General features: G+C 61.0%; 48 protein-coding genes and 5 pseudogenes (2 of these 53 cut by a window edge). 40 read left to right on the top strand and 13 right to left on the bottom strand.

Annotated elements, in window-relative coordinates:
- On the top strand, window positions 1-577 hold the 3' end of the coding sequence (locus ACTDI4_RS22970) for a UvrD-helicase domain-containing protein (protein WP_442843508.1). It extends 2,714 nt beyond the left edge of the window; only the last 577 of its 3,291 coding nucleotides appear in the window; its start codon lies beyond the left edge, outside the window; it ends in the stop codon at window positions 575-577.
- A 123-nt stretch (window positions 578-700) separates the two neighbouring features.
- On the opposite strand, the gene ACTDI4_RS22965 is transcribed toward ACTDI4_RS22970, so the two are convergent.
- The gene (locus ACTDI4_RS22965) at window positions 701-2,617 is read right to left on the bottom strand and encodes an ATP-dependent helicase (RefSeq protein ID WP_442843507.1); all 1,917 of its coding nucleotides are present in this window, start codon (window positions 2,615-2,617) and stop codon (window positions 701-703) included.
- A complete protein-coding gene (locus ACTDI4_RS22960) occupies window positions 2,614-4,581 on the bottom strand; it encodes an ATP-dependent nuclease (RefSeq protein ID WP_442843506.1) in 1,968 nt (655 codons plus the stop codon). The genes ACTDI4_RS22965 and ACTDI4_RS22960 overlap by 4 nt, the downstream gene beginning before the upstream one ends.
- A gap of 136 nt (window positions 4,582-4,717) precedes the next feature.
- On the opposite strand from ACTDI4_RS22960, the gene ACTDI4_RS22955 reads away from it, so the two are divergent.
- Window positions 4,718-5,347: a DUF6088 family protein gene (locus ACTDI4_RS22955; RefSeq protein WP_442843505.1), complete on the top strand. Its 630-nt coding sequence runs from the start codon at window positions 4,718-4,720 to the stop codon at window positions 5,345-5,347.
- Window positions 5,340-6,377, top strand: coding sequence for a nucleotidyl transferase AbiEii/AbiGii toxin family protein (locus ACTDI4_RS22950; protein WP_442843504.1), 1,038 nt, complete (start codon window positions 5,340-5,342; stop codon window positions 6,375-6,377). Before ACTDI4_RS22955 ends, ACTDI4_RS22950 begins: the two co-directional genes overlap by 8 nt.
- A 119-nt stretch (window positions 6,378-6,496) precedes the next feature.
- On the opposite strand, the gene ACTDI4_RS22945 is transcribed toward ACTDI4_RS22950, so the two are convergent.
- Window positions 6,497-6,910 (bottom strand): hypothetical protein, encoded by a 414-nt coding sequence (locus tag ACTDI4_RS22945; protein ID WP_442843503.1) that lies wholly within the window; start codon window positions 6,908-6,910, stop codon window positions 6,497-6,499.
- A 474-nt stretch (window positions 6,911-7,384) separates the two neighbouring features.
- Between ACTDI4_RS22945 and ACTDI4_RS22940 the strand changes: the two genes are divergently transcribed.
- From ACTDI4_RS22940 to ACTDI4_RS22915, 6 genes are all read left to right on the top strand, one after another.
- On the top strand, window positions 7,385-8,758 hold the full coding sequence (locus ACTDI4_RS22940; RefSeq protein ID WP_442843502.1) for an aminotransferase: 1,374 nt from the start codon (window positions 7,385-7,387) through the stop codon (window positions 8,756-8,758).
- Between the two features lie 54 nt (window positions 8,759-8,812).
- A complete protein-coding gene (locus tag ACTDI4_RS22935; protein WP_442843501.1) occupies window positions 8,813-10,297 on the top strand; it encodes an aldehyde dehydrogenase in 1,485 nt (494 codons plus the stop codon).
- A 173-nt stretch (window positions 10,298-10,470) separates the two neighbouring features.
- A complete protein-coding gene (locus tag ACTDI4_RS22930; protein ID WP_442843500.1) occupies window positions 10,471-12,138 on the top strand; it encodes a class I adenylate-forming enzyme family protein in 1,668 nt (555 codons plus the stop codon).
- A complete protein-coding gene (locus ACTDI4_RS22925) occupies window positions 12,122-13,717 on the top strand; it encodes a phytoene desaturase family protein (protein WP_442843499.1) in 1,596 nt (531 codons plus the stop codon). Before ACTDI4_RS22930 ends, ACTDI4_RS22925 begins: the two co-directional genes overlap by 17 nt.
- A gap of 4 nt (window positions 13,718-13,721) precedes the next feature.
- Window positions 13,722-14,594 carry an amidohydrolase family protein gene (locus tag ACTDI4_RS22920; RefSeq protein WP_442843498.1) on the top strand — a complete coding sequence of 291 codons (873 nt, stop codon included), beginning with the start codon at window positions 13,722-13,724 and terminating at the stop codon, window positions 14,592-14,594.
- A 130-nt stretch (window positions 14,595-14,724) separates the two neighbouring features.
- Window positions 14,725-15,333 carry a TetR family transcriptional regulator C-terminal domain-containing protein gene (locus tag ACTDI4_RS22915; RefSeq protein ID WP_442843497.1) on the top strand — a complete coding sequence of 203 codons (609 nt, stop codon included), beginning with the start codon at window positions 14,725-14,727 and terminating at the stop codon, window positions 15,331-15,333.
- Between the two features lie 241 nt (window positions 15,334-15,574).
- Here the strand turns inward: ACTDI4_RS22915 and ACTDI4_RS22910 are convergent, their stop codons facing one another.
- Complete coding sequence (locus tag ACTDI4_RS22910) at window positions 15,575-15,913, bottom strand: hypothetical protein (RefSeq protein WP_442843496.1); 339 nt, start codon at window positions 15,911-15,913, stop codon at window positions 15,575-15,577.
- A gap of 780 nt (window positions 15,914-16,693) precedes the next feature.
- Here ACTDI4_RS22910 and ACTDI4_RS22905 point away from each other — a divergent pair.
- From ACTDI4_RS22905 to ACTDI4_RS22875, 7 genes and pseudogenes are all read left to right on the top strand, one after another.
- Entirely contained in the window at window positions 16,694-18,295 is a 1,602-nt protein-coding gene (locus ACTDI4_RS22905) for an ABC transporter substrate-binding protein (protein ID WP_442843495.1), read from the top strand.
- Window positions 18,296-18,351: 56 nt separating this feature from the next.
- Window positions 18,352-19,317, top strand: coding sequence for an ABC transporter permease (locus ACTDI4_RS22900; protein WP_442843494.1), 966 nt, complete (start codon window positions 18,352-18,354; stop codon window positions 19,315-19,317).
- Window positions 19,318-19,328: 11 nt separating this feature from the next.
- Window positions 19,329-20,207, top strand: coding sequence for an ABC transporter permease (locus ACTDI4_RS22895; protein ID WP_442843493.1), 879 nt, complete (start codon window positions 19,329-19,331; stop codon window positions 20,205-20,207).
- Window positions 20,208-20,225: 18 nt separating this feature from the next.
- Window positions 20,226-21,848, top strand: a complete 1,623-nt coding sequence (locus ACTDI4_RS22890; protein WP_442843492.1) for an ABC transporter ATP-binding protein — start codon at window positions 20,226-20,228, stop codon at window positions 21,846-21,848.
- Window positions 21,849-22,022: 174 nt separating this feature from the next.
- A pseudogene (locus tag ACTDI4_RS22885) lies at window positions 22,023-22,133 on the top strand (NAD(P)-binding protein); the annotation flags it as partial.
- 56 nt (window positions 22,134-22,189) lie between these two features.
- Entirely contained in the window at window positions 22,190-24,202 is a 2,013-nt protein-coding gene (locus ACTDI4_RS22880) for an oxidoreductase (protein ID WP_442843491.1), read from the top strand.
- Between the two features lie 33 nt (window positions 24,203-24,235).
- Entirely contained in the window at window positions 24,236-24,796 is a 561-nt protein-coding gene (locus tag ACTDI4_RS22875; RefSeq protein ID WP_442843516.1) for a CoA-binding protein, read from the top strand.
- 388 nt (window positions 24,797-25,184) lie between these two features.
- Here ACTDI4_RS22875 and ACTDI4_RS22870 read toward each other — a convergent pair whose 3' ends face one another.
- Window positions 25,185-26,222, bottom strand: a complete 1,038-nt coding sequence (locus tag ACTDI4_RS22870) for a GlxA family transcriptional regulator (RefSeq protein ID WP_442843515.1) — start codon at window positions 26,220-26,222, stop codon at window positions 25,185-25,187.
- Between the two features lie 124 nt (window positions 26,223-26,346).
- Here ACTDI4_RS22870 and ACTDI4_RS22865 point away from each other — a divergent pair, with 124 nt between their 5' ends.
- The 8 genes from ACTDI4_RS22865 (at window position 26,347) to ACTDI4_RS22830 (ending at window position 35,803) form a co-directional block, all read left to right on the top strand.
- Complete coding sequence (locus tag ACTDI4_RS22865; protein ID WP_442843490.1) at window positions 26,347-27,381, top strand: GlxA family transcriptional regulator; 1,035 nt, start codon at window positions 26,347-26,349, stop codon at window positions 27,379-27,381.
- A 433-nt stretch (window positions 27,382-27,814) separates the two neighbouring features.
- Window positions 27,815-29,959 (top strand): acetate--CoA ligase family protein, encoded by a 2,145-nt coding sequence (locus tag ACTDI4_RS22860; protein ID WP_442843489.1) that lies wholly within the window; start codon window positions 27,815-27,817, stop codon window positions 29,957-29,959.
- The gene (locus ACTDI4_RS22855; RefSeq protein ID WP_442843488.1) at window positions 29,959-31,125 is read left to right on the top strand and encodes an acyl-CoA dehydrogenase family protein; all 1,167 of its coding nucleotides are present in this window, start codon (window positions 29,959-29,961) and stop codon (window positions 31,123-31,125) included. Before ACTDI4_RS22860 ends, ACTDI4_RS22855 begins: the two co-directional genes overlap by 1 nt.
- Entirely contained in the window at window positions 31,106-32,020 is a 915-nt protein-coding gene (locus ACTDI4_RS22850; protein ID WP_442843487.1) for an ABC transporter permease, read from the top strand. The genes ACTDI4_RS22855 and ACTDI4_RS22850 overlap by 20 nt, the downstream gene beginning before the upstream one ends.
- Window positions 32,017-32,805 (top strand): ABC transporter permease, encoded by a 789-nt coding sequence (locus tag ACTDI4_RS22845; protein WP_442843486.1) that lies wholly within the window; start codon window positions 32,017-32,019, stop codon window positions 32,803-32,805. Before ACTDI4_RS22850 ends, ACTDI4_RS22845 begins: the two co-directional genes overlap by 4 nt.
- Entirely contained in the window at window positions 32,806-33,879 is a 1,074-nt protein-coding gene (locus ACTDI4_RS22840; protein ID WP_442843485.1) for an ABC transporter ATP-binding protein, read from the top strand. It abuts the gene before it with no gap.
- 25 nt (window positions 33,880-33,904) lie between these two features.
- A complete protein-coding gene (locus ACTDI4_RS22835; protein WP_442843484.1) occupies window positions 33,905-34,969 on the top strand; it encodes an ABC transporter substrate-binding protein in 1,065 nt (354 codons plus the stop codon).
- Between the two features lie 60 nt (window positions 34,970-35,029).
- Window positions 35,030-35,803, top strand: a complete 774-nt coding sequence (locus tag ACTDI4_RS22830; RefSeq protein WP_442843483.1) for an SDR family oxidoreductase — start codon at window positions 35,030-35,032, stop codon at window positions 35,801-35,803.
- A gap of 232 nt (window positions 35,804-36,035) precedes the next feature.
- Here ACTDI4_RS22830 and ACTDI4_RS22825 read toward each other — a convergent pair whose 3' ends face one another.
- On the bottom strand, window positions 36,036-36,143 hold the full coding sequence (locus tag ACTDI4_RS22825) for an NAD(P)-binding protein (protein WP_442843514.1): 108 nt from the start codon (window positions 36,141-36,143) through the stop codon (window positions 36,036-36,038).
- A gap of 89 nt (window positions 36,144-36,232) precedes the next feature.
- On the opposite strand from ACTDI4_RS22825, the gene ACTDI4_RS22820 reads away from it, so the two are divergent.
- On the top strand, window positions 36,233-36,955 hold the full coding sequence (locus ACTDI4_RS22820) for a GlxA family transcriptional regulator (protein WP_442843482.1): 723 nt from the start codon (window positions 36,233-36,235) through the stop codon (window positions 36,953-36,955).
- A gap of 3 nt (window positions 36,956-36,958) precedes the next feature.
- Entirely contained in the window at window positions 36,959-37,258 is a 300-nt protein-coding gene (locus ACTDI4_RS22815; protein WP_442843481.1) for a helix-turn-helix domain-containing protein, read from the top strand.
- A 70-nt stretch (window positions 37,259-37,328) separates the two neighbouring features.
- Here ACTDI4_RS22815 and ACTDI4_RS22810 read toward each other — a convergent pair.
- A pseudogene (locus tag ACTDI4_RS22810) lies at window positions 37,329-38,138 on the bottom strand (IS3 family transposase); the annotation flags it as partial.
- Window positions 38,126-38,476, bottom strand: a complete 351-nt coding sequence (locus ACTDI4_RS22805) for a transposase (protein ID WP_442843480.1) — start codon at window positions 38,474-38,476, stop codon at window positions 38,126-38,128. The gene ACTDI4_RS22805 and the pseudogene ACTDI4_RS22810, both read right to left, overlap by 13 nt.
- A gap of 154 nt (window positions 38,477-38,630) precedes the next feature.
- Here ACTDI4_RS22805 and ACTDI4_RS22800 point away from each other — a divergent pair.
- Window positions 38,631-40,080: pseudogene (locus ACTDI4_RS22800) on the top strand (NAD-dependent succinate-semialdehyde dehydrogenase).
- Window positions 40,081-40,104: 24 nt separating this feature from the next.
- Here the strand turns inward: ACTDI4_RS22800 and ACTDI4_RS22795 are convergent.
- On the bottom strand, window positions 40,105-40,329 hold the full coding sequence (locus ACTDI4_RS22795; RefSeq protein WP_442843479.1) for a hypothetical protein: 225 nt from the start codon (window positions 40,327-40,329) through the stop codon (window positions 40,105-40,107).
- A 273-nt stretch (window positions 40,330-40,602) separates the two neighbouring features.
- Here ACTDI4_RS22795 and ACTDI4_RS22790 point away from each other — a divergent pair, with 273 nt between their 5' ends.
- Both ACTDI4_RS22790 and ACTDI4_RS22785 read left to right on the top strand, forming a co-directional pair.
- On the top strand, window positions 40,603-40,902 hold the full coding sequence (locus ACTDI4_RS22790; RefSeq protein ID WP_442843478.1) for a hypothetical protein: 300 nt from the start codon (window positions 40,603-40,605) through the stop codon (window positions 40,900-40,902).
- A gap of 159 nt (window positions 40,903-41,061) precedes the next feature.
- Window positions 41,062-41,262: a hypothetical protein gene (locus ACTDI4_RS22785; protein ID WP_442843477.1), complete on the top strand. Its 201-nt coding sequence runs from the start codon at window positions 41,062-41,064 to the stop codon at window positions 41,260-41,262.
- Between the two features lie 56 nt (window positions 41,263-41,318).
- Here the strand turns inward: ACTDI4_RS22785 and istB (ACTDI4_RS22780) are convergent, their stop codons facing one another.
- Window positions 41,319-42,113 (bottom strand): IS21-like element helper ATPase IstB, encoded by a 795-nt coding sequence (gene istB, locus ACTDI4_RS22780; protein ID WP_442843476.1) that lies wholly within the window; start codon window positions 42,111-42,113, stop codon window positions 41,319-41,321.
- Window positions 42,103-42,462, bottom strand: a pseudogene (locus ACTDI4_RS22775) (IS21 family transposase); the annotation flags it as partial. The gene istB (ACTDI4_RS22780) and the pseudogene ACTDI4_RS22775, both read right to left, overlap by 11 nt.
- 164 nt (window positions 42,463-42,626) lie before the next feature.
- On the opposite strand from ACTDI4_RS22775, the gene istA (ACTDI4_RS22770) reads away from it, so the two are divergent.
- Both istA (ACTDI4_RS22770) and istB (ACTDI4_RS22765) read left to right on the top strand, forming a co-directional pair.
- Window positions 42,627-44,177 (top strand): IS21 family transposase, encoded by a 1,551-nt coding sequence (istA, locus tag ACTDI4_RS22770; protein WP_442843475.1) that lies wholly within the window; start codon window positions 42,627-42,629, stop codon window positions 44,175-44,177.
- Window positions 44,178-44,194: 17 nt separating this feature from the next.
- Complete coding sequence (gene istB, locus ACTDI4_RS22765) at window positions 44,195-44,971, top strand: IS21-like element helper ATPase IstB (RefSeq protein ID WP_442843474.1); 777 nt, start codon at window positions 44,195-44,197, stop codon at window positions 44,969-44,971.
- Between the two features lie 105 nt (window positions 44,972-45,076).
- Here the strand turns inward: istB (ACTDI4_RS22765) and istA (ACTDI4_RS22760) are convergent.
- Window positions 45,077-46,267 (bottom strand): annotated as a pseudogene (gene istA / locus ACTDI4_RS22760) (IS21 family transposase); the annotation flags it as partial.
- 220 nt (window positions 46,268-46,487) lie between these two features.
- On the opposite strand from istA (ACTDI4_RS22760), the gene ACTDI4_RS22755 reads away from it, so the two are divergent.
- The 6 genes from ACTDI4_RS22755 to ACTDI4_RS22730 all read left to right on the top strand — a co-directional run bounded on the left by ACTDI4_RS22755 (window position 46,488) and on the right by ACTDI4_RS22730 (window position 53,655).
- Complete coding sequence (locus ACTDI4_RS22755; protein ID WP_429096714.1) at window positions 46,488-47,249, top strand: ImuA family protein; 762 nt, start codon at window positions 46,488-46,490, stop codon at window positions 47,247-47,249.
- Window positions 47,164-48,687 (top strand): Y-family DNA polymerase, encoded by a 1,524-nt coding sequence (locus ACTDI4_RS22750; protein ID WP_442843473.1) that lies wholly within the window; start codon window positions 47,164-47,166, stop codon window positions 48,685-48,687. Before ACTDI4_RS22755 ends, ACTDI4_RS22750 begins: the two co-directional genes overlap by 86 nt.
- Window positions 48,684-51,944 (top strand): error-prone DNA polymerase, encoded by a 3,261-nt coding sequence (locus ACTDI4_RS22745; protein ID WP_442843472.1) that lies wholly within the window; start codon window positions 48,684-48,686, stop codon window positions 51,942-51,944. The genes ACTDI4_RS22750 and ACTDI4_RS22745 overlap by 4 nt, the downstream gene beginning before the upstream one ends.
- Before the next feature lie 177 nt (window positions 51,945-52,121).
- Complete coding sequence (locus tag ACTDI4_RS22740; RefSeq protein ID WP_245262449.1) at window positions 52,122-52,568, top strand: ArsR/SmtB family transcription factor; 447 nt, start codon at window positions 52,122-52,124, stop codon at window positions 52,566-52,568.
- Window positions 52,568-53,083: an SRPBCC family protein gene (locus tag ACTDI4_RS22735; RefSeq protein WP_018431442.1), complete on the top strand. Its 516-nt coding sequence runs from the start codon at window positions 52,568-52,570 to the stop codon at window positions 53,081-53,083. The genes ACTDI4_RS22740 and ACTDI4_RS22735 overlap by 1 nt, the downstream gene beginning before the upstream one ends.
- Window positions 53,083-53,655 (top strand): dihydrofolate reductase family protein, encoded by a 573-nt coding sequence (locus tag ACTDI4_RS22730; RefSeq protein WP_018431443.1) that lies wholly within the window; start codon window positions 53,083-53,085, stop codon window positions 53,653-53,655. The genes ACTDI4_RS22735 and ACTDI4_RS22730 overlap by 1 nt, the downstream gene beginning before the upstream one ends.
- A 218-nt stretch (window positions 53,656-53,873) precedes the next feature.
- Here ACTDI4_RS22730 and ACTDI4_RS22725 read toward each other — a convergent pair whose 3' ends face one another.
- The gene (locus ACTDI4_RS22725) at window positions 53,874-54,716 is read right to left on the bottom strand and encodes a hypothetical protein (protein WP_246259486.1); all 843 of its coding nucleotides are present in this window, start codon (window positions 54,714-54,716) and stop codon (window positions 53,874-53,876) included.
- Between the two features lie 420 nt (window positions 54,717-55,136).
- On the opposite strand from ACTDI4_RS22725, the gene ACTDI4_RS22720 reads away from it, so the two are divergent.
- The 3 genes from ACTDI4_RS22720 to ACTDI4_RS22710 all read left to right on the top strand — a co-directional run.
- On the top strand, window positions 55,137-55,325 hold the full coding sequence (locus ACTDI4_RS22720) for a hypothetical protein (RefSeq protein ID WP_011578758.1): 189 nt from the start codon (window positions 55,137-55,139) through the stop codon (window positions 55,323-55,325).
- Window positions 55,326-55,503: 178 nt separating this feature from the next.
- Window positions 55,504-56,403, top strand: a complete 900-nt coding sequence (locus tag ACTDI4_RS22715; RefSeq protein WP_026227912.1) for a DUF3991 and toprim domain-containing protein — start codon at window positions 55,504-55,506, stop codon at window positions 56,401-56,403.
- Between the two features lie 462 nt (window positions 56,404-56,865).
- Window positions 56,866-57,431, top strand: partial view of a DUF1419 domain-containing protein gene (locus ACTDI4_RS22710; RefSeq protein WP_026227913.1) — the 5' portion only. It continues 40 nt past the right edge of the window; only the first 566 of its 606 coding nucleotides appear in the window; the start codon lies at window positions 56,866-56,868; its stop codon lies off the right edge, out of view.

The following is a 57,431-nucleotide window of genomic DNA, read 5'->3' as shown; positions in this document are numbered from 1 at the left end:
GGACCGTCCAAGCCAACGCGATCCAGATCGCAGCGCCGACATCACGGACGGCTTCGTCGTCGACATGACGTCGGATGGGCAGCGCATCGTCGGAGCGGGCGCCCTGCGCGGAAACGTCCTGCACAAGCTCATGGAGGAGCTTCTCAACGGCGAGCTGCCGTCCATCCGAGAGCAGGCAATCCGGCGTGCGGCTGAACTGCTCGACCAGCTGCAGCCCAAAGTGGATGACCAGGACGAATCCAGTGGACCAGACCCAGTCGAAATGGCGACCACGGCAATCCGCACGCTCGGTCTGCCTGAGCTAACGCCATTTATCCCCTGGCTGGTTCCGGAGATTCCGCTGTGGGCTGCGCGCCCGCCACGCTTCCTTGCTGGCCGAGCTGACGCGGTCATGATGGAGGGGGACCGGATCGCCCTCGTCGTCGACTGGAAATCCGATGCAAATCCGGACGCCGCTGCGCAAGGCGCCCACGCGGCGCAGTTGCGCGACTACCTCGTGGCGACCGGCGCCGAGCGTGGCGCTGTCGTCTACATGTCGTCGGGGCACGTCTCGTGGATCGAGCCCCGATCGACCTGATTACCAGGCAGGTTGAGGATAGGAAGGCGCGCGGGAAAAGGGAAGCTCATGCCACGGAGAGGGCGCTGGCGTGATGCCTGAACGTGAGCTAGCTGTGGAGTCTCAACAGGGTTCAGCAGCGAGTCATTTTGCCGCGTGATCAGGCAGTATCAATCCCATTTCGTTCAAAAACCTGGAAGGTCGTTTGCTCCAGCCTCTATATGAACCAGCGTAGGAGAGACAAAGCCATTCGCGGGCGCGCGTGATGGCCACGAAGCAGTTCCGCCGCTCTTCCTCCATCTCCGGGCTGTTCTCACCTGCCTTCAAACTTTGGAAACTGGGAAGAATGTCCTCTGCGAGCCCAACAACATAAACGTGATCGAATTCTTTGCCCTTAGCCCCATGAATGGTCATGAGGGTGACGGTATTGCGGCCAACCGGCGCTTCCTTAGAGCGAATAGCCAGCTCCTGTAGGAACTGCTCTAGAGGGGCATCGCGACCGATTGTCTTTCCGATGTTTCGGGTCAGATCGGCCCAAGCGGCGCGATCTTCGGCGATGTCGCTCGATGTGTCGTCGTGAGCCGGCATTTTTGCGAGTACAGTTTCGATGAAAGGCCGGAAGCGCATGGGTTCCTTGCCAAACTTCGAGGCAAGGTCTGCGAGTTCGGTAGCATCCAAGCTATCCGGCAGAGCCGCCTTCACCGCTATGGCCCATTCATCAAGAAAGGAGCGCTCGGTTAGCTCGGAGGCGGTGATGATTAGATCAACCCGCGTGTCGGTACTAAACCAGCGATTGAAGGAGCCTGTGAGGATTTCCAGCGCTCGCCGATCGAGAGGCCGAAGGGCTTGTCGCAATACTGCGGAAAGCCACAAGAATTGTGGTGATCTGAAATCGTCGCGGCGTTGGAAAATGACTGCAGTCACCTGTTTTTGAGTCAACGCGGCTTGCAGGTTTTCGAGCAGGGAGCGCGTTCTTGCCAAAACCGCTACGTCGCCCCAGCGGCCTCTATCGATTTTCGAAATGCCGTCTGCGATCGACGCGGCCTCACCCTCGTCGGTGGAATAGCGCAGGACTCTGATGTGCTGCTCGTTAGGATAGCGAAGAATCATTTTGCCTGCCTCAAGCGGCCGTTTAGCGGCGGTTCGCTGGCGGTTGTGAACGACGAGGCGGTTGGCTGCCGCAACGATTGCTGGGGGGCACCTATAGTTGGTGGGAAGCTGAAGCTCCTGCGGAGAAAAATCGGCTCTGAACCGCTGTATCTGCTGGTAGCTCGCACCGTTCCATTGGTAGATGATCTGGTCGTCGTCGGCGACGGCAAAGACATTCCTAAAATCATTGCCAGCAAGCGCACGGATCAGGCGGTATTGTCCGTCGGTCGTGTCCTGGAACTCATCGAACATCCAGTAAGCGTACGTTTTCCGGTAACGCGCCGCGATACCAGGAAAGCTGGTAACGAGACGATGGGCCTGAGCGATAAGAGAGCCGAAATCCAGAGCGTTGGCCTTAGTCAATGCCGCCTCATAAGCCCCATAAAGCCGTTCTACGCGCGCGCCGTCTGAAGCGTCGCGAAAATATTGCGCAGAGCCTTCGGGCTGTACGAGCTGGGACTTGAGTTTGTCGATCGTCGAAAGAAGCCGGATGTCGTCAGCGCTCAACCCTACCTCCTTGATCGCGTCCCGCAGGATTTCCTGACGGTCGACGTCGAGGGAGTAGATCGCGAAATCCGGGCTTATTCCGATGTGAGAGCCATGCTGCTGCAGCATCTGCATGCAGAAGGAATGAAAGGTTCCGATTAGCGCGCGACGTTCCTGTTCGGGCGCTAGGGCTGTGACCCGGCCCGACATTTCGTCGGCCGCCTTGTTGGTGAACGTCAAAGCAAGCACCCGGAACGAACGGTCGGGTGTGTCGGCAAGCAATTTGGCGACGCGGGTCGTCAATACCCGCGTTTTGCCCGAGCCTGGACCGGCCAAAACAAACATTGGTCCGTCGCGCCAGTCGACTGCGATGGCCTGTGCTTCGGTCAGTTCGGACAGCGCGACGCTGAGGGCGGATTCGGTCATGTCAGGCCTCTCAGTGACAGGATTGCGTTCCGGAACGGGGCCGGCATGCGCTGCGCCAATGCAGGGCTCTCGGCGCACTGTTTTGCAAGGACAGCAGCATAGCCGCTCTTGTCTCTCGTCAGCGTCGTAATTAATGCGGCGTCATCAAGATTTGCCGCCGCAGCATTGCCGAGCGAAACGAGAATCGCCTTCAGCTCTGCCTGCAGTCCGTCTGCGACGAGCTGCTGCTCAAGATAGCCTACCGGGAGGGAGAACGAGCGCCTCGCCATTTCCTGCGGAGAGAAGCTTCGACCGGCGATCTTTGCAAGGTAGCCCTGACCAGCGGCATCTCCATCCACCACGATCAGCCACGGATAATGCAGGGCGCGGGCAAGAACTGCGAAGATTTCTGGGTTGCCGCAATTCTGGAAATCGATGACGGCGACGCCATTTTCGTCGAGGTCGTAGTCCAAGCCTTTGGCTATGCCATGTACCAGATGGTAGTCTGACTGCCCCTCGACCAACAGCCAACGGCGGGCGAAGAAGATTTCCCCGCGAATGCGCCGAGCGAAGGTCTCAAGCTGATTGAGTTCCGCGTCGGAAACGAATTCCTTGGAGGCATCGAAAACTTGGCGCAGGGCAGCGTGAAGGGCTTGCGTATCAGGCCGGCCGCCATAAGCGACGATGAGCTGTTGATACTGGTTTTGCGGCAAGGTGCCGGAAAGCACTAGTTCGTTGAGGCCGCGATCATACGTAACGAGGCCGCCCGATGCGGCGATGATCGGATCGAGCGCCGGAATATGCGGAACTGCAGCCCGAAACTGGCGGGGCAGCGAGCTTATCGTTGTGCCGTTTGACCCGACTCGGACCACCCGAATGTCACGAAAAGGAACGTGCTGTAGAAAATACGGCGAATGGGTGGTGACGATCTTTTGGCCGGGAAGCTCATTGATGTAGCGCCATAGGCTGCGGGCGGCCTGAGGATGAAGATGCGTTTCTGGCTCTTCGAGCGCTAGCACGGCAGAGCTTTCCGGGCGATACAGATCACCGAGTATGAGTTCGACGAATGCCTTGAACAAGAACATGACGGAGAGGCTCTGAACCCCTTGTCCGTGTCGTGCCAAGGGCAGCCAAGGCTTGCCCCCCTCGGTTTGGTAGATGACCTCGGCGCTCGACAGGATATCCCATGTATTCAGAGGCAGGAGTCGCAGGTCGGCCTGCCCTGGCACGTCAGCCGCTGCTACATGACTGATATGCGACAAGCCAGTCGCGAGATTTACGAGGAGTGGGTCGGCGTCGAGAAGGCGCCTATTTAGCAAATCGAAAATGCGCTTCGATTTTTGCTCCAGATTTTCGGGGATCTGCACAGTCCTGAGAAGTTTGCCCCAGAATTGGCTTCGCGACGAAAATTCGTCTGCGACGTCGCGAAGGGCTTCGAGATAGAAGACCGGAAGGAACTGAAAGAATTCCTGTAGGTTGACCGCCCGGGCACCGCGGCCTGAGAGCGGATTTCTATCGACGTTCAGAAACTCCCATCGCGGAACAAAACTCTCCTCGGCTGCGTCCCAAGAGCAGCTGACCCGCATGATGATGGAGGCCCGGCCTGAGATGGGATCAAGCTGGATGATGTCTTCCAGCTCACCATGAAGAGCTTCCGGCCAGTCATTGGGGACCTCTTCCTGAAGCTCTACCTCAATGATTACGGGATCGCCTACCTTGGGATCAGGCCTGCCGTCGCTTAAGTGGACGTCATACTCAGTAAATCCGGTGCCCTTCTGGCCCCATCGTCGAGTCAGCGCAATTCGAACGGCCTCCAGTATTGCTGATTTGCCGGCATTGTTAGGTCCGATAAGCACATTGACCGGTCCAAGTTCAATATCGGCTTGCCGAATGGAACGGAAGTTAGAGATGCGTATCCGCTTGATTAACACGTTCGGCGGCCCCCCGCGGTTTGGTTCATAGTAGCGGAGAAGAGGGTGGTTCAACAGGGCATCGGTCTAGGCGGCATGAGGTAGAATGCCGACGGTGCTCGATCTCAAGTTTCCAAGAATCACAGACGCCCTTTGACCACTATCCCCATACAGCTTGAATGTCAGAAAAAAGGAGCCTATTTTCTGACACATGAAAGCGACCACGATGTCAGTTCCCCATCGGATCATGCGACGTGCCCGCGGTGGCGGGCGTGGTGGTGTCTTCACGCCCAGCGACTTCCTCGACATAGCGGGCCGCGCTGCGGTCGATCAGGCTCTCTCTCGTCTGGTCAAGGCCGGGAAGCTGCGCCGCTTGGCGCGCGGTCTCTACGACTACCCCAAAGTTCACCCGAAGCTGGGCGCGCTGTCACCCGCTCCAGACGATGTTGCCCGTGCGCTAGCGCGTGAGACCGGTTCGCAAGCGCAGATCGCGGGCGCACACGCTGCCAATGCACTCGGCCTCTCGACACAGGTTCCGGCAAAGAGCCTCTATTTGACCGACGGGCCTTCACGCCGGATCGTGGTGGGTAAGCGCGTGGTCGATCTGCGTCACGCATCGCCCAAGCACCTGATCGCGCCAGGCAGTCCTGCTGGGACGGTTGTGCAAGCCCTTCGCCATGTGGGGCCAGTGCGGGCCGCCGATGTGGCCCAGGTTGCCGCGCGTCGGCTGTCGGCCAACGACAAGAGATTACTTGTGTCAAACGCGGTCCAGGCGCCGGCATGGATGCGACCCACGCTGATCTCCATCGGCACCCCAGCGTCGGACGCAGCGAATGGATAAAGTAGCCCTTCTGCCGCCGAATGACCGGGCAGCACTCTTCGGCGAAACTGGTGCCGGCCGCGGCGTCGCAAACACGATCATCGAGAAGGACTTCTGGGTCTGCTGGACCTTGAAGCGCCTCTTCGGTCTTCCGGACAACGCCGCGGCGAGCTTGGTCTTCAAGGGGGGAACGTCTCTCTCCAAGGCGTTTGGCATCATCCGTCGCTTCTCCGAGGACATCGACCTGTCGTTCGACAGGGTCGACCTCGGTTACACAGGCGATCGCGATCCTGAAAAGGAAGGCATCAGCCGGAAAAAGTCGGGTCAGCTCATCGACGATCTGGTGCGGGACGTCGAAAAGCATATCGCCGACAAGCTCCTTCCCGTCCTTCGTGCTGCAATCGTCGCGGAGCTCGGCGAACCGCAAAGCGATGAGTGGTCACTCGCGATCGATGAAGCCGACGCGCAGACGTTGAACTTTCACTATCCGGTCGCGCTTCCGCCGGCTGAATATCGAGGCATGGCCTACATCACGCCGCGCGTTAAGCTGGAGTTCGGTGCGCGCGGCGACCCTTGGCCCGCCGAGAAGAAGGTTATTCGCCCCTACACGGCCGACGATTTCCCGAATTTCTTCGAGGATCCGGACACGACAGTCACAGTCCTATCAGCACGGCGCACCTTCTGGGAAAAGGCTACCGCCTTGCACGCCGAGGCAAATCGTCCGGCTGAATCGGCGACCCCCCAATATTTCTCGCGTCACTACTATGATCTCGCCATGCTGCTCGATTCCGACGAGGGCAAGGCCGCAGCCGCGGATCTCGAGCTTTTAGGAACGGTGGCAAAGCACAAGACCACCTTCTTTCGCTCGGGTTGGGCCAACTACGATGCGGCGCGCCCCGGTAGCTTGCGGCTGATGCCAAACGAGGCGCGGATCAAGGATCTCAGAGCCGATTATCGCGCGATGGCGCCGATGATGTTCGACGACAGCCCGCCGTCATTCGACGACATTCTTTCCACGATTGGGAAATTTCAGGAAACCATTAATACCTAGGCACACGACTTGCCGAGGGCTTGGAACTGACGATGCGCGAGAAACCTTTCACCCGCCCCACGAGCATCGCCGCCAACGAGTTTGTAGCGGCGGCAGTGCGCACGCACAGCCAAATCAGCTTACGATAAGAGCTCATAGGTCAGTTCGGAGATTCGCGCACCTGCATCCGACTCCTCGACTATGTGACGGATATGGCGACGTAGCGCTGGAAAGTGCAGGCCCGTATCGATCGACGTCGAATGCACCAGGTCTGCCACCTCGCGGCCGAGCAGTGCGATCTCCCGATGTGTTGCGTCCGCTGCGTCATAGCTCGGGATCGGCAGCTGCCAGATGTGCTTGTCGATATGCCGCTCGTCCTTCCCATACGACATAAAGGGACGAACCATTTCGATGGTCGTGGCGCTGTTGAGGATTGCGCAAAGGAAATCGGCGTCTTCCTCTTCGTGGAACGCGGCCCAGTAGAGGCTTTTGGAGCCATTTGACGTTTGGGCCAGGTGTAGATGCCGGCCAAACGCTCCGGCGTACGGGACCATTGCCGGCCTTCACATCGACCTGCACGCCTGCTACCCGATCGAAGAGTCGCGCTGCTACGTCTCTTTGTCGGCGCTTTATGCCGACGGCCTGCGTCTGCGAGGATTTTGCGAAGAGCTGGCGAATTCTAGTCGGAGTCCTTGGTGGTCCAACTCGGGCGGCCATGATGCATATTGGCTCGGTCGGTCCCTGCCAATACTTCCTGGAGGGCGCCATGAGCACGCTATCCCAAGGCCTGACGACGCATCAACGTCGTATGCTCCTTCATACCCGCCTCTCGGCGACCCGAATATTGCCATGCACGGTTAGCGGGGGACCGGCGCCTTCCGCTGAGGTTTTACAATAATTCTGATTGATCGAGCAATCAGATTTATTGACATTCGGCTCAGATTGCCTCACAACTCAGAAGTATGCGTATGGTGGCCGAGCGACAACGGTCATGCGCGCGGATTGTTGAATTTCATGGGAGATCGCGTATGGCGGACGTTCTCGAGGACGGCCTCAAAAACGCAATGCGTGAGCACGTTTTCGCGCCTGCGCAGGAAATGGCGAAACTTGGAAAGTCCTCCCAGCCGGTTCTGACGCATGCCGAAGGAATCTACGTCTATGCCGAGGACGGAAGCAGGCTGATAGACGGTCCGGCGGGCATGTGGTGCGCACAGGTCGGATACGGGCGCAAGGAGATTGTGGATGCAATAGCGCATCAGGCAATGACACTGCCCTATGCTTCTCCCTGGTATATGGCCACCAGCCCTGCGGTGCGGCTGGCCGAAAAGATCGCGACGTTGACGCCGGGCGACCTCAATCGGATATTCTTCACCACTGGGGGCTCGACGGCCGTCGACAGTGCGCTGCGGTTCTCGGAATTTTACAACAACGTGCTGGGACGACCCTACAAGAAGCGTATTATCGTGCGCTACGATGGCTATCACGGTTCGACCGCGCTGGCCGCGGCCTGCACGGGCCGCACGGGTAACTGGCCGAACTTCGACATCCGGCAGGACCGCATCTCATTCCTGTCTAGCCCCAATCCGAGGCACGCCGGGAATCGGACTCAAGAGGAATTCTTGGATGATCTGGTGACGGAGTTTGAGGACCGGATCGAGGAGCTCGGCGCCGACACGATCGCTGCCTTTCTGGCGGAGCCTATTCTGGCTTCCGGCGGCGTCATCATTCCGCCGAAAGGTTATCACGCCCGCTTCAAGGCGATCTGCGAGAAGCACGATATACTCTATATCTCCGACGAGGTGGTCACCGGTTTCGGTCGCTGCGGCGAGTGGTTTGCATCCGAGAAGGTGTTTGGTGTCGTCCCCGACATCATCACGTTCGCCAAGGGGGTTACGTCGGGTTACGTGCCGCTAGGAGGATTTGCGATTTCCGACAAGGTGTTGGCTCGGGTTTCCGGCGACAACGCCAGGGAGAGCTGGTTCAACAACGGCTACACCTACACCAACCAGCCGGTGGCCTGTGCAGCGGCGCTGGCCAACATTACCTTGATGGAGCGTGACGGCGTGGTCGAGCATGCCCGTGCCCAGGCGGATTATTTCGCCGAACGGTTGCAGTCCCTGTCCGACCTGCCGGGGGTGGCCGATATCCGATCCGTGGGGCTGGTTGGATGCGTCCAATGCCTGCTGGACACAAGCCGGATCGATCCGCTGGACGAGGACAAAGCTTTTGCCCGCGAGATCGACCAGCGTTGTTTCGACCTGGGGCTGATCGTTCGGCCGCTTGGGGACCTGTGTGTGATCTCGCCGCCGCTCGTCATCAGCGCAGAACAGATCGACGACATCATCGCCATCATGCGGCAGGCGATTTCCGAGGTCGGTGCCGCGCACGGTCTTAGCCGCTAGGAGGCCGCCCGGAACCGGCCAGGCAAAAAATCTCAATAACGGAATGGGACTGACATGCTGCAAACAATCAACTGGCAGGCACGCGCAAAATCGGTTCTGATGCCGAACCGCCCCTTTATCGATGGCCGATACGTCGACAGCGTTTCGAACGAGACCTTTCCGTGTGTCTATCCCGGCGACGGGCGACTACTGACGCAGGTGACCTCGTGCAACGAGGCCGATGTCGACAAGGCGGTCCGCTCGGCGCGGAAAGCCTTCGACGCCGGAGTCTGGTCGCGTATGGCGCCAACTGACCGGCGCAGAATACTGCTGCGCTTTTCCGAACTGATCCTGGCCAATCGCGAGGAATTGGCGCTCCTAGAGACGCTTAACGTCGGCAAGCCGATCGCCAATGCGTTAAATGGCGATGTGGTCAGCGCCGCCAGTTGCATCGCCTGGTATGCTGAGGCGATCGACAAGGTCTATGGCGAGGTGGCGGAGGCTCATGAGATAACGACGCTGGTCGTGCGCGAACCCCTAGGCGTCGTCGCAGCCGTGGTGCCGTGGAACTACCCCATGTCGATGGCCGCCTGGAAACTCGGACCGGCCCTGGCAACTGGCAATTCGGTGGTCCTGAAGCCGGCTGAGCAGTCTCCATTCACGGCGTTGAAATTCGGCGAACTGGCCATCGAGGCCGGGCTTCCGCCCGGTGTGTTGAACGTCGTACCCGGCCTCGGTCACATCGCCGGCAAGGCGCTCGGCCTGCACATGGATGTCGATTGCGTCGGCTTCACCGGCTCAACCGAGGTTGGCAAATATTTCATGCAGTATTCGGGCCAGTCCAACATCAAGCGCATCGGCCTGGAATTGGGAGGCAAGTCGCCTCAGGTGGTGCTTGCCGATTGCGACGATCTGGATGCGGCTGCGGCGGGCGTCGCTGCCGGTATTTTCGCCAATGCCGGACAAGTCTGCAATGCCGGCAGCCGTCTGATCGTCGACGAGACGGTTCGCGATGCGCTGTTCGAAAAGATCGCGGCGCATGCGAAGTCCTTCACGCCGGGCGACCCGCTTGAGGCGGCCACTCGAATGGGCTCGCTGGTCACCCAGGAACAGATGGAGCGCGTGCTGGGCTATATCGATGCGGGTCGTGCGGAAGGCGCGACCACGCTGGTCGGCGGCAGCCGCGTTCGGCTCGAAACCGGCGGCTTCTACGTCGAGCCGACCATATTCGATGGCGTCAGGAACGACATGAAGATCGCGAGGGAGGAGATTTTTGGTCCGGTGCTCTCGGCCATCACCGTCAAGGGTTTCGACGAGGCGATGGAAGTGGCGAACGACACGATCTATGGCCTTGCCGGTGCGGTCTGGACCGGTTCGATCAAGAACGCGCACCGGGCGGCCAAGGCGATCAAGGCCGGCGTGGTATGGGTCAACTGTTTTGACCGCGGATCGATGGCTGTTCCTTTCGGAGGCTTCAAGCAGTCCGGCTTCGGCCGCGACAAGTCCCTGCATGCAATGGACAAGTACACCGACCTCAAGGCAATGTGGTTCGCCCACTGACCTGAGTGTCTTGCCTATAGGTGGAACGTCCGGCGTCGCGCAAATGCGGCTCGATCAAACAGATGGAGCGGGTGTCCGATCACGTCCAACGCATCCCGCTCCATCGCCGCCGCGCCCCCTAACGTCGGCGCGGCCCCGAGGACCCAGCGCTGCGTGGCATTTGGAGACTGAAGATGTGGAAGGACGAGGTTCTGGCGCAACCCGTCATCGGCTACGACGAGCGCCGTCGCCGCATCGAGGCCGAGCCGCTGCCGGACAATATAGGCGTGCTGATCGATGCCGCCGCCGACGAGGCCGGAGACAGGCTGTTGTGGAATTTCTTCGACAGCGGTGAGACCATCACCTATGCCGACATGCGGCGTACCGTGAACGGACTGGCGGCCGGTCTTGTGGCCCTTGGCATCCGCAAAGGCACGCATGTAGGCGTCATGCTGCCCAATATCGCCGCCTTTCCGCTGACCTGGCTGGCGCTTGGCAGGATCGGGGCGGTGATGCTGCCCATCAATCCCGGCTACACGCCGCGCGAAATCGCGCATGTGATGACGGTGGCCGAAGCCGAATGGGTCGTCACTCATGCTTCCACGCGCGCCACGCTCGACCTCGCCGATGCCGAGGGCCTTGTGTCGGTGCCGCCGGAGCGCATGATCGTCGTCGGTGGCGACATGCCGGACGGCGCGCGCGACTGGCAGGAACTCCTCAAGCCGGCCGAGAGCTTCGCAGCGCCTGAACCCGTCGGCCATGACGATCTGTTGAACATCCAGTTCACCTCGGGCACGAGCGGCTTTCCCAAGGGCTGCATGCTAAGCCAGCGCTACTGGATTTCGGCCGGCAAGGTGAACGCGTTTCGTGACGGCAGTATCTATCGCCGCATTCTGGCCTCGACGCCTTTCTTCTACATGGATCCGCAGTGGCTGCTGCTAATGACCATGTATCAGCGGGGCACGCTTTTTGTCGCCGCATGGCAATCGACCAGCCGTTTCTCCTTCTGGCTGAAGCAGTTCGATATCGAGTTCTGCCTGCTGCCATGGGTGCTGCATGGTATCGCCGCGCAGCCGCACGACGCCGATAACAAAGTGGTGCGCGCCAATATCTACGGGTGCCCGCGCGATCTCCATCAGGCGTTAGAGGCGCGGTTCGACTTGAACGCGCGCGAAGCATTCGGCATGACCGAGATCGGCCCGGCGATGTTCGCCCCCATCGAGCGTTCCGACAAGGTCGGATCGGGGTCGTGCGGGGTTCCCTGTCCGTTTCGGCAATGCCGTATCGTCGACGAAGCCGGCAATCCTGTGCAGGAGGGCGCAATTGGCGAACTGCAGATCAGTGGTCCCGGCATCATGCTGGGCTATTACAACAATCCGGAAGCGACCGCGGAGGTGCTGCGCGACGGATGGTTTTCCACTGGCGATCTGTTCCGTCAGGACGAGGACGGTTTCTTCTACATCGTCGGCCGCAAGAAGGACATGATCCGACGCTCGGCCGAAAACATTGCCGCACGCGAAGTCGAGACGGTTCTTGCCGCGGCTCCGGGCGTGGCCGAAGTGGCGGTGGTCGGCGTGCCGGACGCCTTCAGGGGCGAGGAAGTAAAGGCCTATCTGAAACTCAAAGAGGGGAGGGCCGCCGATCAGGCTCTCCTGGATAGCGTCATCGCCACGGCTCAGGCCGGTCTCGCCGCCTTCAAGGTCCCCCGCTTCTATGCCTTCGTCGAGGATTTTCCGCGCACCGCCTCGCTGAAGATATCCAAGCCTCAACTCAAGGCACGGAATGCGGACCCACGGGCGGGCTCATACGATCGCACGTTTGGTGCCTGGATCGAGGGGGCCAAGCATGAAACCGCATTATGACGCCGTCATCGTCGGCGGCGGCCACAACGGGCTGACCTGCGGCGCCTATCTTTCGCGCGCCGGGGTCAAGGTTCTTGTGGCCGAACGGCGCGAGGTCGTCGGCGGAGCCGCCGTAACGGAGGAAATCGCGCCCGGCTACCGCTCGTCGATGGCGTCCTACTACCAAGGCCTCTTGCAGCCCAAGGTCATCCTCGATCTTGAGTTGCAGAAATACGGCTTCGAAGTGTTGCCCGCGCATCCTACCGTGTTTGCGCTCGAAGGCGGCAGGACTTTCACGATGTGGGACGATCCCGAGAAATTCGCAGCCGAGATCTGCAAGCTGTCGAACTCGGATGGTCAGGCCTATGCACGCTATCGCGCGCATATGCAGAAAATCGCGCCTTTCATGAAACAGCTTCTGTGGGAAGTTCCCGTCAATCCCGGCAGTGGCAAGATCGGCGACCTGAAGCGTCTGGCCGGTTTCGTCTGGCGCTTCCGCAAGATCGGCCCGCAATTTTTCGACATCTACAAGCTGCTGACCATGAGCGCTTACGACTACCTGTCGCGCTGGTTCGAGTCGGAAGATGCCAAGCTCGTCCTCGGCTTCTTTGCCGGCGGCGGTGGAGCCAACTCGAGCCTGAAAACGCCGGGTTCGGCTTACATGTTGGCGCGCGGCATCGTGCGCGACGGAAACACGCCGGCGGGGCCAGCAGGATTCATGAAGGGCGGGATGAGCACGATTTCCGAGGCCATTCGCCGTTCCGGCGAGGCATATGGAATGGAGGTTCACACCGGCGTTCCGGTCGAAAGGATCCTGGTCGACGACGGACGCGCCGTGGGCATCAGACTTGCGGGCGGAGAAGAGATCTGCTCCAAGATCGTGGTCGCCAATGCAACGGCGCGAACGGTCTTTACCAAGCTCATCGAGCCCAGCCTGTTGCCTGAGGATTTCAATCGCGACATCCGCAACATCCGCTGCGAAAGCACCGTGTTTCGCGTCAATCTGGTTCTGAAATCCTTGCCGGATGCACCTGTCTTTGCCCAGGCCGCGCGCGAAGACGGTGTTCTGTCGCAAATGACGATCGCCCCCAGCGTGGCCTATATGGAACGCGCGCATCGTATCGCCCAGGAAGGCGAGATTGCCGATGAGCCGTTCCTGATCGTGAAGGTGCCGTCGATGGTGGACCCGACGCTTGCGCCTCCCGGACAGCACATCATAAACATCTTCGGCGGCCATGCTCCCTACACGCTCGCCAGGGGCACCTGGGACGAGCGGCGCGAGGAGCTGTGGGCAAATGTTCTGAAAGTCCTGAAGACCCAGTTTCCAGATATCGAGGGTCATATCCTGCATAGACAGGTGATGACGCCGCTAGACCTGGAACGGATTTTCGACCTGCCGAACGGTCATGTGCATCACGGCGAAATCAGCGCCGATCAGATGTTCTTCTGCCGGTTCTCGCCGAACTATGCCGACTATCGGAGTCCGATCGAACGGCTCTACCAAGCCAGCGCGTCGGTTCATCCGGGTGGCGGCGTTACCGGCGTTCCAGGGCACAACGCCGCCAAGGTCATCCTGGAAGACCGAGCGAAATGGAGCTGAGTCCATGCTGATCGATTTTTCCAGCCGCCCGCCGCTGCCTGAATTTTCCCCCGCCGCACTGCATCTGCAGAATTATCGACGGGTCTATCGGGCGAGCGAGACGCTCTCGGCGGGTTCGAAGGCTGCCCAGGGCCTGGACGGGTATCTGGAGACCTATGAAAGACTCGGGACACGCCATGTCGTGCTGAAGGCGCGGGATGTCAGCACGACGTTCGGTTTCAAGATCGCCAACGAGCTGGTGTCCGATTTCGTCAAGACGCACGGCCCGCGCTTCGTCGGCTTCGCGGGTGTCGATCCCTATCGGGCGGACGCGGTGGAGGCGTTCGATCATGCGGTGAACCACCTCGGGCTGCGTGGCCTCAATCTTCAGTGCTTCGAGCTGAAGATGACGCCCGACGATGCGCGACTGTTTCCGCTTTATGAAAAAGCGATCGAGCTCGATGTTCCGGTCAACATCCACTGCGGCATCAACTTTTCCACGCATACGCCGATGTCCGTGGGCAAGCCGGAATATCTGGACAATCTCATGGTCCGCTATCCCGAACTGCGGGCCATAGCCTCGCCGCCGGGATGGCCCTGGGTACAGGAACTGATCGGCGTGGCATGGCGCCATCCTAACCTTTACATCGGCCTTCTTGCCGTCCGCCCCAAGCTGCTTGCAAAGGCGCATTCGGGATACGAGCCGCTGCTCCAGTACGGTCGTACGATCTTGAAGCACAAGATGATCTTCGGGTCGGCTTTCCCGATGATGCCGGTCGATACCGCGGTCGCGGACGTCGACAGCCTTGACTTGAGTTGCGAGGTACGCAACCTGTGGCTGTATGATAACGCGGCGCGTTTTCTCGGACTTGACCCACGTGGTGAAACAGTGCGTTAGACGTCTTCGAAACGATGACGCGTGCTTTTCGGTCTGCTTGCGAGACGGGATTCCAATCTATTCTTGAGTTAAGAGCTGAATTTGCATGTCTGATTTGAAAGCTAGGTCGCGGGGGGCTGCCGGGAAAACGATGTCGGCCAGCCGTGACGACCAGGTGGTCGACCGCCGTCGCAGCCTCATCGAGGCAGCGGTCAAGGTTATTTCCAAGCGGGGCCTTACAGGCGTCACGATCAGTTCGATCGCCGCCGAGGCGAAATGTTCCTACGGCGTCGTCTCCTTTCATTTCCAGTCGAAGGAGGGCATCATCTTCGCGGCGCTGGACCATACGGCTGCGGAGTACGAGGCCAATCTCACCCGGCTCGACGCTTCGGCGCTCGGCCCGGCGGACCGCATCCGCCGCATGATCGATACCGATTTCAGCCGCAATGCGGCCGGCCGTCATACGATTGCCTTGTGGTTGGCTTTCTGGGCCGAAGCGATCCGGGTTCCCGCCTACCACAAAAGATGCGCAGATCTGCGCCAACACTATAACCGGGCCGTCTGCGCCGACATGACCGAGCTTGCGCAGTTGCGTGGCGTATCGATCGATGCCGCGCAGTTGGCGATGTCGCTAAATGCCCTAATCTCGGGACTCTGGGTCGAGAATCTGGTGTCGATGATGCCTATGGCCGAAGGCCAGAAGATTGCTCGCGAGGCTTGCCTAGCCTTCATGCGCTGGCACTTCCCCGAAGACTTCTGAAGGGCCATGCCATGGCCCAGCAGAGATAGGGGTCGATCGGCGTGTCGTCGATCAGCAGCGGCTCGTGCAGCTCGAAATCGGCCTCGACCGCCGGCACGGCTCAGGGTCGGGCAACGGAAGAGATCGCGCTCTTCCATCAGCGTGCCGAAATGCGCATAGATCCACCCCTCTACGTCGAGGCTAGAAAGATAGTCGCGCGTCGTCATCGCAAGTGACTTACGGGCGAAATCGGTGGCGGAGGTCAACAGGCTCGGCTGGCGCTCGTCCAGGTATTCCGCGAACCAGGCGCCGAATAGTGTCGTGCAATGGATTGCGGCCGCGCTGTAGACTCTCCACGGCCACGGCAGGTTGACTTCGACCACCTCGGCTCCCAGCGAGCGGAAGATGTTGACCGCTCGCAGGATGTTGGCGCGGACGTCGCGGTCGATCTCGATGAAACCGAAGTCGAGCGAATAGGCGATCCTCCAGCCCCGGTGTCGCCGGTACCGCCCGCAAGGCGGCTTGAAGCCGACAACGCTGCAGGCCGAAGCGGAATGCGAATGGAGCCGCCGATGTCGGAGCCCGTCGCCAGAGTGGTCAACCCGGCTACTAGGGCCGCTCCCGAGCCGCCCGACGAACCGCTGGGGGGTGAAATCGGCGTAGAGAACCGATCCGTAGATCGTAATCTTGCCGGCCATCATGTTTTCGTCCTTGAGGGCGGTCACAATGCCTTCCAGGGGGCGTAGGTCCGGCGCGCGCGGCATTGCGGGATTCCGCGCACCGCGCCTGCTCCATGGCTTCGTCGGCATAGGTGAAGCAGACGGCATTGAGGCTCGATGCACTTGCGGCTATGCCGCGTCGGTTGTGCCTCGAGCAGTTCCACGGGAGACAATCGACCCGGCCGGAACATGCGCAGCGCTTCCGACGCGCCGATATAGGCAAGGTCGCGGTCCGGCATGGCCTCCACTGCTCCCCGGTGGTGCAATGACGCGTTTTTTTGACCATTGTGTGATTGATCGGTCAATCAGTTTGTTGACAGATTTGCGTTTCCAACTACTGTAAAATCGCGAAGGCCCCGGCACGAAGCGACCAAACTATCGACCTACAATCCAAGAGGGTGAAACATGAATGAATCGGGCTACGACAAGGTAGGCGGCCTGATGCCGCTCGACAATTTGCGCATGGGCGAGCGTTGGTGGCTCAGAGCCTGGGGCTGCTCGGCGCTACCTGGGCGGGGCGCATTGGCCCGCTATTCTTAATGACTGACCAGGAGCGGACTTTGCTTGTCGTGGCCACCGCGCCCTTATGCGCATGGATGGCCGGGCGACCGGCCGGATGTCCGCGTGAAGAGTGTTGCCGTATCGGCAAGTTGGAGGAACTTATGGAGCGACAGAATATCGAAAACTGCGAGAATTCCATAGAGTCCGTGGGCATTGCGCCAACGCGGCGGCGCTTTCTAGTAGGGGCAGGCGCGGCTGTCGGCATGGTTGCTCTGCCCGGTCTGCCTTGGGCTCAGAACAACCCCAAGCAAGGGGGGAAGCTGCGTTACGGCATGAACGACGGTTCGCAGCAGGAGACGCTCGACCCGGCAAGCTGGGCATCGGTGATGACGGGTTTTGCCTTCAATGGGTCGCTTTGCAATAACCTCGTGGAATTGCTCCCGGACGGCTCACTCGCGGGCGACCTTGCAGACAGCTGGACGAGCGAGGGGGGGGCAACACGCTGGACATTCATTCTGCGCAAGGGGGTGAAATTCCATGACGGTCGCCCGTTAACGCCAGAGGATGTGCGTCAATCATTTCTGCATCATATGGGTGAGGGAAGCACGTCCGGTGCCCTAGCTATCGTGAAGCAGATTAAGCAGATCGATATCGACGGCGACGACAAGGTCGTATTCACTCTTGTCGATGGCAACGCCGATCTTCCGTACCTTATGTCGGACTTTCACCTGTCGATCTTTCCGGCACAACAGGGTGGCGGTATTGACTGGCAAAGCGGCATCGCGACGGGCCCGTTCAAGCTAGAAAGCTTCGAGCCAGGAATTGCGATCCGTCTGAAGCGCAACGCTGATTACCACAAGCCTGGCTTGCCTCATTTCGATGAGGTGGAGGTGGTAAACATTTCCGATAGCACCGCCCGGCTCAATGCTTTGATGACGGGCGAAGTTGACGTCATCGAGGATGTGGATATCCGTAACGTGGCGATGGTTGAGCGGAACCCTGGCCTGAAGATCGTTCGCACGCCCAGCCTGCGGCATCTGACGTTCGACATGAACTGCTCCGTCGCGCCCTACGACAATCCAGCCGTGCGCAAGGCACTGAAGCTCGCCATCGACCGCGAGGACATTCTCGCCAAGGTCTTCCTGGGAGAGGCCAAGAAAGGCAACGACAATCCGGCCGCCTCGATCATGCCCTTCTATGCCGAAACGCCGCCTCAGCACGAGTATGATCCGGAGGCCGCGAAGGCCATCCTAAAGGAGGCGGGATTGGACAACGTGACGGTCAACCTGTCGGTGGCCGAAACGGCTTTCCCCGGCGCAGTCGATGCTGCGGTCCTGTTCAAGGAACATGCGGCAAAGGCCGGGATCACCGTAAACATCATCCAGGAGGCCGACGACGGATATTGGGACAACGTCTGGTTGAAAAAGCCGTTCAACGCCTCGGACTGGTATGGCCGCGTCACGCTCGATTTGCTGTTTAGCACGTCCTATACCTCGGACGCGCCATGGAACAACACCGGCTTCAAAGAGCCGGCCTTCGATGCGCTCGTCAAATCTGCGCGTGCCGAGATGGATCAGGCAAAACGTACCAAGATGTATGCCGAAGCGCAGCAGATGCTGCATGACGAGGGCGGGCTGATCACCGTGGCGTACGTTTCCTGGCGTCTCGCCATGACGTCGGCAATCGGTCATGAGACATTGGGCGGCATTCTGCCGGCCGACAACCATCGTGGGGCCGAGCGTTGGTGGCGGACAGACGCGTGAGTATGCGTCTGCCGACAGCGGAGAAGCATCCCGGAAGCGAGCGGAGAGTGCGACGCATGACGACCAAATCCCACCCGATCCTGTCCATGGTGGCGAGCCGGGTCGGCCTGGGACTCCTCAGCCTGCTGATCGTCTCCCTGATCATCTTCTCGGCCGTCAGCTTTTTGCCCGGCAGCTATGCCTCTGCCATTCTCGGCCAGAACGCCACGCCGGAGGCAATCGCAGCGATGGAGGCAAAGCTCGGACTGAACCGCCCCTGGCTCCCACGTTATATCGTATGGCTGGGGGCGGCGGCGATGGGAGACATGGGACTATCATTCTCGGGGCGTCCGGTGATGGCGCTGATCGGGCCGCGGCTGAAGAACACTCTCGTTCTGGCCTCGATCACCGCCGCCATCGCCGTGCCGCTGTCGATCGCGCTGGGCATAGTGTGCGCCCGCTATCGAGGCCGGCTCCTCGACAAGTTTCTGTCGACTTCGACGCTTGCCTCTATTTCGATCCCCGAATTCTTTGTAGCCTATATCGTCATGATGGTACTGGCGGTGAAGCTGCAGCTGTTTCCTTCAATGGCTGGCATCCGCAACGGCATGGGGCTGGGCGAGCAGATCTACCGTATGGTGCTACCGATCCTCACCCTTCTGTTGGTCATTCTGGCTCACATGGTGCGCAATACGCGCGCGGCGATCCTGTCGGTCATGGCCAGCCCCTATGTTGAAATGGCGCGTCTCAAGGGCGAGCCGGAAAACCGCGTCGTCTTGCGCCAGGCGTTGCCCAACGCGATCGGTCCTATCGCCAGCGTGGTCGCGCTGAATCTCGCCTATCTCATCTCGGGCGTCGTCGTGATCGAGGTCGTGTTCGTCTACCCAGGCGTCGGTCAGGCGATGATCGATGCCGTGCGAAATCGCGACGTGCCAGTCATCCAAGCCTGCGCGCTCATTTTCGCTGCTGCCTATATCGGCTTCAACCTGATCGCCGACATCGTCTCGATCGTCAGCAATCCGCGGCTGCTGCATCCGCGTTGAAGAGAGGAACCATGCAGCAAATTCTTGAAGTCCGCTCCGTAGCTCCCAACCGCTTCTTGTACGCGTTGAAGCTTGTTCTCTCGGCGCCGCCGAGCGCCAAGTTCGGCATGGTAGTCGTCGCCATCTACGCCTTCGTCGCCCTTTTCGCTCCGTTGCTAGCGCCTTATGGCGAAGTCGAAGTCGCGTCGCGCATTCCTTTCGAGCCGTGGAGTGCCAACCATCTGCTCGGGACCGACCAGCTCGGCCGCGATTTCCTGTCGCGTCTGATATTCGGCGCCCGGAATTCCATTTCGGTCGCACTGGTCACCACAGCTATATCGTTCGTCATAGGCTGCCTGGTGGGTATCTTTGCCGCGCTCGTCGGAGGATTCGTGGACCAGGTGATCTCGCGCCTCGTCGATGCGCTGATGTCGATTCCGGACCTTATCTTCACGCTGATGATCCTCTCGATCTTCGGTTCCTCGGTCTTGAACCTCATCCTGATCATCGCCGTGCTCACCGCGACGCGCTTCTATCGCATCGCGCGCGCAGCGGCGCTGAATGTCGCCAGCCTGGATTTCGTAGAGCACGCCAAGGTGCGCGGAGAAGGCATGCTGTGGATTGCGGTCAACGAGATCTTTCCAAACATCCTGCCCTTGATCCTGTCCGAACTGGGTATGAGATTCTGCTTCATCTTCCTGAATATTGCGGCCCTATCGTTTCTCGGGGTCGGCATTCAACCGCCGACGGCGGAATGGGGATCGATGGTCCGCGACAACGCCGCGCTGATCAACATGGGCGATATCACCCCCCTCATTCCCGCGGCGGCCATCGCCTTCCTGGCCATTGCGGTGAACCTCGTGGTCGACTGGTTCCTGAACCGGGCAAGCGGCCTGAACGACGATGCTTAAGACGATGGGCAGCAAACCATGACCGCGACGCCGACAGCACCCGTCATCGACATTGTCGATCTGAAGATAGAAGCGAGATCGAACGATCAGTGGTCGAAGATCGTCGACGGCGTCAGCCTGTCAATCCGTCCCGGCGAAGTGCTGGGCCTGGTTGGCGAATCTGGCGCTGGAAAATCGACCGTCGGACTGGCCGCCATGGGCTACCTTCGCCCAGGCGCGAAGGTCACCGGGGGCGAGGTTCGGCTGCTGGGGCAAAATATCTTCGCTGTCTCGGAAGAGGAGCGACGCAAGTTTCGCGGCACCAAGGTCGCCTATGTCGCGCAGAGCGCTCAGGCGGCCTTCAATCCGGCCTATCGCCTGATGGACCAAATTATCATGGTCGCTGTCGATCGCGGAGGATTGACACGCGAAACGGCGCAGAAACGCGCGCTCAACCTGTTCCATGCGCTTCAGCTTCCCGATCCTCAGAACTTCGGCCGGCGCTATCCACATCAGGTTTCAGGCGGCCAGTTGCAGCGCGCCATGGTCGCCATGGCGATGATCTGCAACCCGACCCTGATCATCTTCGATGAGCCGACCACCGCGCTCGACGTGACCACCCAGGTCGAAGTCTTGATCTCGATCCGCAAGCTCATCGAGGATTACGGTGTCGCAGCGATCTACATCACGCATGACCTTGCGGTTGTCGCCCAGGTTGCGCACCGTGTCGCGGTACTTCGTTACGGCGAGGTGGTAGAAGAGGCACCTATCGCTCAGATCATGGAGCGTCCGGTACATCCCTATACGAAAAGCCTGTGGGCGGTGCATGAAATGCCGCTCGGCCACGGCGACCGGAGCGCAGGCAAGGGCACGCCGCTTCTGATGATAGCCGGCCTTGATGCGCACTATGGCGATTTCCAGGTTCTGACCTCGATAGATCTCGAGGTCGGGCGAGGCGAGACGGTTGCGCTGGTCGGGGAATCCGGTTCGGGGAAATCGACGCTGGGTCGTGTCATCGTCGGGCTGAAGGAGTTGTCTTCCGGGCAGGTGATCTATGACGGCAAGCCGTTGCCGGGCACCTTACGCCGCCGGTCGCTGGAGACGCTGAAACAGATTCAGATCATCTATCAGTCCGCCGATACTGCACTCAATCCGCGCCAGACGGTTCGCAAGATAATCGGTCGTCCGCTGACGCTCTATCAGGGGCTGCGCGGGGCGCGTCGCGAGGAGCGGGTGCGGGAATTGCTCAACCTCGTGGAACTGAACGAAACACATATCGATCGTACGCCGGGCCAATTGTCGGGCGGACAGAAACAGCGCATCGCCATAGCACGCGCCCTTGCGGCCGATCCGCGACTGATCGTCTGTGACGAAATCACCTCGGCTCTGGACAAGGTGGTTCAAGCGGAAGTGTTGCGGATGCTGATGAGACTGCAGTACCGCCTTGGCGTCTCGTACCTCTTCATCACCCACGATATCGAGGTGGTGCGCGCCATCGCCGAGCGCGTCGTCGTCATGCAAAACGGCCAGATCGTCGAATGGGGGGCCAAGGATCAGGTTCTGGCCCAGCCCCATGCCGCCTATACGCGCAAGTTGCTCGAGTCGGTACCCAACATGGCGGTCGGCTGGCTGGACGGGGTTGTCGCCGAGCGGGCGGCCTGAGCACAGGCGAACTGGCGTCTTCCGCTCCGTGTCTGCGTGGTCCTGATCATACTTGAAGTAAGGACGCCGTCCCCGTCTTTCTCCCTTTGCAGATTGCGGCTGGCATCTAAGGTTCACGGACCCTTACCAGGCGCAGGTATGGAAAGCGTCGGAAAACATGGGGAGGCTGCCGGCATGGCTGTGACAGAGCGGGAATTCGATTACATCATCGTCGGCGCCGGATCGGCCGGATGCGTTCTGGCCGCGCGGCTGACGGAAGATCCTGACTGCCAGGTTTTGCTGCTTGCCCGAATGGTAGTCTGACTTGGGCAGGTGAACCCCGGACCACCTTGAGGTATTTTATGTCTCGCACCTATCCCCATCTCTTCTCGCCGCTCGACATCCGCGGTCACGACATCCGCAATCGCATCCTTTCGACCGGTCACCAAACCTATCTGGCTCGAGGAAATCTGCCCAGTGATGACCTGATCGCCTATCACGAAACGCGTGCGAAGGGCGGTGTCGGGCTTATTATCAACGAAGCGGCGCGCTTCCATGCCTCGACGCTCGGCGAGGCGCCGGATCTTGCGCTTCTGAGCGACGACGCGATCCCACACTATGCGAGGCTGGCGACTGCGGTGCACCGGCATGGCGCCAAGCTGTTCGGGCAATTGTCGCATTCAGGCAGGGTCACGAGGCGCATGATGAACGGGATGCGCGGCGTGGTCTTCGCGCCTTCGCCGACGCCGGAGAACCGGTTCCACGTCGTCCCGCGCGAAATGCCCACCGAAATGGTGGCCGAGATCATCGCCTCCGCCTCGGAAGGTGGGCGACGCTATGCCGAGGCCGGCTATGACGGCGTCGAACTCATGGCAAGCCATGGCTTGCTCTTTGCGCAGTTTCTGAATCCCAGCGTGAACCGCCGGCAGGATATCTATGGCGGTTCGCCGGAGAACCGGCTTCGCCCGTTGCGCGAAAGTCTGATCGGTGTGCGCCGCGCCGTCGGGGCCGACATCGTGGTTGGCCTGCGCATTTCGGCCGACGAAGCCGATGAAGGCGGGTTGGATCAGGAAACCGTCCTCGGCATCTGTCGCCAGCTTTCCGAGGAAGGTCTGGTCGACTACGTCAACACGACGCTGGGCACGATGTCGAGCCTGGGTGGTTCCATACATGTGGTGCCGCCAATGGAGATCCCACCGGCCTATGTCGCGGACAAGGCGGCGGCCATCCGTGCGGTGGTTTCGGTTCCGGTTTTCGTTGCCGGCCGCATCAACCAGCCGCAAGTTGCAGAAGGTGTCCTGGCGGCCGGCGAGGCCGACATGTGTGGTATGACGCGGGCGCTGATCGTCGATCCCGACATGCCGCGCAAGGCGCGTGAAGGGCGTCCCGACGAAATCCGGGCCTGCATCGGTTGCAATCAGGCCTGCATAGGTCACTTCCACGCCGGCCACTCGATTTCCTGCATCCAGAATCCCTCTACCGGCCGGGAACTGCGTCTTCCGCCATCCGTTCCTGTCGTACGCCGTTCATTGAAGGTGCTGGTGGCGGGTGGCGGTCCCGCGGGAATGAAGGCAGCGGTAACCGCTGCCGAGATGGGACACAGGGTGATCCTCTCGGAAGCGACGCCGCGGTTAGGAGGACAGGCGTTGCTTGCGCAGCTTTTACCCGATCGTTTCGAATTCGGAGGCTTGGTCACCAACCTAGCGACGGAATTGGCTCTGCGGCAGGTCGATGTGCGTTTGAACAGCCGCGTCGACCGGGCTGTCGTCGAGGCGATCGCCCCTGATGGCGTCATCCTCGCGACGGGCTCGGCGCCGGTTGGAAGCGAGACCGAGGGGCGAGAAGCTGGTCACGTCATCGAGGCGGCAGACCTGCTGGCGGGGAGGGCGGAACCAGGCGCGCGCGCGGTGGTGGCCGACTGGCGCTGCGACTGGATCGGTATCGGCGTCGCTATCCAGTTAAGCCGCAAGGGGCACCATGTGCGCCTAGCGGTGAACGGCATCTGTGCAGGCCAGAACCTGCAGCAATATGTACGCGATCACTGGGCCGGAAAGCTGCATGAGGCGGAGATCGAGGTCATCCCGTATGCCCGGTTTTTTGGCGCTGACGGCGATACCGCCTATTTCCTGCATGGAGCCAGCGGCCAGCCGATCGTTCTGGAAGGAACCGATACGGTGGTGCTCGCTTCCGGCAATGCGCCCGACACCGCACTTGAGCATGAACTCAAAGGCGCGGACGTGCCGTTCGTCACCATCGGCGACTGCACGATCGCCCGCAGCGCCGAGGAAGCAATCTATGATGGCGTTGCCACGACACGCGCCTTTCTTGCCCAACTGGCAGAAAATGTCACCTCCGCGGTCAAAGGTGCCGAATGACGGTTTAAGCTACCGCGTCCAAGGACGCCGGCGATCCTCGGTGTCAGTCCAAAACCTGAAAGTTTCGGCGCGAGCCTTCTGCAGTCTATCCGCTCTCTCGGGTTCCCAGGCAAGGTTCATCTGGTCAATCCGCGCTATGGTCGGACCGACGAGCAGCCCTGCTATCCCGACGTGGCTTCGATACCCGGCGGTGTGGACTGTGCCGCGCTTGTCGTTGGCGCTGCCTTGCTTGTGGATACCTTCGCTTCAGTCGCCAAGGCAGGAGTGGGAGGCGCCGTGCTTTTTAGTCGCGCCATGAGCAGATTTGTCCGACGGGCGCACACGTGGTCAAGCGACCGGCGCTATCGCGGCGGATGCTGGGATAGCGATATGCGGGCCAATTGCATGGGGTTCGCAATCTGGTCGATCGCCTGCAGGTCATCGGCATGCCGTAGCGACGATGGACATCCTCTACATACTGGGCGCACCTTCGGCAAGCTGCTCGTCCGGCAATCGAGCATGGATGAGCTGCGAACCTCCGCGAGCGGGACGATTTTCGGTGCCGGCAGTCGTTCAATGACGATGGCTTGGCACAATGGGCAGTTCATCCGCTAAGTGCTTGCGCTCGAGGATATCCAGGCCGCGATCGATTTATCGGCGAGCAGATCGGCAAAATCGAGAATATCTGCGAGATCATTCCTGCGGCTGCGCCCGACACACCGTCCGAGTTGGCCGCCTTGTGACCGAGACCTCCGGGACAGACGCCCTCTATGCCGCCGATCTTGCCGCACGCCGCCGTGAGCGACTTTTCCTTGGATGGGCCCAGGCACGCTCGCGGAGAAACCCAGCGATGCCCCGGAGCTCGTTTTGCGTTACTCAAGAAAGAGGCGCGCTTACATCGCAGGAACTGGATGCGCCTATCGGATCAACCCATCATAGAACGGGGTTTTGACAAATATCACATCAGGCACGCTGGCACCGCCGCATGTATCGCGACCGCGTATCACGCGGCCATGCGAGGCTGTGCCGGGTGCGTCTTGCGGAACTCCTGCGGGGTGATCCCGAACCGTCGCCGGAACAGACGGCTGAGGTGCGAAGAGTCGCAGAAGCCGCACTCGGCCGCGACCGAGGCGATCGATCTTTGTGTGTTTTCCAGAAGGTGCTGCACGAGGGCCAGCCGCATTTCCAGGAACGCCTCCGACGGAGACTTGTCGATGGCGGTCCGGAAACGCCGTTCCAGCCGGCGCTTGCCGACGTTCAGTTGGCGCGCGATCGACGTTATGGAAAGCGGCACGTCCAGGCACTGCTGCATCAGGAGCAGCGCCTTGTGGACGACGGAGTCGCTTGTCTGGATGTCCAGCGTGAACCCCGGCTGCGGCGCATCTCCCTGCTCCGCGTCCGAAATCATCATGATGTGTAGGCTCTTGGTGGCCGCAGACTTGCCGATATGCCTTTCGACCAGGAAGGCAGCAAGATGCGCCGTGCTCGCCCCACCTGCGCAGGTGAGTCGATCCCGGTCCACCACGAATATCTGATCCGATACCGGCGTGAGTCCGTCGAATTGCGCCAGGAACTCTCTGTGGTGGAACCAGCTGACGCAGCCGCGATAGCCGGCCATAAGACCGGCGCGGTGGAGTATGAACGTACCTGTGCATAGACCGACGAGAGGCACGCGGGCAGCGGCGGCGCTGCGCAGAAACGCATCAATATGCCTGTCGGTTCGCTCGACATCATCGAGCAAACCGCCGACCACCACGATGTAGTCGAAGCGCGCCGGGTCGCCTAAGAGCTCCTGCGGCTGGACGAGGACGCCGCTGCTGGAAAGTATCGGCCGCATCTGCTGCGCGAGTACGCTCCATCTGCATCTGATCGGCCGGCTGCGGTCGCCCTCGTCGGCCGCCAGGCGCAACACATCGACGAAGTTGGCGAAAGCGCACAGCGTGAAGCGCCTCGACAGTACGATACCTACCCTCAAGCGGGCGCCGTGGCCGCTGGAGAGATCTCGCTTGCCGTAAGGGGGCGATGTCGTCTGATGTCGCATATCTATCCAGAGAAGTGTCGCATTCATTCTTTCCAACCTGCGCGCTTGCGTCAATATGTGTCGCTATCGCTTCCGCCCACCGCCTCCGCAGCGCACGCGGGTACCGCCGTCAGGATTGCATCAAATGGAAAGAGTGGACGTCCCGAACCGTCTCTTTGCCTTCTATCTCGTCCCCAATTTCACGATGCTGGCACTTTCCTCCGCCGTCGAGATATTGAGGCTGGCCAACATCGCGCTGGGCAAAAATCTTTATGCCTGGCGGCTAGTCTCCGCTGATGGCGCGAAGGTCAAAGCAAGCTGCGGCCTGACGATCGAGGTCGACAATTCTCTCGCTGCGGAGCGGCGACATCTTTCCGACCCGCAGCGGCCCTTCATGGCTGTCATCTGCGGGGGGGGGGATATCGAGCAGCACACAAACATTGCGACGGCAGCGTGGCTGCGGGAATGCCGGCAGCGCGGTGTGGAAGTCGCGAGCTTCTGCAACGGCACCTACGTCCTCGCGCGTGCGGGATTGTTGAACGGCAGGGAATGCACCATCCATTGGGAAAACTATCCCGGCTTCGTCGAGCGGTTTGGGAGTACGTTTGTGAGCACCGGTCTCTACGTCGTGGATGGCGGCGTGCACACTTGTGCCGGAGGCACCGCCGCAATCGACATGGTGCTCAACATTGTGAAGCACGATTGCGGCGACGCCGTCGTGACGGCGGTGTGCGAGCGCGCGCTTGTCGATCGTATAAGGCAGCCGACCGACCGCCAGCGGCTTCCTTTTGCAACGCGCATGAAGAAGATTAATCCGACGATCGTCCGGCTGATAGAGAAAATGCAGGACAACCTTGCCGAGCCGCTCGCCCTGGCAGAACTGGCGGAAACAGCGAAGCTTTCGCGGCGTCAAGTCGAGCGACTGTTCAACAGCGAGATGAAGTCATCCCCGCACCGCTACTACCTGAAGCTTCGCCTCGATCGCGCCCGACTTCTGCTGCTTCAGACGTGGATTCCCGTCCTGGAAGTAGCCGTCGCAACGGGATTCGTGTCAGCGTCCCATTTCTCCCGCTGTTACCGCGTGGCATATGGATGTTCTCCGCAGGAGACGCGCAACACCAAGACGGCAGGCTCTGCAGCGCACTCCCATATCATCGCGCTGAGAGACGTGGCTGCCTGAACGCGCTGGTGCGGCAGGAAGACCGTTCGGTGGGGCGACCGGGAGCGCCCGGCGATGGTCCGGATGCAGCGACAAAAGTGGTTGCAATTCACATCGACATCCGGATGTTTCCGGCCGATGTCCTTACCCGGCTCCGTCCGCGCAGGCGGTCGCGCGTCCGGCTAGCGCGGCCGTCGCACGTTATCCGCGAACGATGTGCGCGTGCAGGCATGCTGCCCGGACCACAAGGCCGTACCTACGGTGTGCACGCCTTGGCAAACGCCGGGTCGAATTAAATCCAGTCCTGTCCAGAAACGATAATTAGGAGTCCATATCGACACTTTTTGAATCGTAGGACGTGATTATGAATGAGGCACTGGGAGGAAAGGGGGCGCTTGCTGGGGCTCGTAAAGACGAGTTCTAGTCGAAGTCCTGTCTTCATCTCCGGCCCGGTATGTTCGAAAACGTGACGAGCGATCTTGCGATGAACCAAGCCTGTGGCCAAGCGGAAATAGTCGGGCGTCTAATGGATGCGCTACTCAAGCCGCAGAGCGTAGCGCTTATTGGTGCATCCTCGCGACAGTCCTCGAACGGCTTGGCTATGGTCGAGATGAGCCGGATCGACGGCTACAAGGGACGTGTCTATCCGATCAATCCGAACTATTCGGAAATTGATGGCCTGAAATGCTATCCCAGCCTGGATGCGTTACCCGAAACAGTCGATCTCGTCGTTCTGGCGATAGCGAACGCGAACCTGGAAGAGGCGTTCGACGGTGCGGTAGCGCATGGCGCCAAGGCGATAACCGTGTTCGGCTCAGCCTTTCTCGACAACGACGTCGCTCCTGCGCTCGCCCAACGATTGAAGAATAAAGCCGTGGACGCGGGAATCGTGCTGTGCGGCCCGAACTCCATGGGGCTTTACAATCCAGGCATCGGGCTGCGCATCGCCGGCTTCCCCTCCCCCGAGGGTCTGCGGGCAGGCGGGATCGCCTTCGTGGCCCAGTCCGGTTCTGCCTTCTCCGCTTTGGCGCACAACGAACGCAGGCTCGGGTTCACGGTCTGCGTGTCGAGCGGTTCGGAACTCGGAGCCACTGCTGCCGACTATATCGAGTGGTCGTTGCAGCAGCCGGAAACGCGGGTGATCGGTCTGTTCCTCGAACAGATGCGCAATCCGAAAAGATTTGCAAACGTCCTGGATCGCGCAAGCAGTCGGGACATACCCGTTGTGATCCTGAAGGTAGGCCGAACGGCCAAAAGCGCGCAGATGGCGCTGAGCCATACCGGCGCACTCACCGGCAACGACCAGTCGTTCCTGGCATTTTGCCGGAAGTACGGCGCGGTCGTCGTGGAGGATCTGGACGAATTCGCAGCGACGCTGCAATTTTTCGATCAGCCGCGAAGGCTGCCGGAGCATGGGGCTTTCGCGAGCATGCATGACTCCGGTGGCGAGCGTGAACTCACCGTCGACATCGCCGAGCGGCTGAACGTCGAGTACGCCGAGATTTCCTCCGAAACGCGGGGCAGGATTCAACCCTTCCTCGATCCTGGGCTCCATGCCGAAAACCCGCTGGATGCGTGGGGAACGCCGGGCAACTTCGTCGAGCGGTACGAAGGCGCCCTAAACGCCCTGCTCGCCGACGAGAATGTAGGTACCGCCGTATTTTTCTCGGATATTCGCGACGACTACTGGTATTCCGCCGGCGTCGCGCAAGCGGTCCTAAAGGTCGCCATGAAGGCAGCGAAGCCTGTCGCGATTGCGACGAATTATTCGAAGACGACCAATTCGGAGCTGGCGCTGGCTCTCGCACGCGAAGGCGTTCCTGTCATCGAGGGAACGCGGGAGGCTCTTCTCGCGTACCGTCACGCCTCGCATTGGCGCAACCGGCCGCGCCACGTCGAAGCTCCCGCGCCGCATGCCGACGCGACGACGGTCCAAGCCTGGCGGACACGGCTGTCGTCTGGAAACGACTTGTCGGAGCACGAAGGCCTGAGGCTTCTTGCGCATTTCGGTGTCAGGGCTGTGGAAACCACGCGTGTCGCCAACCTCAAGGATGCCTGCGATGCGGCCAGCAAGATCGGATATCCCGTGGTGCTCAAGACCGCGACCGGCCACGCGCACAAGTCCGATGTGGGAGGCGTCCGCCTCAACCTCAAGTCCGCCGAGGATCTACAAACCGCATATGGCGATTTGTGCAATCGTCTCGGGCCGGAAGTCCTCGTCTCGGCGATGGCCGCGCCGGGCGTTGAGATCGGATTGGGTGCTGTCGTCCGCGACGAGATGGGGCCCTTGGTAGTGGTGTCCGCAGGCGGTGTACTGATTGAACATTTGAAAGACAGTAACGCGGCACTGGCGCCGATTTCGGCTGCCGAAGCTCTCGATCTCCTGAAAGGGCTGCGGATCTACCCGTTGCTAGAAGGAGTGAGAGGCAACCTGCCCGCCGACATCGAAAGCCTAGCGACGCTGATCGAGCGCTTCTCAGTGTTGGTGACGAGCCTCTCCGATGTGATCTCGGAGATCGACGTCAATCCCGTAATTGCAAATGCGTCGGGAGCGGTCGCAGTCGATGCGCTCGTGGTCGCGAAACCCAGGAAGAAATGATGGATATTTCACTGTCGAAGCGGGAAATCGAGCTCGCCAGGCTCGGGCGCGATTTCTTCGAGCAGGTGCTTGCGCCCTTGGAGATACTCACCGACGAACACGGCGAACTGCCCAAAGAGCAGCGAAAGCCTCTGCGCGAGCAGATCGTCAAATGGGGCCTCGCCGGCATCAACCATTCAAAGGAAGACGGCGGTCTGGGCCTCACCATGCTCGAGCAAGTCGTCATCGAGGAACAACTGGGGCGGGCTACCAACGGCCTTTGGACATGTGTTTGGCGGCCTCCGGTTTCGCTCAGATACGGCACCGCCAAGCAGAAGCAGGAATATCTGGTTCCATCTAACGCCGGCGACCGGCGCGGCGCCTTCGCCATAACCGAACCCAACGCAGGATCTGACAACAACGCTGTGACGACGAGCGCGGTTCTCGAAAACGGCCGCTGGAAGCTGAACGGCGAGAAGTGGTTCGTCACCTCATACAAGGCTTCCGACTTCATCATCGTGCATGCACATGTCGACGGAGATCCCGCCAAGCCTACCCTGTTCCTCGTCGATTCGAACGCGGACGGCGTTGTCCACCTCCGCTCGCCGAAATTCATGCACAACTACGCCTTCGATCATGCGGAACTACGGTTCGACGACGTCATGCTCGCTGAAGACAGAATGCTGGGCGAGATCGGTCAGGGTTTCGAACTAACTAAGCGATGGTTCGTCGAGGCACGGCTGCAAATCGCCTGCCATACGCTCGGTGCCGCGACGCGGGCTCTGGATGTTGCCAACGAGTTCGCCGGCGGCCGAGTCCAGTTCGGTCGTCCTATCCGGGATTTCCAGGCAATCGAGTTCATGCTGGCTGACATGGCCGTCGATATCTACGCTGGGAAATCGATGCTTTATCGGCTTGCCGCGGAAATGGACCACGGCCTCGACCAAAAGATCATCCATGCGCGGGCAAGCGCGGTCAAACTGTTCTGCTCCGAGATGGCGGGACGCGTCATCGACAAGGCGGTCCAGATCCTGGGTGGCCGGGGCTATATGCGTGAATCTCCCGTCGAGCGGCTCTATCGCGACATCCGAGTGGACCGCATTTGGGAGGGAACTTCCGAAATCCAGCGGGTGGTCATAGCTGGCCAGATCAAGAAACGAGGACTTGATGTCTATGCAGGTTGGTAGCGCCGGCGAGCCGGCGCACCAGCCGTCGGTCCGGCTTGCAGAGCGAGAAAATTCGGCCGCAAAGTTCAAGGCAGCCGCGATGAACTGGCTGCTGCTGCTTCCTGCGACGTTGTTTCTAATCGGATGCTTCGGCGTCCCGCTCCTCGCCCTCGTGAAGATCAGCTTCGAGGGCGAAGGAGGGCCTTTTTCCGCCTATGAGACGCTTATCTTCGATGACGTATTCCTGACAGTGTTCTGGAACACGTCAAAGCTCGCGATTATCGTGACGATGATCTCGGTGCTGCTCGCCTATCCGACCGCTTTCCTGCTGTCGCGGTTGCGCGGCACACTCCTTTCGATTGCCCTATACTGTATCCTCGTGCCGTTCTGGATCAGCGTTCTGGTCCGTACCTTCAGCTGGATGCTGCTTCTCGAGCGCAACGGCCCGGTGAACGGCACGCTGATGTTCCTCGGAATTACCGACCAGCCGCTGAAGCTTCTCTTTAATAATTTCTCGGTCTATCTGGGAATGATCCATGTGCTGCTGCCCTATGCAGTCCTGCCGATCTACTCGTCGATGCTCAAGCTGGACCAGCGGCTGATACAGGCCAGCAACGGTCTGGGCGCGACCAACCTCCAGACATTCTGGAAAGTCTACCTTCCGCTAACCGCAAACGGCGTGATGACGGGCGCGATATTTGTTTTCCTAATGGCGCTGGGTTTCTACATCACGCCGTCTCTGCTTGGAGGTTTGAACAATCTCACGGTGGCCATGCTCATCGACAATTTCGTCAATGAGAGGCTCATCTGGCCACTGGCCGCAGCGGCTTCATTCATCCTGCTCGTCATCATTCTCGTCATACTGGGTGTCGCCACCCGGTTTATCGCGCTCAAACAAGCGGTGACTGTGCGATGAACGAGCGAAACCCCGGCGCCGTTGTCTCACAGATTCTTGGTGCGGTCGTCCTCGCATTTCTTGTGCTCCCCATCCTCGCGGTGGTCCCTGCGTCGTTCAATGCGTCGTCGTTCATAAAGATTCCGCCACAGGGATATTCGACGCGCTGGTATGCGCAGTTTCTCACCGATTCAGAGTGGATAAGGTCTGTCGTCACAAGCGTCGAGGTAGCGTTGACCGCCACCTCTCTCTCGGTTGTGCTCGGCACGCTCGCGGCGCTCGGGCTGGCGCGGGCAACGCCGTTGGTACGAGGGGCCGTCACCGGCCTCATGCTGGCGCCGCTGATCGTCCCCGTCATCATGACCAGCATCGCACTCTATTATTCAATGCGCTTCGTTGGGCTGCAGGGCAGCGTCTTCGGCTTGGCGCTCGGGCACAGCCTGCTGTGCCTGCCTTTCGTGGTGCTGAACGTCGGCGTGTCGCTGGCGCGCTTCGACCAAACCCTGCTGCGCGCCGCGGCAGGCTTGGGGGCCGGCCCGCTCTACGCGTTCAGAACGGTGACGCTGCCTGCAATCAAGCCGGGGCTTTTCGCCGGCGCCGCCTTTGCCTTCATAACTTCGTTCGACGAAGTGGTCTTGTCCATGTTTCTAGTGGGGCCGGCGGCCAAGACGCTTCCCATCAAACTCTTCGAGCAGATCCGGATCGAGTTCACCCCGGTGGCCGCAGTCGCCTCGACGGCGATACTGGTCGTGACAGTCATCCTCTTCGCAATTGTGCAGATCAACCGAGTTAAGGGACAAGAGTAGGTGAACGAGCGAACCCGAGGCGCCGCCGTCAAATTCGAGGGCGTGTTCAAGAATTTCGGTCAAGTCACGGCGCTTCATCCGACGACTCTGGACGTGGGCGCAGGCGAGTTCCTAACCCTGCTCGGCCCATCTGGCAGCGGGAAAACCTCCCTGCTGAACATCGCTGCCGGCTACCTCCTGCCGGACGGCGGCACATTGAGATTGGGCGGCTCCGATATAACGAGCGTGCCGCCGCGCCGCCGGAACATTGGAATGATGTTCCAGAACTACGCCCTTTTCCCCCACATGAACGTGTTCGACAATGTGGCTTACGGCTTGCATGTTCGTCGCAGGCCGACGCAGGAAGTCAAGCAGCGTGTGCTGGCGGCACTGGAGATGGTACGGCTTGAGGGTTTCGAAGCCCGAGGCATTCAACAACTGTCCGGCGGTCAGCAGCAGCGGGTCGCGCTCGCCCGCGCGATCATCATCGAGCCGGACCTGCTTCTGATGGACGAGCCGCTAGGTGCATTGGATCGACAGTTGCGCCGGCATGTACAGTTGGAAATACGCCGCCTTCACGAGCAATCGAGGCGCACCACAATCTACGTCACACATGACCAGGAAGAAGCTCTGGTTATGTCGGACCGGATTGCCGTGCTCAACAGCGGTCGCCTTGAGCAGGTCGGCACGCCGGCCGAACTGTACCGGCAGCCGAAAAACGTCTTCGTGGCGACCTTCCTGGGCGAGTCCAATCTCCTGCGGGTGACAGTGGTCTCGCGCCAGGCCACATGCATCGTCTTCAGGCTCGAAGGAACGGAACAAACGTTTAAAATACCGGCATATCCCGATATTTCGCAACAAGACACCGCACAGCTTCTCGTTCGCCCGGAGGACTTCCGCGTAGAATCTGATGGTTCAGGCCTCGCCGCCGAGGTTCTGGAGACTGTCTACTTGGGCGAACTGTCGGCCATTCGTCTTCGTTTGCAGTCTGGTGATCTCGTCTGGATGCGCTCGATGAGTTCGCCGCATGTGAAAGTGGGGGATCGCATCCGGGTCTCATGGGAGCCCGGCAAAGCACGTCTGCTCGATCAGTAAGAAACAAGGCAAAGAGGAGAGAACCATGATCAACAGAAGAAGCGTACTAACGGTAGGAGCGGCAGCGGGCATCACAGCCGTCATGCCGATGAGACAGCAGGCAGCACAGGCTCAACCAGCCAGGCCATTCGTTTTCTGCTCCTGGGGAGGTACGTTGCAGGAAATGGAGAAGCGCGCGTTCGTGGAACCGTTCATGCAAAAGAAAGGTCTGTCGTTCCAGGAGGCGTCGCCGACCACTTATGCGAAGATCAAGGCACAAGTCGAAGCTGGCGCGGTCGAATGGGATCTCGTGACCGTGGGTGGGCAATGGCTCTACCAGGGTGGCACCGACGGCCTGCTCGAGCCGATGGACTACGGCATCATCAAGAACGAAGGGCTCGCCGACCGTTGGATGGCGAAACACGGCGTCTATACGAGCACCGGCTCGACTGTCGTTGCTTACAACACCGATACATTCGCCCAGGACAAGGCTCCGAAGACCTGGGAAGACTTCTGGAACGTAAAGGATTTCCCCGGACCGAGAAGCCTGTTCGCGCGTATGTACTACAACTACGAAGCGGCGCTCCGGGCGGCAGGCGTCCCCCTGGATCAGATCTATCCAGCTACGGAAGAGAAGGTCCGGACGATGTTCCAGAAGCTCGAGGAGATCAAGCCGCACGTTGCCGCCTGGTGGACTTCCGGCGCCCAGCCGCCCCAGTTGCTCTCTACCGGAGAGGTCGTCCTGGCAATGGCGTGGAACGGCCGCATATTGGACGCTCAGAAGAACAGTGCTCCAGTGGCGATGAACATGCCGACCGGCATAGTCTGGGGCAACGTCTTGGTTGTACCGAAGGGCTCGCCCTACAAGGACCTCGCGATGGAAATTATCAATTATGCCATCAGCGCAGAGGCGCAGGACCGGCTCGTTCCGATCGGCGCCTACGGTCCCGTGCTCGAAAGCTCCGCGGCGAAGGCTTCCCCGGAGGAGGCAACCCGGCTCGTCACCCATCCGGAAAACATGAAGGAGGTCGTGATCTTCAACGACGAGGAGGCTGCTTCCTACTTGGCCAAATACGAAGCCGACTGGCAGAAATTCCAGCTTCAGCAGTGATCGGCAAGGGGCGAGCCCGGTGCGGCTTGCCCTGTTTCGCCAAGGGATACGACAGACCCCATGCAGTCCATCTTCGCCGATTCGCTCTTCGCAGGGCGGACAGCCTTGATCTCAGGCGGCGGCACAGGGATCGGACTTGCGATTGCCGAAGAACTCGGTCGGCTTGGAGCCTCGGTCATCCTCGTCTCTCGTTCGCGAGAGACGCTTGCCACGGCGGCTGACAAGCTGAAATCTGCCAACATCGCCGCGCAATGGAAACAGGTGGACATCCGCAAGGAAGACCAGGTCGCCTGCCTCTTTGACGATTTCCGAGCCACAGACGATAGCATCGACATTCTCGTCAACAACGCTGGTGGCCAGTTTTCGGCCCCGGCTCTCGATATCACCGCAAACGGCTTCCGCGCGGTGGTCGATCTGAACCTGACCGGCACGTGGCTGATGTCTCATGCGTTCGCGCGACACGCCATCGCCCGTGGCTTGCCCGGCAAGATAATCAACATCGTGCTCTCGATTGAATGCGGGGCGCCTGGATATGCCCACGCGGCGGCGGCGAGGTCGGGCGTCATCAACTTGACCAAAACCCTTGCCTCGGAGTGGGCGCGATACGGGATAAACGTCACCTCGGTAGCACCCGGCATCATCGACACCCATGGATTGGCGAACTATGACCGAGCGACCGTCGACCGGACGGTCGCGACATTGCCTATGGGGCGAATGGGTAAACCCAACGAGGTCGCGAACTGCGTGGCGTTCCTCGCCTCTCCCGCAGGGGACTACATCACCGGCGAAACCTTATTCGTGGACGGCGGAAAGCAGTTGGCGCCGACCGGCTAACAATGCGATCATCGAATCCGGCCGGCAGCAGCATGAACGAGCGAGAGGAAGCCCTTCGATCATGCGAGGTTGTCATGACAGCGCCAGCTTCTCAGCCGCCATCACCTGCTGAAGGTGATGGCGTGCGCTGTGGTCGCGGTTCGAGTTGCGCGCTTACCTCACTCAGACGGTGGTCGGTCCGGAATATGAACTTGCCGCGGCGTTCGATGACTCCATTGGCTAGGTTCTGCGACTAGGTTTTGCTGCCGACGCGGTTGGAGGCTTCGACCACATGGACCGTGTGGCCGTACCGCTCCAATCTCCAAGCCGTTGACATGGTGGCCAAGCCGGCACCGGCCACTAGTATCCTCACGTATATTATCCCATCTTATGCGGAATTCGGGGGAGCGACTGCTTCACGCTCGTCGCGTTTTTTCGGAGAGCCGGGGTATGTATCATATCGTTTTTCTACTGACGCCCGAGTTCTCCCTCACCAACGTTGCGACGGCGATCGACACCTTGCGCGTTGCCAATTCGCTGATAGATTCGCCGTTCTACAAGTGGCAAGTTGCCACTGATAGTTCCATGGAGGTCCCGTCAAGTTGCGGTCTGACCTTGAAAGCAGACATAACCTTCTCGGAAGTCACCGAATTCGATCTGCTGCTCGTCTGTGGAAGCTTCAAGCCTCAGCAATATGTCAACGAGAGCACCCAGCGTAAGCTGCGGCGGCTAGCCCGCTATGGTAAGTGCATCGGTAGCATGGAAGCCGGAGCCTATCATCTTGCCCATAGCGGAGCATTTGACGGGTTCACCGTAACCGCCCACTACGCGAACCTGCCGATCTACGCGAAGATGTTCCCAAACGTGAATTTCGTCAGCAACGTCTTCACGTGCGACGAACGCAGGGCTAGTTGCGCGGGTGGGCTCACGAGCCTCGATCTCATGCTGCACATTATCAAAAGGGATTTGGGGATCAATCACGCGCTCCGATGCGCCAACCTGCTCCAGGCTCCTTCGATACGGGACGAGAAAGAGCAACAGAGCGGCGTGCTCGTTATGGCCGACAACACGTTACCGGCACAGATCAACAGCGCCTGCCGCCTTATGGAACATAACATCGCGTTGCCCTTGCCGATAACCGAAATAGCTTCGAAAATTGGCGTTTCCCGTTGACAGTTGGATCGGCTCTTCCGTGTCCACTTCTCCTCGACAGCCTCTGACGTTTATCAGTCGATGCGATTGTCACGCGCCCGGAAGCTTCTGCGATCCACTAATATGAATCTGCCAACGGTCAGCGACGCTTGCGGCTTCACCTCTTACGCAAGCTTCTCCAGGGCTTACCGGCGAATGTTCGGCTGGTCGCCTACTCGCGAGCGGCGGCGTTCGTCCGGCGATCGCAACACGTCGATGCGTCTGATGCCGGCCTTCGACCTGCATCCTGATCAGACACAATACGCCCCCGACAAGCTGCTGTAAGGCTTAAAGTGTGACTTTTCATGGAATGAGGACCCCGTTTTGGAGTGCGCCCCTTGGGGTGGACGAGTGATCAGGCGGCGTTTTGACCGGTCTGCCGGATGTGTTGATCCTCGAACTGTTGCGGGCTGAGATATGCCAGCGCCGAATGTAGCCTTCGCTTGTTGTAGGCTTCCTCGATGAATTGAGGAAGATGCTCGGTGACGTCCTCGAAGGTTTCGAACGCCATCGGGTAAACGGCCTCGACCTTGAGCGTCTTCATGAAGCTCTCGGCCTTGGCATTGTCATAGGGATTGCCCTTACGCCCCATCGACCCGATCAGATCGGCGTCTGCCAGGACCTTTCGATAGATCTCCGCTGCGTATTGGGCCCCGCGATCGGAATGATGAATGCAGCCGGGTGGCGGCCGTCTGCGGGCAATCGCCATCTTAAGAGCTGCCACGGTCAGGCGCGCATCAATGGATCGGCCGATGGCATAGCCCACAACGAGGCGTGACCAGGCGTCGAGAATGATGGCGACGTAGATGAAGCGCGTGGGCAGCGCCACATAAGTGATGTCGCCAACCCAGAGCTGGTTCGGCCCGGTCGGCAGAACGTCTCGGGCCAGATTCGGATAGATTGGCGAACCGTGACCGCTGTCGGTCGTGGTGACGAACCGCCGCCGAACCTTCGGCTGCAGGCCGTGCTCACGCATCAGGCGCCGGATCTTCTTGTGATTGACGACAAGGCCCAGCTGCCGCAACGCGGCGCCGACACGACGGTAGCCATAGCTTTCGAACTCGTCACAGGCCTCGAACATGGCTTCGACTATCGCCGTGTCGTCGGTTGGTCGCTCAGCGCAATCGTAATGGGTCGAGCGCGCGATCCCCATCAGCCTGCATCCTTGCGCGACGGAGACGCCACGGGGCCGGTGATGGCGGACGTAGTCCCGCTTCTCGGCGGCGGTGCGCTTCTCAGAGCCCCCTTTAGAAACTCCAGTTCGAGAGCCTGCTTGCCGACAAGCCGCTCCAGCGCAGCGATGCGGGCTTCATATTCCTGGATCAGATCGGCGGCCTGCGCATCTTCATCAAGAGCGCCTTCTTCGTATTTACGAACCCAGACCCGGATCAGCTGGCGCTGAATGTCGTGGCGCTTGGACAGTCCGTGCAGCGTCTCGCCGGCGAGATATTCCTGCGCGACCTGCCGCTTAAACTCGATGCTGTGAGTGCGATATCTTGCCATGGCCTTCTTTCCGAAAACCCGGCCGACTGGGTCAATCCCGAAATCCTAAACTGTCCACCCTCAGGGGCGCACTCCAAAGCCGGGGTCCCTTTTGCGCGAAAAACCAGGGTCCCGATTCAGTGGTGATTGACACTCAAACAAACTACTTTCCAAGCTGAAAGATGCGTCTCTCGTCACCGACAAGGCGTTGATCGCAGGGAAGTGGATAGCTGCCAGCGACAGCGGCAAGACTTTTGAGGTGACAAATCCATCGACTGGCGAGGTGATCGCTACCTTGCCAGATATGAGCCGGGCGGAGACGGCACGCGCTATCGAAGCGGCCTACACCGCGCAAAGGGCCTGGGCCCGGAAGACCGGCAAAGAGCGCGCCTCCGTCCTGCGCAGGCTCTTCGATCTTCTGGTCGTCAACGCCGATGATCTTGCTGTAATTCTGACGATGGAGATGGGAAAACCATTGGCGGAAGCTAAAGGCGAAATCCTTTACGGTGCGGCCTATGTTGAATGGTTTGGCGAAGAGGCCAAGCGGGTATATGGTGACACGATACCGGGACATCAGCCCGACAAGCGTATTCTTGTGGTCCGGCAACCAATCGGGGTTGTTGCGGCAATCACCCCGTGGAACTTCCCAAACGCAATGCTTGCACGTAAGATGGCACCAGCTGTTGCGGCGGGCTGTGCCGTGATCGCCAAGCCAGCAGCAGAGACGCCGCTTTCGGCGTTGGCGCTGGCAGTGCTCGCTGAGCGCGCGGGACTCCCAGAGGGCATTTTCAACGTGATCCTGTTCGACGGACTCCTCCTCCATTGGCAAGGAGTTCACCGAGAACGACAAGGTGCGCAAGCTGACTTTCACCGGCTCAACTGAGGTTGGACGCATCCTTATGCGCCAAGGTGCGGATCAGATCATGAAACTCGGCCTTGAGTTGGGCGGCAATGCCCCATTCATCGTGTTCGATGACGCGGATCTCGATGCGGCCGTAGAAGGGGCAATGATCTCCAAATACCGCAACAACGGCCAGACGTGTGTCTGCGCTAACCGCATCTACGTGCAGTCGGGCGTGTATGAAGCTTTTTCGGAGAAGCTAACCGCGAAGGTCAGCGCGATGAAGGTCGGTGATGGGTTTCATGATGGCGTCGATGCCGGCCCGCTGATCGACAAAAAGGCTTTGAAAAAGGTGGAGCAGCATATTGCGGACGCTGTTTCGAAAGGAGCCACCATTGCTGTTGGGGGCAAGCCGGACGTGAGCGGCGGGCTGTTTTTCCAACCGACCGTTCTTACTGGTGTGACGGCTGAGATGAAGGTCGCGCGCGAGGAGACCTTTGGACCGGTGGCGCCGCTCTTTAGATTCGACGATGAGGAGGAAGTAATCGCCATCGCAAATGATACGGAATTTGGCCTGGCCTCTTACTTCTACGCCAAGGATATGTCGCGCATCTTCCGCGTCGCCGAGGCGCTCGAATACGGCATGGTCGGTATAAATACCGGCCTAATCTCCACCGAAGTGGCTCCCTTTGGTGGGGTAAAACAATCAGGCCAGGGACGTGAGGGCTCGAAGTACGGTATCGATGACTACGTCGAGCTAAAATACCTCTGCCTGAGCGTGTAACCTTTGGCAGAAAGTTGCAGTCTCTTAGTAGCCGCGTCCGATCAGGTCAAGGTTCCGATGGTCTGCGCGGCGGTAAAGCTCGCCGTCTCCGGCGCCTATGAAGGTCGCCCACGCCGGCAAGAGCAGCAGACGCGTCGTCTCCGCCTTCATCGCCACCGCATTCGCGCAATAGACGCCTGAGGCCTCAAGCACCCATTGGCGAGCCGTCGCCGACCAGATTCGGCCGAAGGTTCCGAAGCTCGCTGCCATCCTCGACGCCGCCGCGTCGAACGTGCTCGCCTACATGACCTTGCGCGCACATTCCACCAACACGAGCCGTCTTCCCTGCACGGGGCTCAACAGGAAGCGTCCCATGCAACAGGCGGTGCCGAACGCGAAAGCGCGAAACAGACCAGCCAGAGCATCCAAATTAGAGTGCTGAAGCACGAACCTGCGATAGGCGGCTAGTTCGGCGACGCGTTTCATCGTCGCCAGCGCCGCCTGCAGCGAGGGTGGGCGAGACAGGATCGTCGATCCGAAGCGGTGGAGAAATTGGACCTGCGCGGCTTCGAGCGCCTCATAGGCGCCCTTCTAGATCCAGAAGCCTTGCGCATCCGTACCACTAAAGCTGTCGGTCATCGTCGTGCGCAGTGCTGCGGTGGTGATGACCTTGCCCTGCTCAAGGAAGTGAAGAAACTCGGTCGCCGCTTGGTGAATCGCGTGGCCGGTGTCGGCCGTGCCGGATGGCGCAGCTTTCAGCTATTCGCTCTGATAAAGTTTCGTGTGGCCAGTGATCGCTATAGGGGGCTTATGACTCCACAAACCATCGAAACGAAGCTGTGACCTTTGAGACAAAAGCCGACCGCTAGCAGACTTGAATAGAAGCTTTGCCAGCTGCTTAACTCGCCGCGCAAGGGAGAGAGCGGGGTCAGGGGGTGCGGCCTTGCCGGGGCAGAGAGTGTCGGGGAGCGGGGCGGACACTCTCGCTCGAAGGACACCGCCATGAACATCGTCACGACCACACGGACCGTGGCTCGCACGGCCGCTCCCCTTGCCGTGCCGCCTGTCGGCTCCTATGCACGCCGGGAAAAAACTATCTTACGCATCCTCAGGCTCAAATGCATTGCCATATTCGTCTTACCTATATATGCCAGCGAAAATAACTTGCGAGCGGCTCGGAGGTTGAATGTTGATTTCCGCTGAGAGCTGACCCGGGATTTTCGCCGAGAAGTGACCCGCCTTCATGTATGGTTTGGGTCTCAGGTTTTGGTCAAGGGCGCGGCTTTCTCCTTCTTTTTGGCTGGGGCCTGGGCGGAACTGTTTTTGAAGCGGAAGCTGTCGTTTCCGGTCTCCAGGATGTGGCAGTGATGGGTCAGCCGATCGAGCAGCGCGGTTGTCATCTTGGCGTCACCAAAGACGGTAGCCCACTCGCTGAAGCTGAGATTGGTGGTGATGACGACGCTGGTGCGCTCGTAGAGGGTGCTCAGCAGATGGAACAGCAGCGCTCCGCCTGATGCACTGAAGGGCAGGTATCCGAGTTCGTCGAGGATGACGAGATCGGAATGAGCGAGCCGATTGGCGATCTGACCTGCTCTGCCTTGGGCCTTCTCCTGTTCGAGCACGTTGACGAGTTCGACGGTGGAGAAGAAGCGGACACGCTTGCGATGATGCTCGACCGCCTGCACGCCGAGAGCGGTGGCGATGTGGGTCTTTCCGGTGCCTGGACCTCCGACAAGCACGACGTTGTTGGCATCCGCCATGAACGCACAGCGATGGAGCTGGCGCACGAGGGCCTCGTTGATCTCGCTGCTGGCGAAGTCGAAGCCGGCCAGGTCGCGATAGACGGGGAAGCGGGCTGCCTTGAGCTGATAGGCGGTGGATCTGACCTCCCGTTCTGCCATCTCGGCCTTGAGCAGTTGCGACAGGATCGGGATGGCGGCCTCGAAGGCGGGAGCGGCCTGTTCGGTGAGCTCGGCGACGGCCTGCGCCATGCCGTGCATCTTCAGGCTTCTGAGCATGATGACGATGGCGCCGCTGGCGGGATCATGACGCATGGCGCACCTCCCTGGCCTGGCGCAGCGCATCGTAGCGCTCGACATTGGCCTGCGGCTCCTTGGCCAGGCTCAGCGCCTGCGGTGCATCCACGACTGGTGTCGAGAGCGGCCTGCCATCGACCAACCTGTGCAGGAGATTGAGGATATGGACCTTGGTGGGGACGCCGGCCTCGAGTGCCATCTCCACTGCCGCCAGCACGGCCTGCTCGTCATGCTGCAGGACAAGGGCCAGGATCTCGACCATCTCCCGGTCGCCGCCGGGCTTCCTGAGCAGGTGCTGCTGCAGCCGCTTGAAGGCTTCGGGCAGTTCGGTGAAGGGCGCGCCGTTGCGCAAGGCTTGCGGGTTTCGCTAATGTCCGGACACGGATTCCGGTAAACCCCGGACAGCAATTTCAGTAATTCGCGGACAGCGATTTCACTAAATCCCGGACAGTTCCGGGATCGGATTTGGCGGTCGGTTCTCGGCTGCGCCGTTCTGGCAGTTTGGCCCCTCACGATGAGTAGCGAGGGGCCATGCCAAGACGGAAGCAAGCGAGACGAACGACAGTGAGGGATATACGCACGATCCTGCGCCTGACCCATGAACAGGGTCTGTCGGTGCGCGAGGTGTCGGAACGGCTGAAGATCAGCAAGACGACGGTCTCGACCTACCTGCTGCGAGCGCGGGAGGCCGGACTTAAGTGGCCGCTGCCGCCGGCCCATGCCGATGACGCGGCGCTCGAGCGGCTGCTGTTTGGTCGTGTCGGCCGTCCGCCGCGCGATCAGCGCGAGCCGGACTTCGCACTGGTTGCCCGGGAACTGAAGCGCAAGGGCGTGACGCTGACGCTGTTGTGGCAAGAATATCGCGCCACCCATCCCGACGGCTACGGCTATACCTGGTTTTGCGAGCGCTACGCCGCCTTCGAGCACCGGGTGAACGCGAGCTTCCGCCATCGCCACCGTGCGGGCGCGGTGATGCAGACCGACTACGCCGGCCATACGGTGCCGGTGATCGACCCCATTACGGGCGTCGTCTGCGCCGCCCAGATCTTCGTCGCGGTGCTGGGCGCCTCGAACCTGACCTTCGCCTTCGCCAGTTCCAGCCAGAAGCTGCCCGACTGGATCGACGGCCAGGTGCGGGCTCTCACCTTCTTCGGCGGCGTCACCAGGGCCATTGTCTGCGACAATCTGAAGGCGGGCGTTGCCAAGGCGCTGTGGTTCGAGCCGACGCTGAACGCGACCTTCGCGGCCATGGCCGAGCATTACGACACCACCATCCTGCCGACCCGCAGCCGCAAGCCGCGCGACAAGGGCAAGGTCGAAGGTGCAGTGCTGATCGTCGAGCGCTGGATCCTCGCCCGGCTCAGAAACCAGACCTTCTTCTCACTCTCCCAGCTTAACACGGCCATCGCCGAACTGGTGACGGAGCTGAACGATCGACCGATGCGCCATGTCGGCAAGAGCCGCCGCGAACTGTTCGAGGAGATCGAACGGGCGGCCCTGGCGCCGTTGCCAGCGACACCCTTCGAGTACGCCGAATGGAAGTCGGCCAAGGTCCATCCCGATTACCATGTCGAGGTCGACAGGACGTTCTATTCCGTGCCGCACCGGCTGATCGGCAGCACGGTCGAGGTGCGGCTCACCCACAGGGTGGTCGAGATATTCCACGACCACCAGCGCGTCGCCAGTCATGTTCGCCGCTCGCAGCGTTCCGGCCATGTCACCGTCAATGCCCATATGCCCAAGGCGCATCAGCGCTACGCCAACACCACGCCGGCCGACCTGATCGGGCGCGCCGCCAGGATCGGACCCAACGCCGCCATCCTGGTCGAGCGCATGATGCGCGACCGGCCGCATCCGGAACAGGGATACCGCTCGGCCATGGGCATCCTGTCGCTGGCTCCACGCTATGGCCCGGAGCGCCTCGACGCCGCCTGCGAGCGGGCGCTTTCCATCAACGCGATCGCCTACTCCTCGGTCAACGCCATCCTCAAATCCGGCCTCGACCGGGCACCGCCTACCCCTGAACCAGCGCGGCCGGTGCCGACGCACGCCAATATCCGCGGCAACACCTATTACCAGTAAAGGAAAGGAAGACGACAATGCTGACCAATCCCACCCTCAACCAGATGCAGGCCCTCGGGCTGAACGGCATGGCCGCCGCCTGGCGGGAACTGGCCGAACAGGACGGCGTCGCCGAACTCGGCCGCGACGAGTGGCTCGGCCTGATGCTCGATCGCGAGATCGCCATGCGCGCCGACAAGCGCGTCAGGAACCGGCTCGCCGCCGCAAAGCTGCGCTTCCCCGAAGCCTGCATCGAGGACATCGACTTTACCGCCTCACGCGGCCTCGACCGGCGCAACGTCATGGCGCTCGCCCAAGGCGAATGGCTGAAGGCGCATGAGAATCTGATCCTGACAGGCCAGACCGGCACCGGGAAATCATGGTTGGCCTGCGCCATCGGGCGGCAGGCGGCGCGCCTCGATCATTCCGTGTTCTATGCGCGCGCGCCACGCCTGTTCGAGGACCTGGCGCTTGCCCGCCTCGACGGCCGCTTCCCTCGTCTCATCGACAAACTTATCCGCGTCCAATTGCTCATTCTCGACGACTTCGGCACGCATAGCCTGTCGGACCAGCAGCGCTTCCATCTCTTCGAAATCGTCGAGGAGCGCTACCGGCGCAAATCCACCGTCATCACCGCTCAAACCCCCGTGGCCAAATGGCATGACCTCATCGCGGACCCCACCGTCGCCGATGCCATTTTGGATCGCCTCGTTCACAATGCCCATCGTATCGAACTCCAGGGCGAGAGCATGCGGAAGCAAAAAACCGCGCCCCTCTTGACCGGCGGCGAAAACGGCGAAATCAATCACCCGTAACGACAACCAGGCAACCAAGGACCATCGCCGCCAAACTGTCCCGACATTAGCGAAACTGCTGTCCGGGAATTAGCGGAACCACTGTCCCGACTTTCCGAAATCCGCACGCAAGGCTCCCGGCTTGCGCTGGATGACCGCCAGATAGTGCCGCCAATCGTAGACGGTCTGGCCAAGACGGTCGTGCGACCGCTCGATGATGCGGCGGTGCTCGCAGATGAGCTGCCCTTCGGCGGCAACCACGATCCGTTCCGGATAGACCCGGAGGCTGACAGGGCGGTTGGCGAAGGATGCCGGCACGCTGTAGCGGTTGCGCTCCAGATGGACCAGGCAGGTCGGAGAGGCCCGCTTGGTGTATTCGACGAAGCCGTCGAAGAGCCGAGGCATCGGCATCAGGAACTGAGCCTCCTCGGCCCGGATGTCCTCGACCGTTCCGGGTCTGAGGCCATGGGGGATCTGTTGCCACAGCTCCCGGCATCGCCGCTCCAGCCAGTCGTTCAGCGCCTCCAGCGATTGAAAGCGCGGCATCGGCTGCCACAACCGGTGGCGGGCATCCTGGACGTTCTTCTCGACCTGTCCCTTCTCCCAGCCCGAGGCCGGATTGCAGAACTCGGCCTCGAACAGATAGTGGCTGGCCATGGCCGAGAAGCGGGCATTGACCTGTCGTTCCTTGCCGCGGCCGATCCTGTTGACCGCCGTGCGCATGTTGTCGTAGATCCCGCGCCGGGGAACGCCGCCCAGAACCCGGAAGGCGTGGTTGTGGGCATCGAACAACATCTCGTGCGTTTGCAGCGGATAGGCCCGCACCATGAAGGCACGGCTGTAGCTGAGCTTGAAGTGCGCAACCTGCAGCTTGGTGCGCTCGCCGCCGATCATCGCCCAGTCTTCCGACCAGTCGAACTGGAAGGCTACGCCGGGCTCGAATGCCAACGGCACGAAGGTACCGCGCCCGCTCGTTTGCATCTGGCGCTGACGCTCTTCTTTCCAGGCACGCGCAAAGGCGGCGACACGGCCATAAGAACCCTCGTAGCCGAGGCTCATCAGGTCGGCGTGCAACTGCCTGATCGTGCGCTTCTGCTTGCGCGGCCTGTTCGCTTCCGTCCTCAGCCAGGCCGACAGCCGCTCGGCATAGGCATCGAGCTTGCTCGGCCGCTCCGGCACGTTGAAGCGAGGCTCGACCTCGTCGGATCGCAGGTATTTGCGGATCGTGTTCCGCGACAGTCCCGTACGCCGCGCAATCTCCCGGATCGAAAGTCCATCCCGCAGATGCCAGCGCCGGATAACGCTCAGTAACGCCATGTCTATCACTCCAATGTCCCCTGCGCTCATCAAGCAGGGGTGGGTTCAAACATGGGTCACTTCTCGATGGAAAAATCCCTCAATCCCGGGTCAGTTCTCGGCGGAAATCAACAAAGACTCTTTTGCGAGTCCGATTGACTCATTAGGCAATAGAGAACAAATAAAGAACATACCAGCGGAGAGACCCTTTGCAAAGCCTCAAGGAGCAGCCTTTTTCGATATGTCGGATTCCGTCGCCAGTCCCGTCATCACCGAACTTCGAGAGCGCATCGCGCGCCTCGAAGGCGGGACAGGCCGTGCCCGCAAGGTGCTGCCGTTCGGCGTAGCGGAACTCGATCGGAGGCTTCCGGGAGGCGGGTTGGCGCTGGGGTGCCTGCATGAGGTGGCGGGGGGCGGTAACGGCGCGGTGGATGGCGCTGCCGCTGCGCTATTCACGGCCGGCATCGCGGCGCGCACCAAGGGCAAGGTTCTCTGGGTGGTGACGCGGCGTGATCTCTTTATGCCGGCGATCGCGCAGGCCGGACTTCACCCAGACCGGCTGATCCATGTCGAGGCAGGCGATGAAAAGGCGTTGCTCGCCTGCTTTGAGGAAGGGCTTCGCCATGGCGGTCTCGGTGCTGTCGTCGCCGAGACTGCCCGACTTTCGATGACGGCTTCGCGGCGGCTCCAGCTCGCCGCTGAAGCCTCCGGCACAATCGGCATCGCTGTGCGGCGCTGGCGCCGCCAGACCGAGGCCGGCGATTTCGGGCAGCCGACCGCAAGCGTCACGCGCTGGCGGGTGTCGGTTCTCCCCTCTGCCCAGCTCCCCGTCCCGGGCATGGGCCGGGCGCGCTGGCTCCTTGAACTCATCCGCTGTCGCGCCGGCGACAGCGCAGACATTGAAGTGGAAGCTTGCGATGGCAAGGGTCGTATCGCTCTTCCTTCCGCGATGGCCGGTGGACCGTCTTCGAAGGAAATCGGGCGACGCATCGCCTCCGCGTGAGGCAGCGCTCGTCCTTATAAGCCGGGTTGGCAATCGGCGCGTCGTCACCGCCCTTGACGCGAACGCCGAAGCACTTGGGCTTCGCACCGGCATGCCGGTGGCGAAGGCACAGGCACTCGCGCCGGGGCTGGTCGTCATCGATGCCGATCCACGCGCGGATGCGGAAGGACTGGAGAAGCTGGCGCTCTGGGCCCTGCAACGCATCTCGCCCGTCGTCATGGCCGATCCGCCGGATGGTCTGGTGATCGACACCACGGGCGCCGATCATCTCCATGGCGGCGAGGACGTCATGCTGAGCACGATCGTCCAGCGCTTTGCTGCATCCGGTGTCGAGGCGCGCGCCGCGATCGCCGACACATGGGGCGCGGCGCATGCCGGCGCGCGCTTTGCCGCACGCTCCACCCTGGTCATTCCTCGGGGCGAAACTGCGCCTCTTCTGCGGCGTCTGCCGATCGCGGCGCTGCGGCTGCAACCCGATATTGTCACAGGCCTGCGCACGCTCGGCTTCGATCGTATCGGCGATCTCCTGGATCAACCGCGCGCGCCGCTGGCGCTGCGCTTCGGTCCTGAAATCGGCCGCCGCCTTGATCAGGCGCTTGGCAATGTCGGCGAGCCGATCGAGCCGTTCCGCGAAGCCGAAATCGTCGAGGTCCGGCGCGTCTTCGCTGAGCCGATCGGGGCGGCAGAGACGATTGCCCGCTATACCGCCAGGCTTGTCGAGGCTTTGTCTCAGATCCTGGAAACCAAAGGCCTTGGCGCGCGCCGGCTCGATCTGCTGTTCCATCTCGTCGACAACACGAGGCAAGCCATCCGTGTCGGCACAGCGCAGCCGGTTCGAGACGCAAAACGTCTGACGCGGCTGCTTTGCGAGAAGATCGACACCATCGATCCGGGATTCGGAATTGAGACGATGGAACTGGCAGCGATCCTCGTCGAGCCATTGCGGGATCGGCAGACCATATCCTCGCTGGTCGAGGAACCGCAGGCGGATATTTCGGACCTGATCGATGTCCTTGCGAACCGTGTCGGAGAAAAGCGCCTTTGCCGTTTCACGCCCGTCCAAAGCGATGTCCCCGAGCGCTCCGTCGCCTGTGTCCCGCCACTCGCCCCTGAAACGGGCGCGACCTGGGACGGTGACTGGCCGCGGCCGCCGCGCCTGCTGTCCCGGCCGGAACCGATCGAGACCATGGCGCTTCTGCCCGACAATCCGCCGGTGTGGTTTACATGGCGCGGCGTTCGCCGGCGGGTTCGCCGCGCCGACGGACCGGAACGCATTCGGGGAGAATGGTGGAAGCGCGACGCGGAAACCGCGACGGTGCGGGATTATTTCCGGGTCGAGGATGACACCGGCGAGCGCTACTGGCTGTTCCGGTCCGGCGATGGCGAGCGTCCGGAGAGCGGCAGCCAGCGCTGGTTCCTGCACGGGATCTTCGGATGAGCGGGCCGCGCTACGCCGAGCTTCAGGTGACGAGCCATTTTTCGTTCCTGCGCGGTGCGAGCAGTTGCGAGGAACTGTTCGCGACGGCCGCCACGATGGGCGTCGAGGCACTTGCCGTCGTTGATCGAAACAGCCTCGCCGGCGTCGTGCGCGCGCATGAGGCTGCCAAGGCCACCGGACTCCGTCTCGTCGTCGGATGCCGACTTGATCTTGCTGACGGCATGTCGGTGCTCGTCTATCCGACGGACCGCTCAGCCTATGCGCGCCTCTGTCGGCTGCTGTCCCTTGGAAAGGGCAGGGCGGGCAAGGCGAAATGCCATTTGGAATGGTCCGATGTCGTTGCCTACGGCGAAGGACTGATTGCAGTGCTGGTGCCGGACGTTGCCGATGAGACCTGCGCCATGCAGCTGCGCCGGCTGCGGGAGTCCTTTGGCAATCGCGCCTATATAGCGCTGACACTACGCCGGCGCCCCAACGATCAGCTTCGCCTTTGGGAGCTGTCCGACATGGCGACCGCCGTGCGTGTCCCCACGGTCGTGACCAATGACGCGCTCTTTCACGAGCCGGGCCGCCAGGTCCTGCAGGATGTCGTCACCGCGATCCGCCACAACGTCACCATCGACGAGCTCGGACATCGGCGCGAGCGTTTCGCCGATCGCTACCTGAAACCGCCCGAAGAAATGCACCGGCTGTTCGGCCGCTACCCGGAAGCGCTCGCCCGCACGATCGAGATCATGGAGCGCTGCCCGTTCAAGCTCGACGAGCTTGCCTATCAGTATCCCGAAGAGAAGCTCTATCCCGACCTTACCCCTCAGCAGGCGCTCGAAAAGTTGACCTGGGAAGGGGCCGTCGACCGCTATCCGGAAGGACTGCCTTCCAAGGTCCGGCGCAACCTCGAGCACGAATTACGCCTGATCGAGAAGCTCGAATATGCACCCTACTTCCTCACGGTGAACTCGATCGTGCGTTTTGCGCGCTCAAAGGAAATCCTGTGCCAGGGACGCGGCTCGGCCGCCAACTCAGCGGTCTGCTACGTGCTCGGCATCACCTCGATCGATCCGGATCGCAATGACCTGCTGTTCGAACGCTTTGTTTCGGAAGAACGCCGAGAACCGCCCGACATCGACGTCGACTTTGAACACGAAAGGCGCGAGGAAGTCATCCAGTGGGTCTACGAGACCTATGGACGCGACCGCGCCGCGCTTTGTTCGACGGTCATCCGGTATCGCTCCAAAGGGGCCGTTCGCGACGTCGGTAAAGCGCTCGGCCTGCCGGAGGACCTGACCAAGACATTGTCCTCGCAGGTCTGGGGCTGGTCCGAAGGCGTCGAGCAGAAGCATGCCGAAGGGCTGAACCTCAACATGGGCGATCGCCGTCTGAGGCTGGCGCTGGAGCTTGCGCATCAACTCGTCGGAACACCCCGTCACCTATCCCAGCATCCGGGCGGATTCGTTTTGACCCGCGATCGGCTCGATGAGCTCGTACCGATCGAGCCTGCGGCCATGGCCGATCGCCAGGTCGTGGAATGGGACAAAGACGACGTTGATGCCTTGAAGATGATGAAGGTCGACGTGCTGGCGCTCGGCATGCTGTCGTGCATGCGCCGCGGCTTCGATCTTCTCGCCGAACACAAGGACATCCGGCTCGACCTCGCGACGATTCCGGCCGAGGATCCGCGCACCTACGCCATGATCCGCAAGGCCGATACGCTCGGCACCTTCCAGATCGAGAGCCGCGCCCAGATGGCGATGCTGCCGCGCATCAAACCGCGGACCTTCTACGATCTGGTCATCGAGGTCGCGATCGTGCGGCCGGGACCGATCCAGGGTGACATGGTCCACCCCTATCTCAGGCGACGAGAGGGCAAGGAGGATGTCATCTATCCCAAGCCCGAGCTTGAGGCCGTGCTCGGCAAGACGCTCGGCGTGCCGTTGTTTCAGGAGCAGGCGATGCGGGTGGCGATCGAATGCGCCGGGTTTACCGCCGGCGAGGCCGACCAGCTCCGCCGCGCCATGGCAACTTTTAAGCACACGGGCGGCGTCTCGAAATTCGGTGAAAAGCTCGTCCAGGGCATGGTCGATAACGGCTATGATCGGGAATTTGCCGAGCGGACTTTCAAGCAGTTGGAGGGCTTTGGCTCCTATGGCTTTCCCGAAAGCCATGCAGCCAGTTTCGCTCTCATCGCCTATGCGAGCTCCTGGCTCAAATGCTGGCACCCGGACGTGTTCTGTGCGGCACTTTTGAACGCCCAGCCCATGGGCTTCTATGCGCCGGCGCAAATCGTGCGCGACGCGGTTGAGCATGGCGTCGAAATCCGCCCCGTCTGTGTCAATTCAAGCCGTTGGGATTGCACGCTCGAACCCCGGGACGCCGATGATGGCCGGTTCGCCGTTCGCCTCGGCTTGCGTCTGGTCAAGGGACTGGGAAATGCGGAAGCCGCGCGCCTCGTCTCCTGCCGTGCCGAGCAGCCATTCCGCTCGGTCGATGATCTTTGGCGGCGCGCCGCCATTCGCGCCGCGGCCCTCAGTGAGCTTGCCGAGGCCGATGCGTTCCGGCCCTCCATCGGCCTTGCCCGGCGGGAGGCACTTTGGTCGATCAAGGCGCTACGCGACGAACCGTTACCGCTATTCGCCGCGGCGGCAGTCCGGGAAGCCTTGCCGGTCGCCGAGCAGACGGAGCCAACCGTCTCGTTGCGGCCGATGACTGCCGGCAGCGAAGTCGTCGAGGATTACGGTCATGTCGGGCTGACGCTGCGCCAGCATCCCGTTTCCTTTCTGCGGAAGGACCTCGCGGCCCGGCGATTCCTGACCAGCGCCGACGCTGTCGCTTCGCGTGACCGGCGTTGGGTCGATGTCGCCGGCCTGGTCCTCGTCCGGCAGCGGCCGGGTTCGGCGAAGGGTGTCATGTTCATGACCATCGAGGACGAAACCACTGTCGCCAACATCGTCATCTGGGAGAAGGTCTTCAAGCAGTTTCGCCGGACCGTCCTTGGTGCCGGCATGATCGGGATCAAGGGCAGGGTGCAGCGCGAAGGCGAGGTGGTCCATATCGTCGCCCACCAACTCGTTGATCTCTCCGCGGAACTCGCCAGTGTCGGCTCGCGCGACACGAGGTTCCCTTTTCCGCACGGGAGGGGCGACGAGTTCCACCATGGATCGCCAGCCCCGGATTCGAGAGGTCTGCAGAAAGCGTGGGATCTCGCGCACGGCTACGGGCATACCGACCAAATCCAGGTGAAGACGCGGGATTTTCGGTAGGCAAAGCACGATTTCGTAAAAGAAAAATATGCTTCAGCATAAAGCCCGCTCTGATGGGGAACGCAAATGTTGCGAGCAAGGTTGACGTTTTCGGGCAACGCGCAGCCACGTCGAAAAAGTTGAATTCCCGACCCCGCGAATGGCCAGGCGGAAATTCAGGTAAACGAGACTGGGCCGTTGCTGACACCCAATGTCGGCAGCGGAGCGTCGTTGCCTGCGTCGCACGCGGCACGCCATTGGTCGAAGCGGCTTGACTCCGAATATGCGCAGCAATACATATGCATGATGATGCAACAAAGCATATTTCAGATGTTGGCTGACCCTACGCGGTTTCGTATCGTCGAGGCTTTGGCAGGCGGCGAGCGGGCCGTGGGCGACCTGGTTCAGGCCGTCGACATCGATCAGTCCGGCGTTTCGCGGCACCTGCGGATCCTCGACGAAGCCGGCTTCGTCACGATGAGGCCTGACGGGGCGAGGCGCCTTTATTCGCTCCGGCCCGAGCCGTTCCAGGCGATCGACGAATGGGTTCGGAGCTATCGCGAGCTTTGGGAGGGCCGGCTCGATCGGTTTGACGCCGCCTTGGCGCGACGGCGTGGCGCGCTGCAACGCGAGGGGGGAAAGTGATGATAGAGGCCAGCGAGCCGGGCGCAGCTACGATCAGGCTGGAGCGGGTTTACGACGCATCGGTGGACGAGGTCTGGGCGCTATGGGCCACCAGGGAAGGGCTCGAGGCGTGGTTCGCGCCCGAGGGCATGCGCTTCGAGTTATTGACTCTCGATCTGCGAGTCGGTGGTGCCTTCGAACACGTGATGACGGCGGTGGGCGCCGAGCAGGTCGCCTATTTTGCGAACCGGAACAGATCGTCAACGGCGCGGGTGAGCGGTCGGTTCGTCGAGATCGTGCCTCACCGGCGCCTGCGAATCCGCTTCGACATCGACTTCGTCCCGGGCGTCCAGGCCTATCCCTACGACATGATGGTCGAGCTTCACCCCGAGGCCGGGCGAGTCCGGATGGTGCTGACGGCCGATCGCCACCCGGACCCCGAGATGACACGCGGCGCAATCGCCGGACTGACCAGCCAGCTGCAACGGTTTGACTTAGCCATAAAAGCACGAGTAGCAAAGGAGCAACGACCGTAATGCGACCTCTTCTCTATTCCATCAACGTCACGCTCGATGGCTGCGTCGACCACAGGGCCATACCCACGGACGAGGCGCTGCAGCAAGAACAACTGCGTGCAACACATCAGCACGCCACCGAGAGTATCGGCCGGGCCGATGCTCTGCTCTTTGGCCGCGTCACCTACCAGATGATGGAAGAGGCGTGGAGGCATGAGACGCGGACCATCACGCCGCCTGACTGGACCGAGCCTTTCGCGCGCACCATCGACGCAATGAAGAAATACGTCGTTTCAAACACACTCGAGCGGGTCGATTGGAACGCGGAACGGGTTAGCGGTAACCTCGGCGAGGCGGTCCGGAAGCTCAAGCAGCAGCCGGGCAGGGCGCTGTTCACGGGCGGCGTAAAGCTGCCGATGGCGCTGGCGGAGCTGGGCCTGATCGACGAGTATGAATTCGTGGTACAGCCCAGGCTTGCCGGTCATGGGCCCACCTTGTTCGCCGGGCTCTCCAAATATATCGAGTTGAAGCTCGTCGACCGGCAAGAGCTCAGCTCAGGCGCTGTAGCGCTGCGCTACGAGCCGAGAAGGTAACGCGTGAGCCCGCCCCCTACATGGCCGGCCTGATCCCAGTTGTCCTAGTAGATAGCGTGCCGCGCTTTGCGCCGCGTCCCGAACTGGTAGGCGCGACGTTGGGCCTTGCTCGGCATCCTCTGAATTGCCCGAGGCTAGATGGTTGTTTCAGCGGAATGATTGCCAGATGCAAACCGGCAGCGAATGACCCCTGCCGATTGTCAGATTGATCCCGACGCTCATGAGGGGCGAAGGTTATCGAGTAGGCCGGCAATATCGACATTAAGCCTTCCAGCGATCCGGTACTCCCTTGCTTGACCTCGGCCCATTGAGTTTTTTGTCCAGGATCCTTCGATGAGTCCCCTTCTTCCAAGGGCGCCAAGAACCTCATCGGCAGCACCGCGCGTCATCCCGGTGACAGCGACAATATTGGAAATCGTTATCGGCTCGCCCTTGCAGTGCAGGTCTAGGATAACCGTTACCATCGCGTATTGCCGTAGTCGTGCGCCTGGCGTCTCGCCGGCCAGCGGGAATCCAACGACCTGATGCAGCATCACATCGTGAATAAGCTGGAAGCCAAGCTTCGCCCTTGCCTCGGAACTACCCGTTGTCATTATCCGGTTTCGAAGCCATCGCTCGCGGTGCGCCCCCGCTCTGCGATGCTCATTGACCCCTTGGTGATCGGGGAGTTCGAAACCGTACCAGACGGCCCCATGGCCTTTAGCTCGGTGAGCCTGTTGTATACGCCACAGGCTCCCCGACCATAAGGTCAAGGAGGTTGGAATCATCCCGGTTGATTCCATACCGCTGGTAAGGGTTTCGACGCCCTTGAGGCAGTGCGTCGCTGCCTCAACTGAATCCATACCGAAAACGAACGGATTTGTCGCGGTCTCTTCGCGTTTTAGACGAAGGAAGGCGTCCGGACCGGAGAAAGGTCGATGCTGGGTGGCCAGAGGCGAGGTCGAGGCGGCGCGGCAGGCTCGACCGTGTTTGCTGCGGGCGCTTTCGTCCGCTTTTTGCTTGGGGCAGTCGCGTTCGCGCGACCGCGCCTCAGTCGCCGGCAGCAGGACGGCCTTCGGCAATGAGCCGCAGAAGCTCAGCCCTGGGTACGGAACTGTTGCTGACGTAAGCGGCAACGATCTCCGTGGTCAGGCCGATCAAATTGGCTGTCGGCTTTTGATGGTGGCGACATCGTCGGTACAGGAAGAACCGGTCCTCGCAAAGACCTTGATGATAGCGGCATGCATCAGCCGGCGCTGTCTGCGGCATGAATCCGCGACGGTTCGTGCTGGAAATGCGGCTCAGGCGCAAAGACCACCCCCGCTCTTATCGGCTTATTTCCCTTGTTCCAGCCCGGACCTTGTCGATCAACCCGCGAGGGGTCGGACTACGCAAGCGTGCCGCCGCTTATGGCTTCGCCAACGCGGTGATCGCGGTCCAGGCCGGAACCGACGGGCGCCTGTCGAGCGGGGAATGGTCCCCGCAGCTACGGGAGTCACACCATGTCGCAAGAACTCAGCCTCGCTCAGAACCACGCCTGGAACCTCGCGCGCACCCTGATGACGCCGGTCATCCTCTTCAAGGTCGATGAAGACGCATACGGCGTTCTTCCTGCCGACGACCTCGATGACGACGAGGTCAACGCCCTCTACTTTTACGACCCCTACACGGGTGGCCAGCCGGTTCATTGAACCGTCTCTTGCCCGGCGTGCCGCTTGCGAGCGGCAGGCCGCAAGGGAAGCTGCGCCGCGGCAGGAGCCGCGCCCTTGCCCCCTTTGCTCTTCGCGCCGGTCGCTAAGGTGTTCCGCGAAGTGTGCGGAGAAGATAAACTGAATGAAAGGTCGGCCGAAAGGCCGCTGGGAGAAAAGAATGGAAAAAGCGGATATCGAAGAGCTGCGAGGCAGGGTGGGTTGTGCGGCCGTGCTGGAGACCGGAGGGTTCGCGATCGACTTGAAGGAAAGCACGCGCAAGGCGGTGAAGTATCGCCGTGGCGATGACATCATCATCGTTATCCACGATGGCAAGGGCTGGTTTGATCCGCTCTCCGACGCCAAGGGTGATGTCTATTCGCTCGTTCAGCATCTGGACGGCGGCGATTTTCTGGAAGCGTTTGTGCAAGTCGCGTCCCTGGTCGGCTTCGAGCCCCGCGAGCCAGAATGGAAACGACAGTCGCGCGAGGCGGAACCTGACCAATCCATACCGGATCGTTGGGGTGCCCGGCGCAAGCCCTGGCGCGGGTCGGCAACCTGGCGATATCTGCGCGACGACCGGCACATTCCCGAACAGGTCCTCCGGGCAGCCATCGCCCAGGACCTTCTGCGGGAAGGGCCGCGTGGGAGCATGTGGGCCGCTCATCAGGGTGCCGATGGCGTGGTCACCGGTTGGGAGGAACGTGGTCCCGAATGGCGCGGCTTTGCAACCGGCGGCAGCAAGGTCTTGTTCCGCTTCGGGTTCAAGGGCGCCGCTCGCATCTGCGTAACCGAAGCCGCCATCGATGCCATGAGCCTTGGCGCGATCGAGAAGGCCCGGCGCGATACGCTTTATGTCAGCACTGGCGGCGGCTGGTCGCCGGCCACCGACGGCGCCATTCGCATGTTGGGGGAACGGCCCGATGTCCGCTTCGTCGCCGCGACCGATGCGAACACGCAGGGCGAAGCGTTCGTGGCGCGGTTGCGTGAGCTTGCCGGTGAACTCTCCTGCGACTTCGAACGTCTGAAGCCGCGTGCGGAGGACTGGAATGCGATGCTGAAGGAGGGGGCAATCGCCTGATCGGGCAGACCGGCACCTCCAGCGCTCATGATGCGCGATCGAGGATCGCTGGCCCGACCTTCGCCGTCGTCATCTCGATCCGCAATGGCGCGCCAAGTCTTGACGCGGCCTCCAGCTTCGCAGCTTCCACATCGGCCGACTTAGCTCTGGCGTGTAGATCTCCAAGATGATCTCGCCGGTAGCGACGAGGATTGGGGCGAAGACGAGTGCGCGGCTCATCGGCGGATCAGCCCGGGCATGCGGCCGAATTGGGGAGGAAGAAGAAGGAAATAAAACGAATGAAACCCGGCTGCCGCATACCCGCCAGCCGCGTCAAGTGTGAAGCTTCGCCCGGCTCCGCCGGCACTTGACCCGGCCGGACGGAGAGGCGGCCGCTGGGGAGGGGTCAGGAAGGGCTGAAGATGATGGTGATCCCCGAGGATGCGTCGCGCTCCAGTCCGACGAGGCTGAAGGAGCCCGCCAATGAACCCCTCTTCTCCTATCCGCAAAGTCTACCAGGGTATTGCCGACCGCCGGCAGATGTTCCGCATGTTCGATCGCCACACGCAGCGCCCCAATCGTTTCGAGGATGCCGATGCCGGCCTCTATCGCGGGGAGTGGTTCGAGCTTACCGAGATCGAGCATGATTACATGTTCAACATCCTGCCGCCGCTCTTCATGAACGGCGAGATGTTCGCCATGCGGGAATTCCTGACGGGCTGCATCACCAGCGTCTTCTTCACCCTGAAGATCGACGACCGGATGCGGTTCTTCCACGCCTATTGCGACCTTGCCGACAAGGGTTCGCCCGCACACATGCGCGCCGCCATTGTCGAGCGGGAAAGCCGTCCAGTCCGTGCAATGACCCGCGAAGAGCGGATCGAGCATATCTGGAGTTCAAGCCACGACGAATACCGCGGCTATGCCGATTGGCGCTTTCCGCAGGCGCAGCGCGGGCGGCGAACGGTCCTGTTCTTCGGTCGCGACCGAAGCCGCGAGGTCAAGCTGCTCGACGACCTCACGGATGCGGAGATCGCAGCCAAGCTGCC

This window comes from Mesorhizobium sp. PUT5, assembly GCF_052216645.1.
GTDB lineage: Bacteria > Pseudomonadota > Alphaproteobacteria > Rhizobiales > Rhizobiaceae > Mesorhizobium.
This window is presented reverse-complemented; position numbering and strand designations above follow the sequence as displayed.

Bases quoted from the DNA above. Each gene is read 5' to 3' on its own strand.
- ACTDI4_RS22965 (WP_442843507.1), bottom strand. From the start codon at position 2,617: ATGACCGAATCCGCCCTCAGCGTCGCGCTGTCCGAACTGACCGAAGCA.
- ACTDI4_RS22955 (WP_442843505.1), top strand. From the start codon at position 4,718: ATGAAAGCGACCACGATGTCAGTTCCCCATCGGATCATGCGACGTGCC.
- ACTDI4_RS22950 (WP_442843504.1), top strand. From the start codon at position 5,340: ATGGATAAAGTAGCCCTTCTGCCGCCGAATGACCGGGCAGCACTCTTC.
- ACTDI4_RS22945 (WP_442843503.1), bottom strand. From the start codon at position 6,910: ATGGTCCCGTACGCCGGAGCGTTTGGCCGGCATCTACACCTGGCCCAA.
- ACTDI4_RS22940 (WP_442843502.1), top strand. From the start codon at position 7,385: ATGGCGGACGTTCTCGAGGACGGCCTCAAAAACGCAATGCGTGAGCAC.
- ACTDI4_RS22935 (WP_442843501.1), top strand. From the start codon at position 8,813: ATGCTGCAAACAATCAACTGGCAGGCACGCGCAAAATCGGTTCTGATG.
- ACTDI4_RS22930 (WP_442843500.1), top strand. From the start codon at position 10,471: ATGTGGAAGGACGAGGTTCTGGCGCAACCCGTCATCGGCTACGACGAG.
- ACTDI4_RS22925 (WP_442843499.1), top strand. From the start codon at position 12,122: ATGAAACCGCATTATGACGCCGTCATCGTCGGCGGCGGCCACAACGGG.
- ACTDI4_RS22920 (WP_442843498.1), top strand. From the start codon at position 13,722: ATGCTGATCGATTTTTCCAGCCGCCCGCCGCTGCCTGAATTTTCCCCC.
- ACTDI4_RS22915 (WP_442843497.1), top strand. From the start codon at position 14,725: ATGTCGGCCAGCCGTGACGACCAGGTGGTCGACCGCCGTCGCAGCCTC.
- ACTDI4_RS22905 (WP_442843495.1), top strand. From the start codon at position 16,694: ATGGAGCGACAGAATATCGAAAACTGCGAGAATTCCATAGAGTCCGTG.
- ACTDI4_RS22900 (WP_442843494.1), top strand. From the start codon at position 18,352: ATGACGACCAAATCCCACCCGATCCTGTCCATGGTGGCGAGCCGGGTC.
- ACTDI4_RS22895 (WP_442843493.1), top strand. From the start codon at position 19,329: ATGCAGCAAATTCTTGAAGTCCGCTCCGTAGCTCCCAACCGCTTCTTG.
- ACTDI4_RS22890 (WP_442843492.1), top strand. From the start codon at position 20,226: ATGACCGCGACGCCGACAGCACCCGTCATCGACATTGTCGATCTGAAG.
- ACTDI4_RS22880 (WP_442843491.1), top strand. From the start codon at position 22,190: ATGTCTCGCACCTATCCCCATCTCTTCTCGCCGCTCGACATCCGCGGT.
- ACTDI4_RS22870 (WP_442843515.1), bottom strand. From the start codon at position 26,222: ATGCGACATCAGACGACATCGCCCCCTTACGGCAAGCGAGATCTCTCC.
- ACTDI4_RS22865 (WP_442843490.1), top strand. From the start codon at position 26,347: ATGGAAAGAGTGGACGTCCCGAACCGTCTCTTTGCCTTCTATCTCGTC.
- ACTDI4_RS22860 (WP_442843489.1), top strand. From the start codon at position 27,815: ATGTTCGAAAACGTGACGAGCGATCTTGCGATGAACCAAGCCTGTGGC.
- ACTDI4_RS22855 (WP_442843488.1), top strand. From the start codon at position 29,959: ATGGATATTTCACTGTCGAAGCGGGAAATCGAGCTCGCCAGGCTCGGG.
- ACTDI4_RS22850 (WP_442843487.1), top strand. From the start codon at position 31,106: ATGTCTATGCAGGTTGGTAGCGCCGGCGAGCCGGCGCACCAGCCGTCG.
- ACTDI4_RS22845 (WP_442843486.1), top strand. From the start codon at position 32,017: ATGAACGAGCGAAACCCCGGCGCCGTTGTCTCACAGATTCTTGGTGCG.
- ACTDI4_RS22835 (WP_442843484.1), top strand. From the start codon at position 33,905: ATGATCAACAGAAGAAGCGTACTAACGGTAGGAGCGGCAGCGGGCATC.
- ACTDI4_RS22830 (WP_442843483.1), top strand. From the start codon at position 35,030: ATGCAGTCCATCTTCGCCGATTCGCTCTTCGCAGGGCGGACAGCCTTG.
- ACTDI4_RS22820 (WP_442843482.1), top strand. From the start codon at position 36,233: ATGTATCATATCGTTTTTCTACTGACGCCCGAGTTCTCCCTCACCAAC.
- ACTDI4_RS22805 (WP_442843480.1), bottom strand. From the start codon at position 38,476: ATGGCAAGATATCGCACTCACAGCATCGAGTTTAAGCGGCAGGTCGCG.
- ACTDI4_RS22795 (WP_442843479.1), bottom strand. From the start codon at position 40,329: ATGGCAGCGAGCTTCGGAACCTTCGGCCGAATCTGGTCGGCGACGGCT.
- ACTDI4_RS22785 (WP_442843477.1), top strand. From the start codon at position 41,062: ATGAACATCGTCACGACCACACGGACCGTGGCTCGCACGGCCGCTCCC.
- istB (WP_442843476.1), bottom strand. From the start codon at position 42,113: ATGCGTCATGATCCCGCCAGCGGCGCCATCGTCATCATGCTCAGAAGC.
- istA (WP_442843475.1), top strand. From the start codon at position 42,627: ATGCCAAGACGGAAGCAAGCGAGACGAACGACAGTGAGGGATATACGC.
- istB (WP_442843474.1), top strand. From the start codon at position 44,195: ATGCTGACCAATCCCACCCTCAACCAGATGCAGGCCCTCGGGCTGAAC.
- ACTDI4_RS22755 (WP_429096714.1), top strand. From the start codon at position 46,488: ATGTCGGATTCCGTCGCCAGTCCCGTCATCACCGAACTTCGAGAGCGC.
- ACTDI4_RS22750 (WP_442843473.1), top strand. From the start codon at position 47,164: ATGGCAAGGGTCGTATCGCTCTTCCTTCCGCGATGGCCGGTGGACCGT.
- ACTDI4_RS22745 (WP_442843472.1), top strand. From the start codon at position 48,684: ATGAGCGGGCCGCGCTACGCCGAGCTTCAGGTGACGAGCCATTTTTCG.
- ACTDI4_RS22735 (WP_018431442.1), top strand. From the start codon at position 52,568: ATGATAGAGGCCAGCGAGCCGGGCGCAGCTACGATCAGGCTGGAGCGG.
- ACTDI4_RS22730 (WP_018431443.1), top strand. From the start codon at position 53,083: ATGCGACCTCTTCTCTATTCCATCAACGTCACGCTCGATGGCTGCGTC.
- ACTDI4_RS22720 (WP_011578758.1), top strand. From the start codon at position 55,137: ATGTCGCAAGAACTCAGCCTCGCTCAGAACCACGCCTGGAACCTCGCG.
- ACTDI4_RS22715 (WP_026227912.1), top strand. From the start codon at position 55,504: ATGGAAAAAGCGGATATCGAAGAGCTGCGAGGCAGGGTGGGTTGTGCG.